The following is a 57671-nucleotide window of genomic DNA, read 5'->3' as shown; positions in this document are numbered from 1 at the left end:
GCATGGGCGTCCGCACAAGCCACTGCGTCGCTCGACCGGCCCGACGACGAAACGTTCTCGTTCTATGTCGCGAGCCTGACCGGAGTCGACCCAGCCGAGGCGCGGCGCTCCTGTCTGCCAACCCACGCCCGTTATAGCGCGGCGGCACATCTCGTGCGCGAGTCGCGCGATCCGGCCGGCGTCGCGGCAACGCTATCGCACTACTTTGGCGTGCCCATGGTGGTCGAGGAATTCGTTTCGCACTGGATCCATCTATCCGCCACGGAACATACGAAGCTTGGCGTGGCGGGCCCGGCGGCGATCATCGGCGAATGCGCGCAACTGGGCGAGACGATTCCCGACCGGCAGCACAAGTTCCGCCTCGTGGTGGGACCGCTGGACCTTGAGCAGTACCTGCGCCTAACGCCGCACGGCGAGGATTTGGCCACATTCGTCGAATGGGTGCGGACCTTCGTCGGCCACGAGTACGCATGGGAAGTCAAGCTGCTGGTGCAACCGCGCGCCGCGCCGCCAGCCCGCGCCGATGCGGCGCAACGACTCGGCTATTCGACGTGGCTCGGCGAGTCGCTCAACGATCAGCCTGTCGTCGGCATGGTGTTCGAGCCCGAGCAATACAACGATCAATCCAGGAGTCTGCGCACATGAACGCCAACACCCCCGCCGCCTTGCTGCGCTACGCAGACCTCCTTGAACCGGTCGACGTCGGCGCGCCCTGCGGTCCCGACCTCGAATACGATCCGGATTTCGTGATGCTGCTCGCCGCCGCAGCGCCGCGCGTCGACGCGCAGTACGGCGATTTCGTCGACGTTCCGGCGCCCGCCAATTGGGCCGAGATCGAACGCCACTGCCGCGCGCTGCTGCTGCGCACGAAGGACATTCGCCTCGCGGTTATCCTGCTGCGCTGTCGGGTCCGGCTCGACGGCGCGGGCGGACTGCGCGACGGGCTGGCATTCCTGAAGGCGATGTTCGAATGCTATGGCGAAGCGCTCCATCCGCTGCCCGTCTTCGAGGGTGAACGTGACCCAGTAATGTTTGCGAATGCGATCGCCGCCCTCGCCGATCCCGACGGGGCGCTAGCCGATGTGCGAGACATCGCGATGCCGAAGGCAACGGGCCTGAAGCTGCAGCTACGCGATATCGAAAAAGCGTTTGCAATGCCCCGCCAGAAAGGTGCACTCGCGCCTGAGTCCGTCGTCAGACTGCTTAAGGAATTATCGGGCCGGCGCGATGCGGCAATTGCGGCATTCGCCGAAGCGAGGCGGCTGACTGAAAATATCGCCGCGTGGTGCGATGAAAAACTCGGCGCCGACGCGCCCGATCTCGGCGCGTTATCCCGCACGCTGCAGCCGTTTGCGCAATCGCAACTGGACGGTGGCGGCTCAACAGTATCGGTGGCGACCAGACACGCCTCGACGCAGGGCGACGCCCTTCCGTCAGTTCCTCTGCCTATCACAAGCGCAACCACGGTCCCCGCCGCGCCAATCCCTGTCGCTGGCTCGCCGTTGCCATCAGACCTACGAGCCGATGAGCTATCGGCTACCGTCATCGCGCCGCCCGTTGACCGGTGGAGCGCGCTTGCGGCCATTCAGCAAACACGCATGTGGTTCGAGCAGAACGAACCGAGTAGCCCGGTCATCGTCCTGTTACGCCAGTCGGAACGAATGGTAGGCAAACGATTTTCGGAACTTGCCCACATCATTCCGGCCGATCTGCTGGCTAAATGGGATGAGATCGACACCTGAGCCAGTTCGTCGCCACGGCCTTTATTTCCTTTTCCTCCAATCCATACGGCACACCGGTTAACGCAACAATCACCAATGAAAAGACTCGTCAAACTTGTCATCCTCATCAGCTTTGGGATCGCGCGTATTGCATCTGCTGCGTGTTTCCAGTTGAACCAAACCGATATGGACGCGTTGAATGAGCAGGGTAACACCCCGTCTGAGCAGGTGCAGGCCAACGTGCTCTTTCAGAATGCGTCTGTATCGATCGATCCCGGACTTCCTGTCGGATCGTTGATTGCGACGGGCCTATCCACTGCGCTTCCCACACCGATATTTTTCGTGGCCTGTGTAAACAGCGGCACGCTGACGCTGAATGTCGTCGGCGCCACGCCGTCCAACCTGCCCGGCATCTACAACACCAATGTGCCCGGCGTCGGCTTCAAGCTGAGTCAACTTAGCGCAACCGGTGCGGCGACGGACTATCCAATTGTGAGAACGGCGCAGCCAGGCACGGAGGACCCCAATCAACGGGTGTACATCTCCTTTGGCGCCGGGACACAGTTCCGGATCGAACTGTACAAAACCGGGGACATCGCCAGCAATGTGAACGTTCAGTTTGGCCTTGTAGGTACAGGCCATGGCGACGGCGACGGTAAGACCATTGTTATGATCAACGGTAGCAGTTTGAACATCAAGGTCCTGCCCACTTGCACCGTCAATACCAGCGCACTGAACATCGACTTCGGCACATTCGGTCCAGCGGATGTCTCAACTACGGCGGGCCCCACGCGAGCAGTCGAGTTCACCGTGCTCTGCTCGGGGCCGACACCACCAGCGTCGATCACCGCGGCACTGTCCGGCACGCCCGATACAGACGATGCCAGCATGCTGAAGAACACCGGCGCGACGAATCTCGCTATCCGCCTCAAAGATGTGTCGAAGGGCACGATCCTGAGGCCGAACGATCCAGCGAGCACTGTCGTCCAGACACCAGGAGGAAGCATGCAATCTCCATTCTCACTTGAGGCAACCGTGCTGCGCGTCGGAAGCGCAACGCCAAGGGCCGGGAGAATTCAGGCGACCGCAACCCTCACCATGACCATCCTCTAAATCTGTGTACTCCACCCACGTTGCCCCGGAATCATTCGTATGACCGCTTTATCCATCGCATCGCCAAGCTCGATTTTCGTGCAGATCGCAAGCTATCGCGATTCGCAGCTGATCCCCACACTGCTCGACTTAATCAACAAGGCAAAAAGGCCGGATTGGCTGCGTATCGCTATTTGCTGGCAGCATGCGCCTGACGAAACGCTCGGCGAATTCTGGCGGCAAGGTTTCGGCAAATGGAGCACGGAAGAAAACGGCGACTGGCCCGTTCAGCATCTCGATTACCGCGGCGCGAAGGTCGAACTGATCGACATACCGCACATGATGACGCAGGGCGCATGCTGGGCGCGAAACACCATTCAGCAACGCTACGGTGGAGAACGCTACACGCTGCAGCTCGATTCGCATCACCGCTTCGTCGAAGGATGGGACAAGCTCGTCATCGACACACTCGAATCGTTACGCGCTGAAAGCCCGAAGCCATTGCTGACCGGATATCTTCCACCGTTCAACCCAGCGAACGACTCTGACTTAGGTGGCAATCCGCTATTCCTGTGCTTCGATCGTTTCGGCACGGAAGGTGTCGTGATGTTTCGCGGCAAGAAATTGCCGCCCGTAGATGCGCCGGTTCGCGCGCGCTTCTACAGCGGACATTTCACGTTCGCTGATGGTCACTTCGCAGAAACCGTCCAGCATGATCCGGACTATTTCTTTCTCGGCGAAGAGATCTCTATCGCCGTGCGAGCATTCACACATGGCTACGACCTATATCATCCGCACTGCCTGATTGCCTGGCACGAGTACACGCGCGAGTATCGCGTGAAGATGTGGGACGATCACACCGATCAGGCAAAGCAAAGGGGAGAAATTGACGAACATTGGGGAGAGCGTAGCGCCCGCGCGTACCAGCGCAATCGTGCGCTACTCGGTGTCGACGGCGAAACCAGCGCGCAGCACAATTTCGACAAATACGGGCACGGCACGGCACGCACCTTAGCGGACTATGAAGCGTACGCGGGCATCAGCTTCGCGTGCCGCGGCGTGCACGAAACCACGCTCAATCATGAGCCACCGTTGCCGCCCGGCACACCGCGCGCCGACGAAGCAACGTGGAAAACTTCTCTGCGGCGTGCCAACGATGTTCGCGTCTGCTTGCATCGGGACACGTTCGACAAACACGCGGCCTCGCCGGGCGCGGTAAACCTGTTGTCTTGCGCAACATCGGCCAACGTCGTCGTTTACGACGACACCGCGGCCGACCTGTACAGCGAGACGGTCGAGGCCAGCCGCCTGTCCCAATCCCGGGCGAACAATTGGCTCGATTTTCGCGTCATCTTCTTATCAGCGCTCGAACAGATCCCAGCCCGGTATGCCATCGAACTGTTTGACGACGCTGGCAATCTGCTGAGCCGGGTCGGGCACGCCGTCGTTGTTTGACGCTTCGCCACCAGCAAGATTTGGAAAGCGATCCGGCGTCGCGCGGCCAAGCGGATTGCACCACGTCATCGGATTCGGCGCGTAGCGATAGGGGCTGACGCCACCGTGAACGGTGCGGTCAGGGCTGATATAGCGACCGGCGTCCGGATCATAGAAACGCGTGCCGTTATGGTGCAATGCCGTTTCTTCGTCTGCGTATTGACCGGCATAGCGGAGCGGTTGGGCGATGGTTCCACTGCGCTCCCACTCGGGAGCGGCAAGCGTCCCCCACGCGCGATAGCGAGCACGCCACATCACGTTGCCGGTTTCGTCGGTCAGTGCGATCGCGGTTCCGACACCATCGGTATGGTAGTGATAGATCCGCGTGTCCTTGATGTCGCCATCGCGGGTTAGTGTCTGATCTATACAGGCAAGCGGCGCAAAGCCCGTTGAACGGGGCGGCGCCGGTTGATAAAGGTAAGTCCGCAGTGCATCCGCACGCTGCTCCTGAATAAGCCTGCGCCCTTGCCACAGATAGCGCGTGACATCATCCTGCTCCACCGTTTGCGACCGCCGCGGCGAAGTGGCTTCAACGCGCTTCACGATGCGCCGGCCCAATCCGTCGTACTGATACCGCACGGTACGCCCGTTGCGATGCGCGGCAATCACCCGCCCTTCCGCATCCCATTCAAGCGACAGCGAACCATCGCGACCGCTCCGATGCACCAGTTGCCCCCACTCGTCGTATTGATAGCGATAGCCGCGGCACGCGCGAATCCGATGATCGGCGTAGATGGCGGGAAACCAGTTGTCACCGGGCGTATCGAGTAGATTGCTCGCGGCATCCCATGTGAAGTACTCGATAGCCAGTTGATCCGACACGCGCCGCAGCAGGCAGCCGCGCCGGTCGTAGTCGTACCAGGTCTGCTCTTCACCGGGTCCGACGGTTTTGACCAGCAAGTCACCCGGACTGTAATCCATTTCGCACCACAGCTGCATATCGGTTTCAGGTGACGTCGCCGGCACGGCTTGCTCGTCGCGCATCGTCGAGCGCCACCACGCGGGCCGGCCAAGCGGCGAATAGCCCACCCGCGTTTGCAGGCAACCCTGCGTGCGCGCAATCGGACGTCCCAACGAGTCATACCAGAACCGCGCAACCTCGCGTTCGTCCAATTCGACGAGCGCAGTCTCGCCGGTTTCGAGACGGCGGGTCCTTACCTCTTGTCCCTGTGGCAGCAGTGTCGCGACAAGACAGCCGGTGGCGTTGTACGTGTAACGCAATTCGCCGTTGGCGCCTCGCTCCGCGATCAGACGTCCGCCCGCGTCATACTCGAAGCGGATTTCGTCAGCACCGATGCCTATCAGTTCACCCGCGCCAGTTGGCGCGCGGTTAATCGCTTCGAGCTCTCCATGAGCGTCATAGCGATACGAGTAACGGTTGTGCAGCGTTTCGCGCTCGACAAGCCGCCCCGCCTCGTCATAAGCAAACGTCTCGTTACGTGTTTGCACACCGGCTTTCGACATCACGCTGCGAATCTGGCCCGCATCGGTATAGACGAAGTCGCGCACGACACCGTCGGCATCGGTGATCGACCGGCATTGACGCGCCTCCCACTTGAGCGTCTGGACGGCCCCGTTCCCGCTTTCGATTCGCACTGGACGGCCATGCGCATCGTACTGTCGCGCGATGACGTGGCCCTCCTCGTCGACGGCGCGCAATACGTTGCCGCGCCGGTCGCGATACCAATGCCTGCCCCGGCCAGTCGGCCCAACAAATGAAGTCCGTTGACCGGCGGCGTTCCAGACATGTCGTTCGATCTGCCCGTCCGGGCGCGTCACGCTGACCGGGCGGCCAAGCCGGTCGCGCTCGATCAGCGTGACTGCGCCGAGTGCGTCGGTCACACGCACGATGCAGCCGCTGGCATCGCGCTCGTAGTGCGTCGCGCCGCCATCGGCCTGGGTGCGTCGGATCAGTTGTCCCCACCGGTCGTGTACATACGTGGTCGCGACACCGAGCGCGTCGGTCGAGCGGGTCATGAATCCATGACCGTCATATTCGAAGCGCGTCATTTCGCCGCTCGGTATCTGGCAATGCAAAGGCTGTAGACGCCTGTTTCGCGCCCACATCCATATGCGGCCGTCACTCATTGTCACCGATACGGGCTCGAGCGACGCGAACGCATACTGGGTGACGCGAGTCTTGCCGAGCGGATCGATTTCCTGCGTGACGCGTCCGAGCCAATCGTATTGAAAACGGACCACGCGCTCGCCCGGCAATCGGATGGCGATCGGCGCGTCGGTATCCCGATAGTCGAAGCGATAGCGTCGTCCGTCGAAGTCCGTATGCGCTCGCACGTGGCCGTGTTCGTCGTATTGCCAGCTAGCGGAATGTCCGAATACGTCGATCACCTGACTGACACGGTGGTCGACGTCATAAGCGAAGCGGTCAAGTGCGCCCTCGGAGGTGGCGCGCTCAACCACGCGCGCGACACCGTCGATCGTCCGCCATGCGTAGCGCGTAGTCATGCCGAGAGCGTCGGTCTCCTCCACGATCCGCCCGTCCTGCCAGGCAAAGCGGCGAACGATTGCGCCGATGCGATTGCGTACCTCGGTGAGTTCACCGTTCGGACTGTAGCCATACTGGACGAGCACGCCGCCCGGGCCGTCGCCGACGCATTCGATCGCGGTGACGCGTGTGCCCACCGCAGTGCCATAGTGCATCCGCAACTCCTGGCCGCCCGTATCGCGCATGCGCAACAACCGGCCTTCGCCGTCCCAAATGCATCCGACGCGCTGCTGGTGCAGATCCTCGATGTACTTGAGCCGCGCAATCCCGCTTTCGTCGAAGTCGCCGAAAATCCGGTAATGCGGCTTCAGATCGGCGACGACGATGCGGCCGTCAGGCAAATGCGCGAAGTGCAATTGCGCGGACGGCGCAATGATCTGGGTGCCACGTTCGGGAAACGGCACGCTGATCGTGCCGCCATATTCATCGACGTAGACAAGCCCGTCGCCCACTTTATGCAACGTGACTTCCCAGCGGGTACGCCAGCCGACGCCGAGTAGGCCGACTGTTGCGCGCGCGCTCGAATAGTGACGGGACCAATCGAACGGCAGACGGCCACGCAACGCGAAGTCGATTTCGTCGGCGGGAAGACAAACCTTGCTGCCGGCAATGACGTCGACTGAGCGGCACAACACACCCGATAGCGCACCGCGCAAGCGATATCGGTCGACCAATTCGCCGAGCCGCTGGCAGCAATCGACCGGCTGGACGCCACGAGTCGGCGGCAATACGACACCAGGCAGCCCGACCAACTCTCCGCCTATCCCGGCGATTCCGGTTTCCAATCCGCGATCCTTGCCGTTACGAACCGATCAGCACATCCGGTGAACCGGTGGAGATCGGCGCGCCGCACGAGGTCGTGCAGCCGACACGAGCCGCCGGCACGTTGTTGATGAATACCGAGGCCGAACCGGCCACCACGGCTTGCACGGAAGGATGGAGCGCGCAGGTTGCCGAACTGATGCTGGTCAACGCAGCGGGTATGCGATTGATCGTCACTGACGGCGAGCCGGTGACGATCGCACCGCCATGTCCGGTTGCGTCGCCTTTGCGGGCGGCTGAAAACATACGGAATCATCTCCTTATGAATGATCGGGCCGAGCAGTGATGCGCTCGGCCGCTGGACCAAGTTGCAAAAAAACGTGGTTACCACTCGCTCAATGACGGTGGTATCGACGGGATTGGTGTTGGTTCTGGTGTTGGTTCTGGTGTTGGTTCTGGTGTTGGTTCTGGTGTTGGTTCTGGTGTTGGTTCTGGTGTTGGTTCTGGTGTTGGTTCTGGTGTTGGTTCTGGTGTTGGTTCTGGTGTTGGTTCTGGTGTTGGTTCTGGTGTTGGTTCTGGTGTCGGCTCTGGCGTCGGTTCCGGTGTCGGTTCGGGTGTCGGCTCGGGTGTCGGTGTTGGTGTCGGTGTTGGTGTCGGTGTTGGTGTCGGTGTTGGTGTCGGTGTTGGTGTCGGTGTCGGTGTTGGTGTCGGTGTTGGTGTTGGTGTCGGTGTCGGTGTCGGTGTCGGTGTCGGTGTCGGTGTCGGTGTCGGTGTCGGTGTCGGTGTCGGTGTCGGTGTCGGTGTCGGTGTCGGTGTCGGTGTCGGTGTCGGTGTCGGTGTCGGTGTCGGTGTCGGTGTCGGTGTCGGCTCCGGCGTCGGTTCCGGTGTCAGCTCGGGCGTTGGCTCCGGTGTCAGCTCGGGCGTTGGCTCCGGTGTCGGCTCGGGCGTTGGCTCCGGTGTCGGCTCCGGTGTCGGCTCCGGTGTCGGCTCCGGTGTCGGTTCCGGTGTCGGTTCTGGCGTCGGCTCGGGTGTCGGCTCGGGTGTCGGCTCGGGTGTCGGCTCGGGTGTCGGCTCGGGTGTCGGCTCGGGTGTCGGCTCGGGTGTCGGCTCGGGTGTCGGCTCGGGTGTCGGCTCCGTCGTCGCCGTCGGCGTCGGTGTCAGTTCCGGCGTCGGCGTCGGCGTTATCTCCGGCGGGCTCGACGGATCCGGATCGCCCGGCGACGGCAGACCCGGCAACGCTCCCCCCGCGGCGAGCACGACGACTGGAACCGGCACCGTCGTTTTATTGCCTACGTCGAAATCTCCCGGATTGAGCTCCAGCGGCATGCCCTGCACGACGGCGCGCGTGGCCGCCTGGACTCGAATGGTTGTACCGATCAGCTTGATCTCGCCGTCCTTGGTCATCGTCAACGACGATTCGCCGCAAACGATGGACAAGGCATCACCCGCGGACAGCGAATAGACGCCGCCCACCGCGTGCGACGACGCGCCGCCGACCGTGACGGAACGGGCTCCTCCCACCGACAATGCGGATGCACCCCCGACTGCCGTGGCCTCGGCTCCGCCGATAGAAACGGTTTGCGCAAGACCCACCGAATAAAACGCGGCCTTCTTCACGTCCACCGAGTACTTCCCGCCCACTGCGACGCTGTGCTCCGCCGCCACACCGACCGTATAGTCGGCGCCGACAACATGGGACTCGTTGAATTTCGTCAGGCGGCTCATTTCCCGCTCTGCCTGAATCGAGAATTCCTCGGCACCTGCCTTGTCCTCGAAACGGATACGGTTGAAATTCTGCAAGCCGCCTTTCATCGATCGGCTCATGAAGCCGCTCTGCGTCGCGTTGCCGGGCAAGTCATAAGGCGGGCGCGTGATCGTGTTGTACAGACTGCCGGTAATCAGCGGGCGATCCGGATCGCCATTCCAGAAGTCAACGATGACCTCCTGTCCGATTCGCGGAATGTAGATGCCGCCGAAGCTCGCGCCGGCCCACGCCTGGCTCACGCGAACCCAGCACGAATCCGTTTCCGCGTTGCGGCCGTAGCGGTCCCATGCGAAGTGGATCTTCACGCGACCGAATTCATCGGTCCACAGTTCGTTGCCTGGCGGCCCCACGACGATCGCCGACTGCGGGCCGCTCACTCGCGGCTTGAGCGTTTCACGCGGCAGCCTGAACATTTCGCTCGTCGGCTGTACGTTGAATTTATTGCTACACGTGTACTCGTAATTGCTGCCCGATTCGTCGGGGTTGCCGGTCAGTTTGAGTTCCGTGTCGATGACCAGGTATTCGCAATTCGCCGCCGTATAGTCGTAACCGGTCAGCTCGAACGTCTGGCCGCACGCGAGCCCGCGCACGTTGCCCGAGCCTTTCGCGCGTCGGCCCGGCGCGCGCAGTGCTTCCATACGGGTGCGAGCCAGCAGCTCGCCGTGGCTGCCGTCGGTGTAGTCGCCCGGCCACTCGTAGTGCTCGAGCGTGTTCCAGTTCGTATCGCGTGGCTGTTGGTTGATCGCGCGCAGATCGGCTCGCGAGCGCGTGAAGTCGAAGTCGCTCGTCACATAGTGACCGGTGCGCAGCGCCTCGGTCATCGAGAATTCACTGACATACTCGGTATCGGTTTTGCCGCCCTGCGGCTGGAAGGCCAGCGTGTGGTATGCCGGATTCGGCGACTTGCGGTGCGCGCCGATGTGATCGCACAGCACGAGCCGGTGCTTGCCATCGGAATGCTCGAAAAACCAGTAGATGCCCCACTCTTCCATCAGCCGCTGGATAAAGTGGAAATCGGTCTCGCCGTACTGCACCTGGAACGCGCGCGGCTCGTTGCGCGGGCTTTCGCCGGTCAGTTCATAGCAGCTGACGTCGAGCCGCTTTTCGACCGGGTACGGATAGTCCTTCAGCACCTCGTCGATGATTTCGATGACGGTCTTGTCCTGAAAGGTCTTGAAATCGGTCGTCAGTTCGGCGAGCGCCAGCCATGGCTTCAGTACGACGCGATAGACGTTGTAGCGGCCTTTGCGGCACAGGTACGCCGCCTCCACGACGAGGCCGGTGATCTCGCGCCGGGCCGCGTCCGCGTCAGCCGCCAGGTCAGCCGGGCGATCGAGTTCCATCGTCACCGTCATTTCCTTGCCGAGCAGCGCCGAGAGGTCGATATTGGCGCTGACGGCGAGCGGGACCGTGTAATCATCAGGCGTGCGCAGCAGCAGTTCGTAGCTAAACAGCTTGCCCAGATACTCGTTGCCCTCCAGCGACATGAACTCGAGCGCGGGCTGTCCGAGCAGTTGCGGCATGGCCTCACTGGACACCATGACGACCCGGGCCTGAACAGCGACCTTGTTCAACGTACTATTTGACATTCACTCCCCTAGACTCTATTCATCGAAACTCTATTCATCGAAAACGGCCCGGCGCGGAATTGCGCACCCGTATTTCGAAACTGCAACCCGCCGTCGCCGACGGAGGAAACCATCGATGCCGCTGTCTGGCTCGCGCTGTTGCTACCACCATGGCTACTGCCGCCGGGACAGCGAAAGCCGTTGAGCAGACCCGTCAACTGCGCGCCCGACTGGCCGCCCGATGTCAGTTCGAGCACTGCACGGCGGCCGTCGAAACCGAACTCGACAGCAGTGCGGCTCGACGACAACGTCGACGTCGCGCGGCCCCGGTCGATCAGGCGAAACAGCGCCCACGGTCCTTCGGCCATGGTGATCGACGTATCCGGACGCACGCGTGGATTCGCGGTGATACCGGCCATCGAGCCGCCACGCGGCCCGGGCCAGGCGACAGCGAATGTCGTGACCGGGCCATGCGCATACCGGTAGCTCTGGCCATCGATATCGATCAGCAGATCCGTGATTTCCGGATCCAGCGACACGACCTTCAAGCTCATCTTCCAGGCCATCCGGTTCGCGCCGGGGTCACGGAAAAGCACCTCGCGAATCGCCGCCGCGCGCTCGAAAGGTTCGAGGCCTGGCCCCTGAATCGGCGGCATGCCGGGGTTGACCGGCTTGTAACGCCACGGCCGCGTGCTTGTGTCGACGCGGCTTGCGAGCGTCTTCTCGAAGAAGTCGTCGAGCAGCCCGCCTGAGGCGAACACGCGGTTGAAGTCGTCGATGTCGACTTCCTGGGCGCTTGCCGCAAACGGATACCTGCCTTCGATCAGGCGACGGCACTGCGCGCCGACGCTCGACTCGACCTGCTGCGCGAGCAACGATCCGACTCCACGGTCGAGCTTGCGCATCGACTGCGATGCAATACCGGTCAGCACCGCGCGAAACGGCGCGGGCAACTTCTCGGCTTCCAGCTGCAGCGTCGAACCGAGGTCGTCGACGGCCGGCATGCTGTTGGTTGCGAGTACGTTGCCGGCCATCACGAGGTGCGTGTACTGCTCGTTGATCAGGCCGATGATGCCGTCGAGCCGCAGCGCGCTGCCGCTGCCCATCGGCATTTGCGCCAACGCGGACGCGGAGCTTCCTCCGCTGCCGCTGCCACTGCTGGTGCCGACGCTGGCGTGGCCGGTCACGACTTCGCGCAGCGCGGCGAAGCGGTTGTCGACCAATTCCCGCTCCATGCGCTGTTGCGAGATCTGACCGAGCGTCGCCGTCGCGGCGACGGCACTTGCCGCGCGCGCGACACGCGAACGGCGCGTGATTGCATTCGCCGCGCTGTCGGCGAGCGACGGCTCGTCCGCGTTGTCGGTCACCGACAGCGATGTCTCGCGCACCGCTGTGCGCGCGAGCCGCGCGAGCGGCGAATCCGGCGCGGCGAGCGTGCGCAGCGTCTGCAGATCGAGTGCCAGCGTGCCGTCACCGCCGGCAACTGGCCTCACGTCATCGAGAAACTGCTGCCAGTAGTTGCCGTAGTCGGTCAGATACTGGCGACGGATTTCGTCGGCGATGCGGTCCTGGCGAGAGCCTGATTTGTCTCTCGCCGTGTGACCGGCGGAATCACCGGCGGAATCGCCCGGCGCTCCGCCGCGTTCCCAATGTCGCCAACGCGCCGACGTATCGGCCATGCCCATCACCCACGCATCCTGCTTTTGAGCCTGCGCGAGAAATTCGGGCAGGCGCTGGTTAAAAACCTCGTGATAACCGTCGTAGGTATAGAGACCCGGTATGCCGCGTTCGAGCGTCGAGCCCGGTGCCAGAGAGAACACCGCTGTCGCCTGCGGACCCGCGGCGCTGATCAGCGTGACAGCCTCCGGCGCTTCGGGCGCCATCGCGTTCATCGCGCGTTCATAGAGACGCCCGGATGCCGGATTGCGGCCGAGAAAGTCGCGCGCACGCGCGACGAGAGGCGCGTTCATCGGCTGTGCGGGCACCGCGGGCACGCCGTCGGCAAACAATGCGTCGAGATGACGCGCCATCACGCTGCGCTCGCCCATCGATGCAACGCTGTTCGCGTGCTCCCAGTCTTCGAGCACCCACGCCTTGATCGCCTTTGTGTCGTAATGCGAGCGGTCGAACAGCATCAGGTAGACCGACAACGTGCGATAGACGCCATCCGCGTCCTGAGCGCCGATCTGCGTGTCGAGCACGGTTTCGAGCCGGCTGACGATCCGCGGCAACACCATCTGATTCAGCAGGTTGCCGTAGGTCACAGTGGCCGCGCCGCGTACGGCCGGCACCGTGTACAGCCCGTAGCGCCACGCGAGACCGGGGCTGTCGAGGTCCAGATCATCTAACCTCGGCAACTCGTGCGCTGCGGAAAGAATCGGCCCCGTCGCGCCTTGCTGAGGCGTCTTACGCTGCGCGGCCACACGCGTGGCGAGCGTGTCCGTCTTCAGATCGGTCGCGGCCAGGTAGTTGCGGTTGTTGTCGAAGCTCACGACGAGCGCGCCGACCAGCCACACCGCGACGACGATCGACAGCAGATGGCCGACCGCGCGCAGCGTGCGAAAGCGCATTTCCCATTGCCAGTTCGGCCGCACGAGATGCCCTTCGGCAAGGATCACGCGCTGGAACAGGTTGCGCAGAAAATAGCCGCGATAGGCGCTCGGCGCATCATTGCCCGATGACGACGCGGACGGCGCGATGGGTGCAATCGGCGCAATCGGCACCGCCCCGGCTGCGCTCACGCCACCGCCGACGATGCCCACCAACCCGCGGCTCAGGCGCTGCAGCAGCGTCGTGTTGTCGGCGGACACCACTTGGTGAGTTTGCGCCGCGCTCGTGAAATAGACGCCGCGCAACGTACTGTTCAACTGCGTGTCGTCGTATTTCGAGTCGAGAAACACGAGTGCGAGAAATTCGGTCAGCTCCGCGCACAGACAACGGAATTCGGACGGCAGCGCATACAGCTTTCTGCGCCGGTCGACTTCGTACACTTCGGAAAGACGCGTATTGATGCCGTCTTCGAGTCCCTGTTCCAGTTCGCGCAGCTCGGCCGCGCAGTTCACGCGCAGCGCGTCGCGATGCTGCTCGTCACCGTCTTGCCGATAGGGCAGCGTGAAGCCGAGAATCTGCGCACGACTTTCCGCGGTCAGCGACTGGAAATATTCGCTGAAGCCGGGCAGCAAATCGAGCTTCGTGACGAGCACGTAGACCGGAAAGCGGATACCCAGTTGCTGACGCAACTCGCCAAGCCGCGCGCGCATCGATGCCGCAAGCGCCTTGCGGCCGGATGGCGATGCGCTCAGCAACTCCTCAACGGAGACGGCCAGCAGTGCGCCATTGATAGGCGCACGCGGCCGCCGCTTGCGCAGCAACGCGAGGAAGCCGTGCCATTCCGCTGCGTTGGTGGATTTCGGGTCGCGCGGCCCGGCGTCGTCCATCGTGACGTCGTGAGGCTTCGCGTCGCCGCCGGCGGCTGGCGAAGCCGCGTCATGCACGGCATAGCGGCCCGCGGTATCGATCAGCACCGCTTCATTCGTGAACCACCAGTCGCAATTTGCGGTTTCGACGCGCGTTCCCAGCGACGCCTCCGCCATCTGATCGGCATCAGGAAAGTCGAGTCCCGAATTCAGGATCAGCGTGGTTTTACCGGCTCCCGACGAGCCGATCACCATGTACCACGGCAACTCGTACAGATAGCGCTGATTTTCCAACAGACGACGCAGCCCACTCGGGCCACCACGCAGACGTTTGAGCTTTTCGATCGCCTTCGTAACTACCGAATTGAGCGCGCCAATTTCCTTGCGCGCGAGCGGAGCCGTGTCACCTTTGCGCGCGAATGGATTCAGGATGCGCTGCAGCAGTGTCTTGTCGTCTTCCAGCGCCTTCAACAGGCGATAGATTCCATAAATCGTGTAGCACGCAAGCAGAACTGAAATCAGCAGCGCGCGGGACCACGGCGCGGCGAGCGGATGCGTATCGCCGAACGCAAATTTCGATCCGAAATTCCAGATGCACAGCGCGACACCGAGCAGCGCCACGCCCACTATGCCGGCCGGCACCCGGAGCAGCCGGAACAGCGCCAACACCAGCAGCAGAATGATCGTCAGCGTGCGCGACAGTGCGGTTTCGAGCGGCCGATAGTCGCCGAATGCGATAAAAGGTCCGATAAACCAGACGACCGCGGCGATCACGAGGATCGCCGCGAACATCAACGTCTGGCGCGTAAAAACATGCTTGCGAAAGCGGTTCAGAAAGGACATTCAGGCTTTCCCGTTATTGCGTGACGAGGACTTCCACGCGTCGATTGCGGGAGCGACCTTCTGCAGTGGCGTTGTCGGCGACAGGCTGTGTATCGCCATTGCCAATCGCGACGATGCGATCGGCAGGCATGCCGTGCGCGTTGAGAACGCCGGCGACGAACGCCGCGCGCTTCTCGGACAACGCCTGGTTGTCTGGAAATTCGGTGGTATGAATTGGCTGGTTGTCGGTATGCCCGGTCACGGTGACATGGCCGCCGACGCGCACCACTTCGCGCGCGACCTTGGTCAACACCGGGTCCAGTTCCGGACGCATACGGCTTTGCCCCGGAACGAACATATCGTCCCCACGGAACACGACTTTGCTGCTGCGCTGGTTCTCGTCGACGGTTAGTTGGCCGCGTGCGATCTCGTTTTTGAGCAGCACCGACAGGCGCAGCCGCTCGCGCACGACGCTCGCCTCGATCTTGACCTCCACCGGGCGGCCGATTGCGAGGATTTTCGCGCTGAGTGTTTGACTTTCGGACAACAGCCGGTACTTGTACCAGGCAAAAATCGAGAATACGCACAGCACGGCGACGCTCGCGGTCACCCAGACCGGCACGCTTCTCAACAGGCGCATCTTGCCGGGCTCTTCACCACGCCAATGAGGCGACAATTCGAGACGACCCGTGTCGCGGGCGCCGCTAATGAGCGTCAGTAAGCGCTGGCGGATCTGTTCGAGATGACGCGCGCCATCCACGACGACGCTGTAGCGCCCCTCGAATCCAAGACCGAGAATGCGGTACAGCACTTCGAGGACGTCGATGTATTCCTGAGGATCGGTCGCCATACGGCCGATCAGCAGAAAAAACTTCTCGCCGCCGTCCACTTCGCCTTCGAACGTGATCAGCAGGCTGCGCGTGGCCCACGCGCCACCGCCGCCCCAGCGCGTGCGGTTCGCCGCCTCGTCGAGCGCGGTGCACAGCGCGTAGCGAACCGCGGCCACGTGCTTCCACGGCAGATGCGCCTTATCGCAGACTTTCTGGAATGCGGCGATTTCACGCACGAGCAGCGCACGCAGGCTCGCCATCGCGACCGGCGAATCGAGCCCGGCCGGCATGTCGGCCAGCATGCGCAGCAACGGCTGCGCAGCTTCGCGTAATGGGTTCTGCGCAACTCGCGTGCGTTCGACACGCATTTGCAGATCTTCTGGCGGAGCGAACGCGGCCGGATCAACGACCGGCTCCTGGCCGGCAGCGTCTGCCGCCGATGGACCACCCGCCGGCAATGCCGACGGCAGCTCCTTGTTCGAAGTGGAGCCGGTCGCGTCTGTCAGAAAGTCGAACGCGTTGTCCGCGTATGCATCTGTACTCATTTCTGACGCACGCCCCACAGCTCAAGCTTGAGCTCCGGAAAATGCCCGCCGATGTGCATGGCGAGACCGCCATGGCGAGCGATCTGCTCCCAGAACGGCCCGGTGCGCGAAAGCTCGAAATAGATAAAACCCGAGTTGAACGGAATCTGACGCGGCGGCACCGGCAGCGGCGCGATCGTCAACCCCGGCAACAGCGAACGAACCAGCTCCGGCAGTCGCTGAGGGTGGCTGATCTTCGTCTGCGCGAGGAACTGTTGCTGCAGCAAGTCAGGTTGCATCTGCGCACCCACCGCGAGCACCAGACTCGAATAGCCGGCCAGTTCGGTCGGCAGCACGGCCGCGGTACGGATGCCGTGCGCCTGTTCGGTGAGCGCAATCGGCTGCGCACCGCGAATCAGCACCTGATTCAGCAGTTGGTGAACCTGGTCGACCAGCGGCTTGATGCTGCGGTATAGCCGCGCGTGGTCGTAACCAGGCGCGGGCGCCGGACGCCGTGTTTGCGGACGCACGAAGGTAGACAGCTCACCAGCAAAGAGAGCGAGCTCGCGATACAGATCCACGGGTGCCGTTTCTTCCAGCCGGCAGATATGCTCGAGCAGCGGCTCATAACGATTGAGCACCTGCAGCAGCAGATAGTCGGCCACTTCGGCGGCGGCGCCCGTGCGGCCGTCGGTACCGGACAACCGGGCCGCCAGCGCGTCGGCGCGCAGCCTGGCGAGACCGTGTAGCTGCATCGTCCATTCACGCAATAGCGGGTTCGCACCATAGCCGGTAACGGGAGGAATGTGTTCGGATCGGTCCAGCGACACCGCGCCATCGGCATGTAAGGTCTTTACGCGCGTCAGCGCAATGCCGATCCACGACTGCGTGAGCTCCTTCTCCGGCAGCAGCCGCAGACGCAGATTCGCGAGTTGTACAGGCTTCGGCCCTTGGCCAATCGCGTTGCTGTCTCGCAGATCCACGTCGTACGCAACGTAACGGGCAAGCGATCCGCTCTGCTCGGTAAAGGCGGTTTCCTCAGTATTCGGCAGACGCAGCGGCACCGCCAGGTAGATCACCTGATCGCGATGCTCCGCGCCGATCGTCAGCGGCGGAGGCGGCGGCGTCAGACCCGGTACGTCGAATGGCGTACCGTCCGGAAACACGCCCATTCCGCTCTTGAACACGAGCTTGCCGAACGCCAGCGATTCCTGGTCGATTTCATAGCGGCCAAAGCCCCAGAAAAACGGACTTAGCGGCGCGCTGCGCCGGTGCGCGAGCGACTCGAGGTAGCGTTCCTGCTGCTGAAACAGTTGTGGGCGCAGGAACAGACCTTCGCTCCACACAACCTTGTTATACCAACTCATCGAAATTGATCTGTCTTTGAAACCGAAACAGCGCGCTGGTCAAGCTGGATCATCAGCTTCTGTTCCTTGTCTGGAATAGCCATCCGATACCACGCGGCGTCGGGTGCCACCGGCAACCGATAGACCGCACGCCACACCGATTTCCCAAGCTCCCGGTAGCCTGCAAGCACGCCAATAACGGTCGTAGCAGGGTTAGATTTGCGCATCACATCGCGCTGCTCACCTGGGCGCAGAATGAATTCGTCGACGACCAGCGCGTCGTCACCGAGGACTTTCTTGTCCTCGCTCTGCAGCGTGAAAAAATCGGCGCTCTCAAATGCGGTCGCGGACTTCAACTCGTAGACTCGGACCTGGATCGGCGCGGCGTTGCCCCACTCGTTCGGATTGACGTTCTCGCTTGCGGCGATCCGCAGCCGCAGGTTCGTCTGCTCCTTGAACACAGGCACGGGAGTGCTACTGCATGCTGTCAAGCCTATGCCCACTCCGCTCAGTACTAGCCAGCTTGCAATGCGTAGCCAGGTTGCGAAACGGGAAAATAAGTTTGGAACCATCTAACGGAGTCGAAGTGACCTTATGCGTCGTTCTGAATGAATTTGCCAGGGTGGCGGCATATAGCCCGACACCCTGGCGAACGCTGGTGTCCCAGCCAATCATTCCGGCGAGGATCACGATTCAGCAACGCATGCGGCTTAAGCGTTGTTAGGCGCTGTTCTTCTTGATGTCGAACGTTGCCGTGATCGCGCCACCGCTACCGCCTTGTGCGTTCTGAACCACATACTCCTGCTTCAGACGGGCAAACGACAGACGCACTTTCTCGCTCGGACGCGACTCGCTATTGCTCACGCCCGACGGCTCGACCGCGGTGACCAGCACATCGTTCATCGTGAACTTGATGTATTCGAGCGGATTGCCGCCGGCCTTGCGCACGACGAGCTTCGCTTCGTCGATATGCTTGCCGGTCAGGCAATACTGCGTGAGGTTGGGAGTCGCACGATCGATGTAGTGCTCGAACGAAAGGTCCTCGACCGTTGCGCGACCTGCGCCGCCGCCGGACCCGATGTGCATGTTGGATTGCTGGGTAACGGCCCACGACCAGCTCAGGATGTCGATTTCGTCCTTGTGGATCGCGTCCGTGGATTCCCCATCGATCCCGTTGATTTTGAGAAAGATGTCTTGCGCCATGAAACTACTCCTTTGCGACTTGTAGGTATAAAAAAGGCTCAATGAGGTCAGGCATATTTAGTGAGCGCCTGCCTGTCGCTCAGTTTTCGGCGATCACCGGATGCCACAAAGCAAACTGCAGCCTTCGGCTTAGGCGGCCTCTTTCACGATCGGCAGTTTCGCAACAAGGCGCAACGAAACGGTCAGACCTTCGAGCTGGAAGTGCGGACGCAGGAAGAACTTCGCCTGGTAATAGCCGGGATTGCCCTCCACGTCCTCGACCACCACCTCGGCGGCGGCTAACGGCCGACGCGCTTTGGTTTCCTGCGACGAATTCGCCGGATCGATATCGACGTAGTTCATGACCCACTCGTTGAGCCACTGCTGCATCTCGTCGCGCTCCTTGAACGAGCCGATCTTGTCGCGCACGATGCACTTCAGGTAATGCGCAAAGCGTGAGCAGGCGAACAGATACGGCAGACGCGCGGACAGATTTGCATTCGCGGTTGCGTCCGGATCGTGGTACTCAACCGGCTTCTGCAACGACTGCGCACCAATGAATGCCGCGTAATCGGTATTCTTGCGATGGATCAGCGGCATAAAACCGTTCTTCGACAGTTCCGCTTCGCGACGGTCGGAAATCGCGATCTCGGTTGGGCACTTCATGTCGACACCGCCGTCATCGGTCGGGAACGAGTGGCACGGCAGGTTCTCGACCACACCGCCGCTTTCGACGCCACGAATCAACGTGCACCAGCCGTACTTCTTGAACGACCGATTGATGTTCACCGCCATCGCATAGGCCGCGTTCGACCACACGTACTTGCGATGATCGGCACCATCGGTTGCTTCCTCGAAATTGAATTCGTCGACCGGATTCGTGTTGATGCCGTAGGGCAGACGCGACAGGAAACGCGGCATTGCGAGACCGATGTAGCGCGAGTCTTCTGAATTGCGCAACGAATTCCACGGTGCGTATTCGAGGTTTTGCGTAAAGATCTTTGTCAGGTCACGCGGATTTGCGAGTTCCTGCCACGAATCCATTTGCAGCACCGACGGCGCCGCGCCGGTAATGAACGGCGCATGCGACGCCGCGGCGACTTTCGCGATTGACGACAGCAGATCGACATCGGGCGGCGTATGGTCGAAGTAATAGTCGGCTACGAGACAACCGTAGGGCTCGCCCCCCAGCTGGCCGTATTCTTCTTCGTAAATCTGCTTGAAGAACGGGCTTTGGTCCCACGCGATGCCTTTGTAGCGCTTCATCGTGCGACGCAGGTCTTCCTTCGAGACGTCCATGAAACGGATCTTCAGTTGATCGTCGGTTTCCGTATTCGTCACGAGGTGATGCAAGCCGCGCCACGCGCTTTCCAGTTGCTGGAATTCGTCGTGATGCAGGATCAGATTGATTTGCTCGGACAGCTTGCGATCGATCTCACCGATGATCGACTCGATGTTCTTGTACGCGTCGTCGGACACGGTGGCCGCCGTGAGCAGCGCCTGCTGTGCGAGCGTTTGCACTGCGCTTTCGACTGCCTCGCGCGCACGCTCGGTTTTCGGCTTGAATTCGCGCGACAGCAGCGCATTGAAATCGGATTGACTGGTTACGCTCGAGGTTTCCTCGGCTTGAATCTTCGACTGGCGTTGGGCCATTATTTCCCCACTGGTTCAGGCTCTGCTTTCTTCGGAAAGCACAAATCACTCGTTGATCGTCGGCTCGCCGGCGGACGCGGCTTGCGGCTTCAGCGACTCCGCCGGCTTCGGCGCATTTGCAAGTGCCTCGAGCAGCGCTGGGTCCTTAAGAACCTTGCTGACGAGGTTTTCGGCGCCGCTTTTGCCATCCATATAGGTTTGCAGGTTGGCTAGCTGCGTGCGCGCCTCGAGCAATTGCGCAAGCGCGCCGACTTTCTTTGCGACGGCGGCGGGCGAAAAATCGTCCATGCTTTCGAATGTCATATCGACCATCAGCTGGCCGTCATTCGTCAGTGTGTTGGGAACCGCAAAGGCGACGCGCGGCTTCATGGCCTTCATTCGCTCGTCGAAGTTATCGATGTCGATACTGAAGAATTTGCGATCGCCGACGGCGGGCAACGGCTCGAGCGGTTTACCCGACAAATCGGCCAGCACACCCATCACGAACGGGAGTTCGACCTTCTTTTCCGAGCCGTAGATTTCTACGTCGTATTCGATCTGAACCCGGGGCGCACGATTACGTGCGATGAATTTTTGAGAACTGTTGGAAACCGGCATATTGCTCTAACTTTATTCACTGAAGAAAAAGGACAAGCGGCGACACAGCAAGCTTCGAAGAAGCAGACCCGCAAAACAAAGATATTAAGTACGGGAGTTGCTGAAGGACATGGGCGGTTGCCCAAAATTGATCCTGTCGAATGGATCGCCTGGAGAGGTCGACGCTGCTCGACGAGGCAGCGGTGCGGGGGCTAACTGTCGCGAGCGTGTTTAGTCTGCTCGCGAGTCGGGCACCAGAGTGATTTCGACACGACGATTCATTTCGCGGCCCCGACTATCTGCGTTACTGGCGAGCGGACGCGTGTCGCCGTAGCCTTGAATCGCAAAGCGCGTGACCGGCAACGAAGCGTTGTCGACGAACCAGTCACGAATAGCACGGGCTCGCGCCTCGGAAAGCATCAGATTCGCGGCGCTCGTACCGACATCATCTGTATGGCCCGCAATCAGAATTCGCTTGCCCGGGTTAGCCAGAATCAGATCGATAGCGGCCTTGAGCTTGAGTTCGGCCCCTGGCTTGAGCGTGGTCTTGCCGCTATCGAATAGCGACAGGTTGTCGATCGTCACACCTTCCCGCTGAGCGGATTTCGAGCCGCTATGCGCCAGCGCGGCTAATGATGCTTCATCCTGGTACCATGCCCCGCCAAACCCGGCGGCTACGCCGCGCTTTGAGTCGGGCCGGCTGTTCATCATCCACACCGGGACGCCGATCGACGCCACCACCAAAGCGGCCGACGCCGCCACTGCGTACGACGCTAACCAATGCGGCCTCCGCTGGCCGCTCTCCGGGGTTCGCTCTACAAACGCGCGCACAGGGACCTTGGGCAGCGGCAACGGCTGTCGCTTCGGTGGTATCGGACATGGCCGCAGGCCCGTCTTGCCGTTCAGCCAGCGTGTCCACGCACCCGCGTGCGTCGGCGCATACCCGATATCAGACAGCAACAAGCCGCGCAACGACAGTGGCGCCGTATTTGCGAGCGACGAAAGAATCGACAACAGCGCGACATCTTCGAGCCAGTCGACCACCGCGTGCCCCAGCGCTCTGCGTGCGGCGAGCGCCGGTTGCATACTCTCAAGCGACGCCTGATCCAGCTGACTTCGGATCAGACTTGCAGCATGTCGCGCATGTTGAATTTCCGGCTCGGTCGTCGACGCGCCCATGACGTCGCCGAACCATATCGGACTCGCCGCAGCATCGCCACCGGCTCCGAGACATGCGTAAATCGCGATATAGCAAGGCAATGCGGCTGCGCGATAACCTTCGGTTCGATCGAGTTCATACCGCCAACGGGAAAATTCCTGACGAATCTGCGCATCGTCGCGATCGCCGTCGGGAACAACGGGCATCAGCACGGCATCTGGCAGCCGCTGATGCGAAATTTTGATCGTGGCTATCGATGCCGCCAGTTCATCCGGGGTTCTGACCAGCATCCACACTGCGTCGCTAGTGCGGCGTAACGTGCACATCCGCGCACTGCCTTCGAACGCCGCGGCGGCATATGGCCCGGCGACGAGAATCACAGGCAACTCGCGCGCTGTGTCCAGGCTTATTGCTTCATTGTTGTGGCCCGCTGGCGATCGCCTGTAGGCAAGCAGAGCAGTTGCGCAAAAAGCTGTCAACGAGACAAGGCCCAGCGCGGCAAACGACGACGGTTGGGAATCGCGTGGAATGCACAGCCACATCAGCCCAATCACGAAAAGCGTGAAGCAGACCAGCAGCGCGCGATAGCGGACTGCGAAAGTCATGATGAACGCCTGCTTCGGATGCCGCGTTGACGAGCCAATGTTCTTCGCCAGCACAGGGGCCGACGTGTCGCTACCCGGTAGTCGGCTCACCGCCAGTTTCACTCGGCGCCGACAAGCATCTGCATCGGCGCGGCCTCCGCTAAAGCCCAGTTCGAGCAGAATGCCGTATAGCTCAAGTGCCGCCTGGTCGTGGTGACGCTTGTCAAGCAATGCGTCGATACGCTCCCAGACTCGCGAGGCGCCGTCGCGTACGCGATGAAAACGCATCTGCAAGGATTCGCGCGACCATTCAGTGTGTTGCGCAAGCGGCAACGCACGCAATGTCAGTTCGTCGAGCAACACGCTTTGAGCGAGACTGGCTTCGTCGATGAGCGCCGCAGGATATTGCGCGTCCTGCATGGCCTGCCGCAATGTCTCGACCAGCGCGCTGCAGCGGGCACGCCAAATATGGATAGCTGGAATCTCGGCGCCGCCGCGCAGCAATGCTGCACACAGTGCTGTCGCTCGCACCAGCGTGGCGATTGAGTCGGACATTATTGAAAACAGATGTATTCGTCGGGCAGCATCAGGGCACTTCGACGACGTAGGTCACAAAAGTGCTTACCCTGCCCGCGGTAGCGCGCCCGGTCGCGTAATAGCTCGCGAAGAATCTTGCCGGCGTTGGATCTGTCGACGTGATCGGAATGACTCGCATCGTCGACCGATCGCCGACCTTGATCGGCGTACCGTCCGAATTCGCGAGCCTGATCTGGACATTAGAGGCCGATGTCACACCGCTAATAGACTGGGGGGTCAAATTCCCGGTTTGCGGGTCGGTCGCCGGACCGCTTTCGAAGTAAACGCGCGCACCCGTCACGTCGCTCGGGCATTGCATCGTGATGGTGAAATCCTTTTCGCCAGCCACCGCCCCTGGCGCGGCAAGCGATTGCGTCGAAACCCTTGGCAAGGTTTCCGTCATATCGGGCGAGCCAATCAACTGGCACGTCGTAGCAACATAGTTGCCCGTGAAATTGAGCCTGACCGAAGGCAAGGACTGCGCGCTAGTTGTCGCGGGCACAGCCAGCATGCCAGCCACCACGCCAAGTATCAGCCCGGCAATTCTCAGGTATTTCTCGATATGGTTCATTTCCCGACCTCCACTGTCGGCACAATCATTTGAAGCATGACGCGCGAGCAGACGTCCGCATCATGCTTCGCGAATCACTGAAGAGAACTGGCGGGAGCCACGCCTGAAGACGCATTTACAGCATGCTTCCTGGACGGCGGAGACCAGATCAGAGCCGGATCGCAACTCAACTTGATACGAGCGACAATCCCCGACTGCCGGCTCTTATCATTCTTGTTGTCCGTCTTTTCGTCCGGGATCGCATAGGGCATCACACACTGCTCGGCAGCACCCGTACCCCAGCGCACGCGCAGCTGGCCGTGACCCTCGAGGCCACGCAGATAAGCGAGGCCGCCTTGGCCAACGATGCCAACCGACTTTTCGGATTCGTCGAACAGCTCCGTGCCCATCGGCAGCGCGTGGCCTTGCGGGTCTTCGACCTCGGCGAATATAGGCGTGCCCTGGGTTGTCGCAATCTTCACTTTCACGAGTGAATTGGCGCGCGGCACCACTTCTTCACTCGTATTGCCGAGTTCAACGTCGAGCGACACGTCGCTCGGGTCGAGTGCCACCGTATTGACTCGGTAAGGCATCAACGACGGCAATACCGCGTAGCCATTGCTGTCGATGCGCGCACCCTGACCATTGATGATCCGGCCACCCTCCGCCCCTTTCGCCTCGACCAGTGCAAATGCCTGGCCAAGCGGTGGACTCAACGTCACGCCACCGCTGTGCACGACCACCGCACCGTCGGCATTGAAGGCGGCTTGACGCGTCTGGTTGCTGATCGACGCGTTGCCGTTGTAGGTGCCATATTGCCCGCGGTACATCGCATAGCCGCCCGCCGACACAGTCCGGTTGTCCGCGGAGACGATCCGCGCCGCATTGATGCCGTAGCTGACTGGCGTGTCCCCACTCGTGTTGCCCGAAGCCGTGGCCTGAATCGTGCTGTCGCCTCCCGAGGAGCGCGACAGGTTTGCGCTCAGGTAATCGAACATGTGCTTCGCATTCGAATCGACCCGTCCCAACGGGACGGTGAAATTCAAGCCGACCTGCGTGTTGATCCGCGAGTTCTGCAGACGCGAGCGTTGCGCGTACAGCGAATAGGCGATGCGCTTATACGAACTGTTGAAGCCGACCTGATACTGAAGGTCATACCCCTTCGCACTACCCCAATAGTTTTGCGAACTGCCGGCGAGATAGATCGAACTCGATTCGCCGATCGGCTGGTTGATATTCAACTGTAGACGGCTACGCATACGGTAGTCGTACAGAGCCGCGTTCCCTGCCGTACTGTTGCGCGCGTAGATCGCGTCGCGCAGGCTGTAGAAGCGCGCGGTGGAATAGCGGTACGCCGCAACGGAAAAATTTGTCTTCGTGGTGGGGACAAGCTTGCTGTAGCTAATGCGCGCGCTATAACCCGGACGACCGTTGGATACGCCAGATACATGAGTACCGGCCGCCGTCACATCCAGCGCGACCGCGCCGAGTGGCGTATTGAGGGCAAGGCCGACAAGACCAGACCAATAGCCCTCGGAAAACTGAGCGCCGGTGTAGCCAGTCAGCAGGTTCGTCATACCTCGCTGATAAATGCCCTGCGCGACCCAAGGATGCGCATCGAGCACCATGTCGCGATAGACACCCGTCGTCACGTTGAAGCGTGAAACGCCGGGTCTCAGCAACTGCGGCACGGAAGCAAACGGTACGAGAAAAGTTCGTTGACGACCGTCGGCTTCCGTTATCGTGACCTGAAGGTCGCCGCCGTAGCCGGTGGCCGGCAGGTCGCTCAGTTCGAACGGCCCTGGTGGCACGCTGGTCTCGGTCAGGATGATGTTGTTCTGACGTACCGTCACACGTGCATTGGTATCGGCTACGCCACGCACGACCGGCGCGTAAGATCTCATCGAATCCGGCAGCATGCGGTCGTCGGTGGAAACCTGTACGCCGCGCACGTTGAACGAATCGAATACGTCACCGCTCGTCGAACTGTCGCCAACCGTAAATTGGCTCTTCAGCGATGTGATGTCGTGCTGCGCAAACAGCGACACATTTTGCCAATGCGCATCCGGCGAGCGGTTCTGCCAGCTGGCCGTGGACCACTGGCGAAGACGCCAGCCATTGACATTGATCCCGCTCTGGAGACCGAGAAAGACGCTGTTCAGATCCGCGCCGCTGTTCTGGTGGCTAGCGTAGCTGGCGAGGCTGTATTGAAGGAAGCCCGCGTTGATGCCGTTATCCCACCGGGCCGGATCGACGTATCCAGCGGCTTCCCTGCGCAACTCGATCTGAGGTACCGAAAGATCGAGTTGCAGATCGGCGGTATTGAACGACGCCGCTGATCCGGGTACAGCCTCTGACAGCGGAATACACAACGACGAAGACTCCGCCGCATCAAGCTGATTTTTTCCGGCTTGCTTGAGCCGATCGACTACGCGGCTGGTATCGACACCGATTCGATCCAGCGCAGACATCGTGAAGCACGGTGCGGCAATGTCGGAACCCGGCACTTCCTGGAACAGGACTTCCAGGCGCCCACGCTTTTTGCCGTTGACGAATAATTCGAGCGGATACAAGCCCGGAGCAACCGGATTGCCTCGCGTATAGCGCGACAGATCCGCAACATTGCCCGTAAAGAATGCGGGATTGAACTCCACTTCCTGAGGAGCCTCCATCGGGGCCGCGGTGGGAAGCGGCGTTTTGGCGGCGATGTGATCAGGCGGGAGCGCAGCCGAGCCGGTTTCCGCCACCTGTTGCGGCGACTCAGGCGCCATGCAATCGCCGGCCCTCTCCACGGCTGAGCCGTCGGGCGAACACGAGGCAAACGCGGAATCCGCGGAAAACGCCCAACATCCCGACGCCATCACTGCCGCCCAAGCCAGCGGATGACACCTGAAAGGGAAGCTACCTAATACCGATCCTACTGCCGCTTTCTTATTCCGCACACCCGACATCCCGTAGTTTGACTATTGGTCTTTCCGTACTTCTGCGCGCTGTGTTGACTGAAGCTCTGCCGAATCCTTGACCGGCGTACCGAAATCATTAAGAACGGTGTAGGAGATCGTTGCAGGAGCCGTGATGTCGAGCTTGCCTTCCTCGGCAACGAAATCGACATGGCCGAACGGAGGTGCCATATCCGGCCGCAGCGAAACTTTCCTGTTTCCCGCGGACACCTCGACGCTACCGACCGATATGTAATAAGGCGACGGATTGTCTACGCGGATAACGCGTTCGCCCTTTTCGTTTGCCTCGACATGCCACGTGAGAAGCGCACGCCCCGCCGTCGGATCGTCGAGTAACGACGCCGGCCGATAGAACATCTTGATTCGGGTACGGAACGCAAGCTGGATCATGTTGCGAGAGTCCGCATCCTTAGGCTTGGGCGGGATCTCCAACACGTTCAACCAGTAAACGGATTCACGGTCCTTCGGCATATCGCCGCCGGTGAACATGATCCGCAAAGCCTGACCGCGGTTAGGTTCCACTCTGAACACGGAAGGCAGCAGCGTGAACGGCACCTTGATTTCATTCGGTGCGGCCGCGGCGTCGCCGTCGTCCAACCAGGCCTGAACAAGCACGGGACGACTATCGACGTTGTTAAGCCGAACATTGACCTCGCGGTTCTGAGCTGGATAGACGACTCGTGTTCCGGTAATCGTGACGGCAGCCTGTGCAGCGAAAGTGGCCACGCTACAAACGACCGCAGCGGCAGCCAGAATACGAAACTTCATTGAACGCATACGCCCCTCAAAGCGATCGAATAACTGGAATGTCGAGTCAGGCTGCTTTCCGAATGAAAAGCAACCCGATGTCATTCAGCTCTGAATGGCTTAGTTGTATGCCAGCGTGTAGCGCACGATTGCCGTCACGTTACCGGCCGTGGTTGCATCCGTTGCGTAGTACTGGCCGCCGTAGCTCATCTGGGCGGTATGGGAAGCGGCGTCGATCGGAACGGACGTACCCGTGCTGCCGAGCTTGATCGGCGTCATACCGTCGCGGTCCAGCAATTGGACTTCAACGTTACCTGCCTTCGAGACGCTAGCCTGATTGATGGCGTTGCGCGTATCCGGATTCATGTTCGTGGTCTCGAAATGCGCGGCAACGCTGGTCAGCGTTGCCGGGCAGCCGGACACCGAAATATCGAACATCGTTGAGCCAGCGACTCGCCCCGCAGCGTTGAGCGACTGGGTGGACAGCGTCGGCAGCAAAACCTTCTTGTCATCGTCGCCGTTGTCGATCACACAGGTTTCATCGTACAGTTCGCCAGTGAACGTGACCTGACCAGTACCGGGTGCCGATTGCGCAAAGACCATCGGTGCGACGGCCAGACCCATCATTGCGAGTATTAGTTGCGTGACTTGTTTCTTCTTCATCGATCGATTCCTCATCTTGCTATCTCAAACTACAAACCTTGGTAAAGCCGAGGTATTCAGCAATCGTCAAGGTGGAGGAATGATGTCATCGCGACGGACCACTGTTAATGGGCAGTTGCCCAAAATGAATGTCTATTTGAACAACCAGCGAAGACGCGCCGGGGCACCGGTTGGACCGGAGGCAAACCGACGAAGATGGGGAGCAGGGAAACGGGAGACGCTGTCGAAACAGGTGGAAGGTACGACGGGCGATACAGGCTACTAGCAGAACTCACGCATGATGGCGGCGAGCTCAACGTCGTTTCTGACGCCGAGCTTCTTCATGCCGGCATTTTTCTGATTGCTCACGGTCTTGGGACTACGCCTCAGCCGCTTGGCAATTGCGCCGATCGACATGCCGTCGCAGATCATTTTTACGACCGTCGCTTCTTTCTCGGACAACGCGCTGCGGGATGCGTCAATTTCACGCGTCAAGCCCACCGTGGACTGCATCTTCGCCGCGAGAGAATCGGGCAGGAATATGTTGCCGGGTCTTGCAGTACGAACCGCGGTCGCGATATTGGCAAGTCCCTCGCGCCCTTTGCCGATAAAGCCCGCCGCCCCCGCATTGAGCGCTGCGGAAATGATATAGGCGGAGCAATGCGAACTCAGAAACACAACCCGTGTGGCCGGACAGATGCGCCGGATGCGGTCGAGAAGATTGAGACCATCGGCATTGGGGTCGTCTTCGAATTCGTAGTCGCACAGAAGCACGTCCACCGGAATTTCGGCGAGCTGGTCGAGCAGATGGTCGATGCTCTCGCTCTTGAAGCAGATCTCGATATCCGGACACCGCAACATGATGTGTTCGACTCCCAGCAGAATGAATGGGTGATCGTCGGCAATACCTAGTCGTATCTTTTTCACTTGTACTCCAGAATCGGGCTCATGAAAATTTCGGCAGGGCAACCGCTTGCACACACTTTTCTACTGAACAGCGACGCCTCTTTACATCTACCCAGGAGCCTGACGATCGTCATGAAGTCAGGACAGGATTCGTTCTCCGTGATGTTCAATGTGTTGCTGGAGGCAACGGCTTATGCCAGCGCCCGACGCAACGTAAATGACCTGCGCAAGCGGTGCGAACACGATTGTTCGCCCGTGTCGGCAGGAGTTTGAATTGACCCATCGGATGTGCGCCGGCATTATATGATGCGCTGCGAATGGGCAAGCTTAAGACGAATCCTATATCTGCGGATATCAGTCCATCGCTCAGTCAACGCACGATCAGAAACTTCTTCGTTTCCTAATTGCTGCCCCGCTGACTCAATTCTTTACGCACGGCGACACGGCTAGTCACCGACGCGACACCAGGCACCTCCTTCGCAACGCTAGTCGCAAGATCGACCTGCTCCGCGCTCGGCACGCTGCCCGTCAACGTCACCGCACCGTTATTCGCGCGAACCGTCACGTTGCTCGCGCGCAACCCGCGGTTTTTCGCGCTTCTGAGCGCGCGGCGAACGTCTCGCGCGAGTTGCCGGTTGGCCGTCCTGAGTTCGGCGTCGGTTTGCGACGAAGCCGTCACCGCCTGCGCCGCCGGGTTCGAGCCGGCTGACTGCGGTTGCGCGTGTGCATCGAAGCAAGCCAGCACGACTGCCGTCGCGCCAATCAGCTTCAGCCATTGCTTTGCGTTCATTTCCTCTCCTGTCGTCCATGGCCGGATGACATCGACGATGACTCCGGCAATTAATCGGTGATGCGTTCTACGATAGATAAGACCGTGCGAATGCCCGTGCATCGTCGCGCCGGCCGCCGCCCCGCTCCAACCCACAACCCTCTGCTCAGAACAGGTGATAGATACCGAGCGAAGCCGTCATCGGCGTCGTGCCCAGCTCCGACGACGCGCTGCCGGTCTGAAGCGGCAATGGGTTGCTGTTCAGAATCACGGTGGAAATACCGTAGTTGCGGATAAAGCCCGCGCGCGCATACAGCGACGTGCGCTTCGACAATGCATAGTCGTAGCCGAGCATCACACCGAGCGCGGAATCCTTCGCCGGGTCGCCGTCGGCATCGTGCACGCCGGAGGTATCGCGATAGACCACCGACGCGCGCACTGCATGACGTCCCCACGGCACCGTCGCGCCGACCAGCCACGAGCGCGCGATGCCGTTGCCTTCGAGCTTCGGCGCGACCTGCGCGAACGCGGCCGACAACACGTAGCTGCCGACGTCGTAAATCGCGGACACGCCATAGATATCGTTGCGCACGGTCTGCACGCCCGCCGAAGTCTCGACCGGCGCACTCCACACCCGGTTGTACGCGCCCGACAGATACCACGTGCCGTTCGTCCACGACGCGACGACGCCCTGGTTCGACGCATTCGGCGACACGCCCGGCTGACCGTTGAACGCGTACAGGAACGTCGCGTTAAAGCCCATGACGCGCGGCGTGGTCCACGTCGCGGCATTGCTCTGGCGCACCAGCACCTGACTCGAACCCGGCCCGAGATCCGCGTTATAGCCGACGCCCTTCGGCGTTTGCACCGCACCGCCGGCGAGCCATGTGACAACCGAGTTCGTCGTCACTTCGCCGAACGGATCGATGACGAGAGGCAGGTTCGCGGTCGGCTGCAAGCCGAGACGCACCACGCCCCACGTCGCCGAATTGAGGCCGACCCACGCGGCGCGATCGAACAGCGTATTGCTCGTGCCGAGCGCGCCGTTGTTCGCCATGAAGCCGTTCTCGAGGTTGAATTCCGCCTTCAGTCCGCCGCCGAGATCCTCGCGGCCGAACAGACCGAATTGCGACGTATGAACGCCGCCGCTCTGCGTCTGCCAGCGTGACGTGCCGCTCACGCTCTGGAAATTGAGCCCCATGTCGACGGCGCCATACAGCGAAACGCCGTTCTGCTGGATCGCGCTTTGCATCTGCGGCCAGGAGCCCAGCCATTGCTGAAGATACGAATCGGCCCATACCGCGTGAGAAAACAGCGCCACGGCCGCGGCGCAAACGGTCTTTTTATATTTCATGTGAGTCCCCGATATGGACGTAGTCTTGCCGCCGGCCTGGCGGCACGCCGGGCCGGCGAAATTCGAATTGGCAAAGAAGCGGTAAAGAGAAGCGGTGAAGGTCAGACGCTCAGGTATTGCTCGACGAGCCTCGCCCAGTAAGCGACGCCGATCGGCAGCGCCTCATCGTTGAAGTCATAGCCGGGGTTGTGGATCATACAACTGCCGTGCCCCTCGTGGCCGTTGCCGAGCGCGACATAGCAGCCCGGCACTTTTTCGAGCATCCACGAGAAATCCTCGCCACCCATCATGCCCGGCGGCAACGGCAGGATGTTCTGCGCGCCGACCACCGCGGCAACCGCGTCGCGAGCGCGCGCGGTTTCTTGTTCCGTATTCATCAGCACCCGCGTCACCGGCTGGTAGTCGATCTGCACGCTGATGCCGAAGCTGGCCGCCTGGCTTTCGACGATCTCGCGCACGCGCTTTTCGATCAGCGTCTGAATGTCGGCGTTCAGCGTGCGCACCGTCAGCAGGATCGTCGCGGTGTTGGGCACGACGTTGTGCGTAGTGCCGGCCTGGATCGCGCCGACCGTGAGCACCGCGGCATCCGCCGGCGGCACGTTGCGCGCGATGATCGTCTGCAGCGCCATCACGATGCTGGCGGCCGCGATCACCGGATCGCGGCTCAGATGCGGCATCGCCGCGTGCATGCCTTTGCCGGTCAGCGTGATCGTCACGACGTCGCCCGATGCCGCCATCGCGCCCTGCTGCACGATGAACTTGCCGACCGGTACGCCCGGCGCGTTATGCAACGCGTACACCGCATCGCAGGGAAAGCGTTCGAACAGTCCTTCCGCCATCATCCGCACGGCGCCGCCCTGACCTTCCTCGGCCGGCTGGAAAATCAGATTTAGCGTGCCGTTGAAGCGGCGCGTCTGCGCGAAGTAATGCGCGGCGGCCAACAGAATGGCCGTGTGGCCATCGTGTCCGCATGCGTGCATCTTGCCGTGAACCTTGCTCGCGTACGGCAAGCCGGTGTCTTCGATGATCGGCAACGCGTCCATGTCGGCGCGAATGCCGATCGCGCGCGTGCCGTCACCAAGTTTCAGACGCCCAACGACACCTGTGCCGCCGATGCCCTCGGTCACTTCGTAGCCCCAGGCCGTCAGTTTCGCGGCGACGAGGCGGCTCGTTTCGACTTCCTCGAATCCCAATTCCGGATGCGAATGGATGCCGCGGCGCAGTTCGACGAACTCGGCCGCGTGCTCAGTGATGATCGGATCGATATGGGGGTGATGGGACAACGCCGTCTCCTCTGACAGACTCGCTTGACACGCGCTTGATAACGGCCAGCGCGAAGTGAGAGCCAGTCTATGAGATCGGCGGCGAATAAAAACATGATAAAGTTTTATATCAATAACTGTTAGTTATAGTATTTACCCTAAGGTAATAATCAAGGTGGCAACTTAATGGCGATCAAACTTCATCAGCTTCGCGCACTGGTGGCCGTCGCGGAGGAAGGCACGATCGTCGGCGCATCGCGCGCGCTGTTCGTCAGTCAGCCGGCGGTCACCAAGGCGATTCGCGAACTGGAAACCGATATCGGCATGTCGTTATTCGGCCGCAGCGTGAATGGCGTCGCGCTGACGCAAGCCGGTGCATCGCTGTTGCGGCATGCGCGGTTGATCGTCGAAGAACTCGGGCGCGCCGAGCAGCAGATGGCGATGGAAAGAGGTGCGCTGGAAGGACGCGTGACGATCGGCGTGACACCGCTCGCGGCACTCACGTTATTGCCCGATGCGTATGCGCGGTTTCGTCGGGACATGCCGCACATCACGGTCGAATTCCTCGAATACACCGCGAAGAAACTGCAGGAACAATTGCGTCAGGGCTCGCTCGATTTCGCGCTGGCAGCCGCGACGGAGTCGGATATCGATGCGTCGATCGCATATTCGGAGCTGATGACTTTTCCGCTTGCGTTCGCGGTGCGCGCCAACGGAGCGCTGGCAAAGGCAACGTCGCTCGCCGATCTGTGCGACGCCGAATGGGTCCACTCCGATACGACCGACGAATACCCGCAGTTCGTCGTCGATCTGTTCAACCGGCAAGGTCTGCCCGCGCCGCGACGGATCACGCGTTGCACGTCACAGTCGCTGATGTATAGCCTCGCGATCAGTATCGACGCGGTGATGGCGTGGGCGTCGCACACGCTCGAACTGGTCAACACGATCGGGCATATGAAGAAGCTCGACTTCATCGAAACATCGCGGGCGGCGAGACTGCATCTGATGCAACGCGAAGGCGCGATTCTCACGCGGCCGGCCGACTATTTCATCCGTTGTATCCGCAACGCCGCGAGCATGTGAGCCACGGCGAGGCTTGCACCGTGCGCTCGCGCTATTCGTCGATCATCGGCCGCGCGTTCAGGCTGGCTTTTCTGCAGTCGGCGCACACACCAAACAGCACCAGTTGGCGTCCCGATACGTCGAAATCGAATTCGATCGCCACCGCGCGCTGACGCGCTTCGATCTGTTCGTCGAAGAACTCGCGAATACCGCCGCACGACGTGCAGACGAGGTGATCGTGCGGCTTGCCATCGTTGAGTTCGTAGACCAGCCGGTCTTCACCAAGCGCTACGCTGCTGAGCAATTTGCCATCGACGAGCAGGCCCAACGCGCGATAAAGCGTACCGAGACTCATATTGCGCGTCTCGCCATTCAGGCTTTTGTAAACCTGCTCGGCGCTGAAATGCTCGTGCGCGTGCTGATGGAAAAACTCGAGCACGAGCACACGTGGAAGCGTGGGCCGCAAGCCGGCTCGCTCCAGAATTCGGTGGATGTTCATTTATGTAATGGCAACACGAGCCATGCGGTCGAGCCGCGGAAATACGCGCCGTCGCCAGTCGATACGAAGCAATGACGCAAGGCCATCGTCTGCGTCGGCGGACCGGCAGCGGAGCAACAAACTATGGAAGCCGCGCGCTTAAGGGAACCTTAAGCGGCGAGTGGCGCATGCGAAGAAACGCGCAGTGCGAAGCGGAAAAGCGGAGAAGAAGGGAAAGGGCCGCGCATCAGACCGGCAAATGCGATCAGCGCGGCGAATAAGATATCCGGTCGCCCGGATAACTAATCAGACGAAAACTCAGATGACGATCGTGCCGGTCGCGAGACCGACCAGCGCGGCAATCGCGCCGCAGACCGCGACAGCGAAAATGATCCACTCCGCTTTCGAGAACACGCGCAGCCCACGCTCGCGTTTGGCAAGCACGTACAGCACGGTGCCGGGCGTATAGAGCAGCGCCGATAGTGTCAGGAATTTGACACCACCCGCGAACAGCAGAAAAGCCGTGTACAACGTCGCGATTGCCGCGATCAGATACTCCTTGCGCAATGCGCGGCTCAACGCGCCGCTCGCGTCACTCGACGCGCCACCGCCCTGCGCTCTGTCATGGCGCGCGGCCTTGATGCCGTAGGCGGCGACGAGGAAGTACGGTATCAACGCCATCGAACTCGTCAGATTCAGCATCAGCGCAAATGCGTCGTTCGACCAGTACGTGCTGACCACGAACATCTGCACGACGCTACTGGTGAGCCAGATCGCCGCGACCGGCAGCTTGCGCGCGTTCTGCCGCGCGAAAATACGCGGCATCGTCTCCAGCCGCGCGGCGGCAAACAGCACCTCGGCGCAAATCAGCGACCACGCGAGGTAGGCGCCGAGAATCGAAATGATCAGCCCCACGCTGATGAACACGACGCCGAATGGACCGAGCAGCGCGCCGAGCACCGCGGCCATCGACGGCTGGCGCATCACCGCGATATCGGCGCGCGGCAAGGTCGCATAAGGCAGCAGCGTCACGAGGACCAGCAGGCACAGCACGGTCACGAAGCCGGTGATCGTCGCAGTACCGACGTCCGAGCGCTTCTTCGCGTAGCGCGAGTACACGCTCGCGCCTTCGATACCGACGAACACGAACACCGTGACGAGCATCGTCGCCCGTACCTGCGAAAAGAGTCCCGCGCCGATTTCCGTGCTGCGTTCCCCGAAATTCAAATGGAACATGTCGGCGCGAAACAGCACGATCAGCATGATGATGAACAGCACGATCGGAATGATCTTCGCGACCGTGACGACCGTGTTGATCATCGTCGCCTGCTGCACGCCTCGCAGCATCACGAAGTGAAACAGCCATATGCCCACTGACGACACGATGATCGCAATCGCCGTATTGCCGTTGCCGAATACCGGAATGAACGCGCCGAGCGTCGACTTGATCAACACCCAGTAGGACACGTTGCCGAAGCAACCAGCCATCCAGTAGCCGAACGCGGACAGGAAGCCCGCATAGTCGCCGAAGCCCGCTCTCGCGTAGGCGAACACACCGGCATCGAGTTCGGGCCGCCGCTCGGCAAGCGCCTGAAACACGCGTGCCAATGCATACATACCGATGCCCGCCACGCACCACGCGATGACCGCGCCGAACGGCCCGGTGGCGCGCGCAAAGTTGCGCGGCAACGAGAAGATCCCCGCACCCACCATCGACCCGACGACCATTGCGGTCAATGCGGGCAACGACAGTTTGGTCTCGAGCTGGGTGGTCATCGTCATCCTTGATTGAGGCGATCGGCAAACGGCGCGCCGTTACCTGCTGTCACCGCGGCCTTTCAGGCGGTCTTTCCAAGCGGTCTTTCCAGCGGCGCTCGCGGTGCGTTGCGATGGCTCACTGCGAAGCGGGTGCCGGCACGCTGGCCGTAGCGGGCACCGCTCCCGCCGGCGGCTGCGCGTTCGCCGCAGCCGGCGGATTTGCGAGCCAGCCGCCGCCCATCGCCCTGAACAGCGCGAACTGCGCCTGCAGCTTGCCGACCTCTTCCCTCACCTGCGACGACTGGCTTTCGAGCAACGCCACGCGCACCTGATCGATATCGACACGGCCCGTATCGCCGACTTCGTAGCGACGTTGCACCTGGCTCAACTGCGTGGTGCGCCGCGTGACCTCTTCGTTGCGCGCCTTGAACAGCTCGTCCTGCCGGTTCAAACGCGCGAGCGCGCGTTCGACGTCGTAAAACGCGCCGAGTGCGGTCTTCTCATACGCGAACATCGCCTGCTGCGCCTGTGCATCGGACGACTCCACCTGCGATCGCCGCGCACCGAAATCGATCAGCGGCATCGCCATCGCCGCGCCGAACAGCCAGAACGTGCTCGGCCCGAGGCCTTGACCGGCGATCTCCCAGCCATTACGCGCGAGCAAGCCGCTCAGCGACACGGTCGGCCAGTAGTTGAGTCGCGCGACATCCGATTGTCTGACCGCCGCATTCACACGCGCCTGCGCCGCGATCAGATCGGGACGCCGCATCAGCAGATCGACGGGTTGGCCGGGTTCGATAGCCGGCAGCGCTGTCATCAACGTATCGCTGTCGTCGAGAATGCCGGCGAATTCCGCCGGCTGCACGCCGCACAGATTCTGCAGATTGAGCCGCGCCTGCGCGATGCCGTTCTCCACCTCCTGCAACCGCGCATCGACTTGCGCGCGGCCGGCGCGCGCCGCTTCGATGTCGGTGCTGAGCACGAGGCCCGCGGTAAAGCTCTTCTGTGCGATCTGCACGAAGTCGTCCGCGATCACGCGGCTCTGCTGAAGGATCGTGCGCTGACGCAGCAATCCGCGATACGTGACGTATAGATCGGCGACACCCGAGACCACGCTCAGACGCACTGCCTCCGCATCGCCTACCGCCGCGCGCGTCTGTTCGCGTGCCGCCGACAGGCGTGCCCGGCCCTGCCCGAACAGGTCGACTTCCCATTGCGCCTGCAAGCCGACACGCCAGAACTGCGCATCGGTATTGTTGATGCCGAGAAATTCCTGAAACTCGAGCTGGGTCTCGCCGCCGTGATACTTCGCGCCGCTCACGCCCGCGCCCACCGATGGCAACAGTTGCGAGCGTGCCGCGCGGATGCCGGCCTGCACCTGGTCGACCCGCGCGTAAGCGGTCGCGATGTCGAAGTTATGCGCGAGCGCCAGCGCCACCAGCTTGTTCAGCGTCGGATCGTTGTACTGGGTCCACCATGTCGCAAGATCCTGCGCGGACATCGGCACGGCTGCGCCCGCTTGCGCCTCCGAATACTGCGTGGGAAGCTCGGCGGGTTTATCGAGCTGCAACGACCCGCAACCGGCTTCGAGCAGCAGCGCCGCGATGGCGAAATGGTAAGAGCGCGCGCGGATCATTTTGCTTCCGGGTGTTGGCCCGGCTCCCATTCCGCTTGCTTGATCGAGAACAGCATCGCATACAGCGCGGGCACGGCGACCATCGTGAGCACGGTGGCAAACGCGAGGCCGGCCATGATGGTAATCGCCATATCCTTGAAGAAAGGATCCCATAACAAAGGCGCCATCCCGAGCGCGGTCGTGCCAGCCGACAACATCACGGGACGCAGACGGCTCATCGAGCCGTGCGCAACCGCCTGCATGCGCGGCACACCGGCGGCGATCTGATCGTCGATCTCCTGGACCAGCACCACGCCGTTCTTGATCAGCATGCCGATCAGGCTCAGCAAACCGAGCAGCGCCATGAAGCCGAACGCGCCGCGGAACGTCAGCAGGCCGAGCGTCACGCCGCAAATCGACATCGGCACCACCAGCAGCACGACGAGCGCGGGCTTCAGGCGTCCAAACATCATCAGCACCAGCAGCGCCATGCCGATAAAGCCGAGCGGCAACTGACGGAACAGGCTTTCCTGCGCGCGTGTCGACGATTCGTGCTCACCACCCCATTCGAAGCGATAGCCGGGCGGCAGCTTGATGGACTCGACGCCGCGGCGGATGCGGTTGAATGCGTCGACACTGTTCTGCCCGTAGATCGGATTGGCCGATACCGTCAGCGTGCGGATGCGGTCCTCGCGCGCAATCTGGCCTTCCTCCGTGCCGACCGTGAAGCCGTCGACCACGTCGCCGAGCGGCACGTAGCGGCGCAGCCCTGTGCTGAAGACCTGGAGATCCTGCAGGCCCGCAACGCCGCGCGTGTAATCGGGCGAACGCAGCACGATCGGCAGCAACTGATCGCCTTCACGATAGATGCCCGCCCTCAGACCTTCGGTCGCATAAGCCATCGTGTCGCTGACCTGCCGGCGCGTGACGCCGAGTGAACGCGCGCGCGATTCGTCGAACCGCGGCCGCACGATACTGATCGGATTCTCCCAATCGTCGCGGATCGCGATGATCCGACCGTCCGCCTTCAGCACGTCCTGTGCTTCTTGCGACAAATGGCGCAGCACCACCGGATCGGGACCGGAGAAGCGCGCCTGGATCGCCGCGCCTCCACCGGGTCCAAAGTTCGGGCGCGTCACTGTCCAATGCTCCTCGGGGAAGCGCTTCTTCAGATCCGCTTCGATGTTCGGAATCATGTCGTCGATGATCCCCGCGTTCTTCGCGCCGACGATGAACTGCGCGTACGACGGATCGCGCGTCTCGGGATCGTAGACGAGGAAAAAGCGCGTGGCGCCCGAGCCCACGTAGGTCTGCACGTTGGTCACGCCCGTGTGCTTGAGCAGCAACTGCTCGACCTGACGGCTCTTTTCATCGACCGCGCGAATATCGGCGCCGCGTGGCAGGCGCATGTCGACGTAGAAGATCGGCGTGGTCGATGCCGGGAAAAAGCTCTGCTCGACGAAGCGGAACGCCCATCCCGCCAGCACGGTCAGCACAACGAGCACCGCTACCACGAGCACACGCTTGCCGGTCACCCATTCGAGCAAGGCCCCATAGCGTTGATAGAGCTTCGATTTGAATGGGTCTTCGTCGATGATGTCGTTAGCGCGAAACAGATAAGTACCGAACAGCGGCGTCAATCCAATCGCGATCACCCAGCTGAATAGCAGCGAGATCGCGGCGACGGCGAATAGCGACGCGCAGAATTCGCCGACCGAATCCGGCGACAGGCCGATGCCCGAGAAAGCCAGAATCCCGACCACGGTCGACGCGAGCAGAACCCACTGGCTCTGTTTGAGAATCTCGGTCGCCGCCTGCAGATGCGACATCCCTCGCTGCACTTTCACGAGCATGCCTTCGACCACCACGATGCTGTTGTCGGTCAGCATGCCCATCACGATGATCAGCGCACCGAGCGAAATACGCTGCAGCTCGATGCCGGCCGCGTACATGACCAGCAGCGTGCCGAGAATCGACAGGAACAGTTCGACGCCGAGCACCACGCCCGCGCGCCAGCCAAGCCCGATGCCCAACGCCACGCCGACGATCGCGACGGACAGCAGCACGTCGAAGATAAAACCGCGCACGCTTTCGTCGACCACCTGCGGCTGATCGTAGAGCGAATGCAGCTCCATGCCGATCGGTCGATCGCGTGCCAGTTCGACGAGTCTCGCGTTGATTTCCTCACCGACTCTCACCACGTTGACCCGAGGCCGCGCGCTAATGCCGATCGTGACCGCGGGGTGACCGTTGTAACGGATGATCTGATTCGGAATCGCCGCATAGCCGTGGCTCACCTGAGCGATATCGCCCAGCAGAAGCGGTCCCGGTGTATTGCCGACCGGCAGCGAACGGATGGCCTGCAGCGAATCGAGCGAGCCGGTCGGCGCAATCCGTAGTTGCAGATCGCCGACCCGCTCGCGACCCGCCGGGCGCACCTCGTTCTGCAGAAACAGGGTTTGCGTGAGATCGTCGGTGGACAGGTTATTGGCGATCAGTCGCGACTGGTCGACGTCGACCGAAATCTGTTCCTGCTGGTTGCCGGCGATCACGATGTCGGACACGTCGTCGAGTCGCAGCAGTTGCCGGCGCAACTCGCGTGCGTAGTCATAGAGTTGTGCCTGCGTGTAGCCTTCGCCGGTCAGCGCGTAGAACATGCCGTAGACGTCGCCGAAACGATCGGCCACGATCGTCGGGCCGGCGCCGGGAGGCAGCCGCACTTGCGCGTCGGACACGGAGTTGCGCAACTCGTCCCACACCTGCGGCAATTGCGCCGACGTGTACTGGTCGCGAATCTGCACGCGGATTTCCGAGTAGCCCGGCATCGAGCGCGAAGTCAGCTTTTCCATCTGCGGCATCTGCTGGATCGCGCTTTCGAGCCGGTCCGTCACTTCCTGCTCGACCTCGTGCGCGCTCGCACCCGGATAAAGCGTGACGACGACCGCGGTCTTGATCGTGAACTTCGGATCTTCCAGACGGCCGATGTTGTAGTACGCGAAGATGCCACCCAACAACGAGATGAGTGTCAGCACCCACGCGATCAGCGGCTTTTCAATAAGGGGGCGCGCGAGATTCATTGAGGAGCATCCATCGGACGGACCGCCATCCCCTCTTTCATGAACTGTGAGCCGCCCGCCACCACGCGATCGCCCTCCGCCACCGCGCCCGCGACGACTGCATCGTCATTGCGGATTTCGCGCACGTTCACCGGCACCGCATGCACGCGGCCGGACGCGGCATCGTAGCGCCACAGACTGCGCTGACCATCGGCACCGATCGACACGGCGGCCATCGGAATCGCAAAGTACGCGTTATCGGGCTGCGCGACCTGGCGTGCGGTATCGGATATCTGCACGCGCAGCGCCATGCCGGGGAACAGCATCGCGCTTTGTTGTCCGTTGACGGAAAAAACCAGCCGATAGCCGGATGAAGTCGGACTGGTTTGCGTCGTCCGTTCGCGGAAGACCAGCGGGAAGCGGTTCTGCGGCTGCTCGGGCAGCCATGCTTCAGCCCGCAACGTCTTGTCGACCAGCAGACGCTCGGCGATGCTCTGCGGAAGATCGACGCCGATATCGACGCGGCCGATGTTCTCGAAGTTGAACGCCGGCATGCCTGCCTGCACGGTCTGCTCGATCTCGATGTTGCGGCGCGCGAGCCGGCCATCGAACGGCGCGACGAGCCGTGTGTTGCGCAGATCCCGGTTGGCCAGATCGCGCGCCGCGCGCGCGGCATCCGTGGAGGCCGACAACTGCTCGTACGCCGCTTGCGACAGGATGCCGTCCTTGCGCAGCACCGCCTGGCGCTTCAGGTTGTCGCTCAGCTGCTGATACTGTGCATTGGTGCGTTCCAATTGCAGCTTGTAGGGCTCGTCATCGAGACGCGCGATCAGTTGCCCGCGTTTTACCGACGCCCCTTCGAGCACCGCGATCTGCACGACGCGGCCCGACACCTCGAACGCGAGCGGTGAGATGCTGGTCTGCTCGACCCGCCCGGTGAAGATACGAATGGCCGACGCATCGGCGGGCTCGACCTTGGTAAGCTGCACGGCCGGCCTTGTGTCACCGCTAGCGGTTTCGGCCCGCCGTTGACAAGCCGACAGTGAAAGCGCAAGCACACAACAGATCGATGCGACGCCGGCTAATCGAAGAACCGGCCCTGCCTCGGGACGTTTTGCGTTCATGACGTTCTCGGCTGACTACTGGCGCAACCCATGTCGTACGCACGCAGGCGATGCATCTCTCGATCCGGCGAACGCTTGCTTTACAGGCTGCTCAGGAATTCATAGGGATCCGTAAAAAGCAGGTGGATCATCGTGCATCCGCAACAACATTCAAAGCAAGGTCACGCACGGGACACGCACCATCTGTCTAGTCGTTGCGCACCGTCGTTCAAAAACAGTGTATTGGTATCTATCGTGTTATGGCTACCGGAACTCGCGCGGCGTCTGTTTCTTTTTTTATGACGACTCGTCGCATCAAGACCGGGGCCGGTCCGTTTCCACTTCCCAAACAGCTTACGGCTATACGATGAGGCTACTGGAAAGATTGCTGGTTCGAGCAACAGGACAATGATCGGAACTGAGCTTATCGGACGTCTGTTCTCACTATCGAACTGCTTCGTAGCACTGGCGAAGATCGGCGAAATTGACAGATCAATCCAGGTGAGGGTACCTGGCTAATTGCTTTAGTTTAGAACTGAATAAGTTGAGGCGGTTGGTGTGCCGGTTGGCGTCCCGTTGGAGTTGCGATTGTCACGATGAAATTTCGATGCTGTAAATCGGGCTCTCAGTAGGAGCATTTGAATTCCCAAACAACGCGTTGTCAAGCATGTTGCGATATCTATGCCCGCACGACACGTGTCACGCTCGCGTCACTGTCTGCTTTCAAAGTTCCTCACTGGCATGATGACCGGTCGACACGCGAACCATCAATTGCTCAATGGTCCGTACCGCATTCATCACCGGTGGTGAACGGACGAAAATGTTAAATCCGCCTTTCTCTAATCAAAAGTCCGTATCGGCTCTTTGGCTGTGTTTCTTGCACAAGCCTATTGCCGGGCGTAGAGTACTCTGCGAACAGATGGTGGTGTCATTTGATCCGATACGCAACGCAGCGATACGACGCAACGTTTCGCGATCACTATGCGACGCGTTATCGCGCAAGTATTCGTTATTGCTGCCGGTCTGCATCGGCGATCATCAATGTCGGCGCATCGGCGGGTTGTTCCGGCAATCGAGCCATGGCAACGGTCCACCGCACGACCACTAATCGCGTTACCGTCCGCTCGGCGCCGCGCAAAACCGAGCTATGTTTGGCTCGGCTGATAAGTCTTCGCACTTTACAGAATGGTCCATTGAAAACGGTGCGACGCCGCTTTCTATTTCGGCACGAGCGTCTGCCGGTTCACGCAACGCGTGCAATCCCACGGATAGGTCTGTTGTTCGCATCCGACTGGACGGGTTCAACGAAGCAGACTGGCAAGCCGCGCGGGCACTGCGCATCATGACGCGAACACTGTCGTCATGGACGTCACGTCTGCTGACACTCGCGGTGCTCGCCACCAGCCTGCTATCCGGTTGCGCAATGGTGACGGTCAGCTCGCTCGGTCCAGGGCAATACATCGCGATGCGCCGCGGCGATATTCTGTCGACCGGCCGTCTGAGCGCCGCGACGCGCGATACGCTGCACGTCGCCGCACTTGACGAGAACACATGTCAGCGCGCACCGCTCGATTGCATCAATACGATCTCAACGATCAACGGCATCAACACTGACCGGCGACTCGCGAGTCTGGCCGAACTGTCCTTGCAGATGGCCATCGACAACACACCGGCCAACGCAAACGAATGGAGCGACGCGCAATTTGATTTGTGGCTCAGGGCTGCGCGATTCGCGTACGCGTTTCTGTTCCTCGGTCAACGAAGTGCCAGCGAGCGGGCATTCGAGGATCGTCAGACGCAGGTTCGCGACTACTACAACTACGCGGTGCAGGAAATTGCCCGTGCGCTGTTCGTGCACGGCGCGCTCGATACCGATGTCCTCAACGGCGATCCTCACAGCAAGGTCATTGCAGGCTGGAGCATTCATATCGATCTGAGCCGGGTCCGGCTGCCGGAAGGCGTGCGTGAGCCGCGCGAGGTGATCCCCGCATCGCGGCTCTCGTTCGCGGGAATACGCAGCATCTATCGGCGCGATGGCCTCGGTGCCGAACTCGTCGCCGTGATGAACGTGCCGCAGGCTGACGCCGATGTGCGCGTCACGGCGAATGGAAACGCCACTAAACATCCCGGCGACAGTTTGAGCGTGTACCCCGATGCTGGCGCATCGCCGCGCGATGCATCGGCATCCACATCGGCGCAAATGGCGCGGCCGTTCAGCGAGATGCCCTCGCCCAATGTGACCGCCCTGCTCTGGTTCAGTCAGGGGACGCTCGAGCAGGTCCTCAGCTCGCACGACGTGGTGTTATCCGTCTACGATCCGTATCGCGATGAGAGTGTCGAGCGGCATGGGCAGACGGTGCCGCTCTCCGCCAACTTCAGCGCAGGTTATGGCATCTGGCTCGCCCGCTCCGGCTTTGCCGGTCAGTCGTTGCGCTCGCTGCTGGGGCGCGCACGCGGCATCGACAGTCCGCGCATCTATATGATGCAGCCGTACGATCCGAATCGACGGATCATCCTGATGCTGCACGGGCTCGCGAGCAGTCCGGAGGCATGGGTCAACGTCGCGAACGATATTCAGGGTGACGAGGTGCTTCGCCGGCATTTTCAGGTGTGGCAGGTTTATTACCCGACCAATGTGCCGATCCTCGTTAGCCTCGCGCGAATCCGGCGGATCACGCAACAGACGCTCATGCACTTCGATCCTGGCGGCCATGCGCCGGCATCGCGCGGCATGGTGCTGATCGGTCACAGCATGGGCGGCGTTCTGGCGAGACTGCTCGTGTCGACTTCCGGCGATGAACTTTGGACCGTGTTCAAGGATGCGTATGTGCCCGAAGGCACCGATATCGATCGCGAGGATGAGCGACTCGATCGGCTGCTGAACTTCACGCCGATGCCACAGGTCGAGCGCGCGATCTTTATCGCCGCGCCGCATCGGGGCACGCCGTTCGCGAGCAACCGCTTGTCCCGCTGGGTTGCCAATCTGGTTCGCCTGCCGCTCGCGCTTCTCAATGAGATCGACGAGGTGATGAAGACGGCGACGACCATCGACCCGCAGGGGACGACCTTCCATGTACCTAACAGCATCGAGCAGTTGCGCGAGACCGACCCGATGATTCGCGCGACCTCGCAGTTGCCGATCAGCCCGAGCGTGTGCTTTCACTCGATCATCGCGAGGCGCCGCGCGAACGGACCGCTCGAGGATTCAGACGATGGCGTGGTCCCCTATCGCAGTGCGCATCTTGCTGGGGCGCTGTCGGAGAAGGTGATTGTGGCGGGACATAGTGTTCAGGAGACGCCGCAGGCGATTCTCGAAATCCGGCGGATATTGCATGAGGATATTGAACGGATTGGTCAGCGTGGGGAGATTTGTACGGAGGCGGTGGGTGTGGAGTGATGGTGGGAGGGTTTGGGTTTTGTGGTGGTCGTTGGGTGACGATGGACGTGTGGGCGACGAGTTGGTCGCTCAATAGGATGCTTTGTGTTGTGGTGGGGTTTGTTCGCGCTCGAGGGCATGCGTTCTGCGAGGGATTGCTGGTTGGACTATCTAATGGGCAGTCAATTATTTTTAAATACAAATTACGTAGTAAATGCTACGTCCTGTTTGAAGAAGCATGGTTGTGTTCAGCGTCGATCTCGCTAAGCGGCACGGATATCCAATTTAGTGTCATAAGCGCCCTTTTTTCGTGAAACATATGGCCGCATTGACATAAAAGTGCTTATAAAACAATGACTTATATCGTATCGACTACATGAAAGAATGTTTCACACAAAGATGTGCGCCGAATTTAGCGAATGTGTGGGGTAATTGTGCGCCGATAGTGGAAACCGGCGTGGAATATGCGTAGCACGAGTGCTAAGTTGTGGGCGTCTTGGCCTAGAGTGCTGCTCCTTGTGAATTAAGGAAGAACGGCATGCCTGTTTCGGATTGCCGACAGCAGTCGTAGTGCTATCAGTTGCGGTCGCAATGTTTCGGAGCAGCCGATGGCTGGATGGCCCGTCGTGAGCGACGGAGCAGACTGATCGCCCTTCTGATCTTCCCGTCTTCCAGTACTGCGAGGTGCTGTTAGTCGCTATGTGAGTTGGAGGGAGATCGGGGCATTGCACGTTGAAGATGCAGGACTTCAGGGCGTCCGTTGATCTGCGAGTAAATGGGCGCAGCGACATCGATGGGGCGTATACGCCGCGCCACGTCCGACAGGAATCACAGCCGGTGCCAGCGGGCCGGCTGAATTGATTTACCGCGCCGGAGCACTCAATTCAATGCGCTCCGATTGAATGAGGCGAGGTACGGAATCACGCACGTCAGTCCGTTTGACCAGAACGTGAATCAGTTCTCGCAAGTGATTCTGACGACGCTGAGACGGATAAGAACTCAGGTCGCTGAATCGTCAGCATGCAAGGGTACGCCGTTCGTCGGAGCTTTTTACTATTAACTGCCCCGCCTCGAGCCAACCCGAGATGACCGAATGGACGGCAGATCTGTGATCGCGACGCACCATCGTTGACAGAAATCGGCGTTCGATCGAGCCGATGCAGTGAGGCTATTCTCCAAATGGACTCGTCTCGTCGCAATGGCAACTATTGCTCGACCCAGACAGAGATCTCCTTTGGCGGTATATCGAGAAAGCTTTTATCGGGGAGCCTGCGTTACCGGCGAACAGTGCGGCACCACGACGAATACGGCGAAGGCGCGGCGATTGCGCCCGGCAGGGTAGGTAACGTGAGGGACGCTCATAGTTCGTCAGCTTGGCGCCGAATCTGATCCGACGCGCGTAGATTGGCCGATTACCCGCTGTGACGGGACCAGCAACTACCACATCGCATGAATGGCCTCGCCGGGTAGCAGGAACAATCGCGCGCGGGTAGCAGCGAACGCTGGTCTGGCGTGACAACATCGAGGCAAAGTTCTTCGAGGAATCGCCCTCATCGCATCAGGTGCTGGCCCGCACTTTTTGAAGGCTCGCGAGCGGTTGCCGCTGGATCCAATGCGCAGGATGGTCATCTACGAGCGATGACTCTGTGCGGCGGCTGCCCGCAGAAGCGACGACTCTCGCTTCACCTCGGTATCGAAACCCCTCGCTTGACCTGCGCGGCGGATTGAATCACTCACTACGGCCTCTGGAATTTCCCGCCAACGCTAGCGCAAAGATCCGCCCAACTGTAGGAGGACAGTCCTGACTTTAGAGATAAGCACTGCATCGCAAGAGATCGGATCACGCAGGTTCTGCTGCAAAGAAAGCTCACAGCTAGGGCAGCCGGACCGAAATCGATCAAGGCTACCTAGCGAAGGAAGATTGAGATATCTGGCGATAGGGCTCAAAAAACGAGGTAGCCCTTGGTCCCTGTCGCAACCTCATGTCGGACATTCGATTCGACTCCCCCGAAAGCCAATACGAGATGTTCTGGCGCCCTCCATAGTTGAGCTGGCACGGAAGCAGGGCGACAACATATTCGTCGACGTGTGACATCGCATGGAGAAACAGGACTCTGCCAATTGCGCGCTGACTTGCAACCAAGCTCACATGTGTTTGCACCTTGGCCTATTCAGCGCTGTCGATTGCCGTCTCGGTCGCAGAAGCGCGGCGGCGGCATTGAATTCACGTCCCTGACACCGGAGTGTCGCTGTAGGTAATTCAGACGCCATCCGCTTACGGAGCGTGATCGAACAGCAGGCCAATAGCACGGTCAGCTTCAATTTTGATAGCAAAGACGAACCACTGCGGCGAGTCCTCCCGTTGGATTTTGCCCACGATCAGAAACCATCAACTTCACGCCCCACATCCGTAGACCGCACACACATCCCTCCAACAATGAGTGTCTAGAGTCTAGACACTCCCACCTGTCTAGACTCTAGACACTTGCCCTTCACTCAAAAACCCACCCTTCACCCACACACAATTTCAACGCCAATAAAAAAAGCCCGCTCAAAGCGGGCTTCCCATCCAGACCACCAACCAATCAACTCGTCTTAGGCTGCGACTGAAACATCTGTCCAATAAGTTGCCGGATCTGGACTTCCTGAGCTTCGGTAATCACGCCAGTTTTAATTTTGATGGTGAAGTTGCTGATGTCCTTCGTGATACTGCCAGCGTGCTCCCGCCCTGCAAAAAACTTCTCAATGCTACGGCCACCGGTCCCTGCCGGAGTCTCTTGCCTGGTCGCCAGCGCACTAATAGCAGCAGCTACCTTGCCTTGATCCATCTCGCCTTTTACGAGAAGCGGCCAAATCTCGCGGGCAGCCTTGACGCCATCGTCACCGTGTTTCTTGATCGCCGCGGCAATCGCCTGCGCGGCGGTACCCCCCAAAAGTCGCGGTTGAATATCAAGATCACTCTTGATGAAATCTGGCAGATTATCGAACGACAGGAACTGGTAAAGACCGGCGCGGGACAAGCCCATTGCTTCCGCCAGCCGCTTGCGGTTCGGGAATTCCGCCTCTGACCGGCGAATCGACACGCCGATCTCGTAATCTGTCAGGTCATCCCGGCTGATGTTTTCGACCATCGCCAGAACTGCCATGTCGGAATCGGAGCAATCCGCAACGACCGCCTTGATCGTATCGAGGTCGAGCATTTTGTGCGCGCGCCAACGGCGTTCGCCAGCGACGATCTGATAATCGTCCGCGACACGCCGTACGACGATCGGCTGCATCAGCCCAACCTCACGAATCGATTCGGCGAGTTCCGCGAGCTTGGCTTCGTTGAACACGCGGCGCGGCTGCCAGGGGTTCGGCAAAATTCCCGCCACCGGCAGTTGCGACGCGATGCCCGTCGACTCCAATTCCTGAACCCGAAGTTGCGCGACGGCCAGTGCGCCGGCAAGCCCCGGCGCCGTCTGGGTGCGATTACTGCGCTTCACTTCGTCCTCGTTGATGGAGGAAGTCTTGCGAATGCCGGATGTCTTGGCCAGCAATTGTTCTCGCATATTGCTCATTGCGCGTTCCTCCATTTTTCCGAATAGATCTCGTCAATCCAGCGACAGTAGTCGACGAGAGGTTGCCGTACGCGTTGTAGCGACTTGGCTGCGGTGTGATTGCTACTGATGTCGAAAACCGTCGAGAATGCCAACGCACCGGTGCTCATCACCGAGCTGGCCGGCACCTCGATTGAATGCAGCCAGTTCTCGTACGCGCTTTGGGCCCAGGCGCGCACGATCGGCGCCGACGAATTACGCCCGTAGTCGACTCGCGACAGCACCAGCGACACGAAGTCGTATTTCTTGTCCTTCTCGTATTTGATGAAGCTCTTCGATACGTCCGAAAAGAGTCGCCAGAACGACAGCGAGCTGATGAAGTCCAGGTTCTCGGGGACCATCGGCATCACCATGGCATCCGCGGCCATCAGTGCGTTCAGATTGAGATACGACAGCGACGGCGAGGTATCCATCAGAATATAGTCGTACTTCTTTCGCAGCGGTTCGAGGCCTTCCCGCAATACCGTCCAGAAGCGGAAACCCGGCTTGACTTTCTGCATGGCTGGCAGATGAAACTCAGCGCCGATCAATTCCGTGTGGGCGGGAATTACATCGATACCATCCCAGTACGTCGACTGTACCCGGCCTTCCAGCCCACCTTCGATGTTCTGGTCATAAACGTAGGGCAGCACCGTATCTTCTGGCGACACATCTTTTTCCGCGTACAGCCCGCACAACTCCGAAAGCGAAGCCTGCGGATCAAGATCGACAACCAATACCTTGCGGCCGCGCAACGAGAGACCTTGGGCAAGGCACATGGTCGTGGTCGTCTTGGCCGACCCGCCTTTGAGTTGAGCTGTAATGATGATTTTCCCGTCCGGCTCCTTCAGACGGGTAACAAGCGGAGTCTGGTAGATATCAGAAATTTTCTGTACCCAGATACGCGCTTCTTCCAACGTGAATGTGCGAGTGCGGCCCGTGCCGGCCGCGGTGCCCGACGGCAATTCGCCGTCGCCCTTGGTCGCGAGATATTGAACCTGGGAATGGGAGACATTGCACATCTCGGCAATCTCCCCCGTCTTGAAAACAGGGGCCGTCTTTCGTGGACGCGGAGCCAGAATCGTGTCACGCAACTCATTAGTAAAAATCGTGACTTTTTCCGCGAACTGGCTGATCTGTTCGAAGTGAACGGTTCGGTCTACGGCGGGGAGTTGGCTCGTTCTGACCATTCTGAGGTTTATCCATAAAATTCCAGAAACCTCAGAATACAGGAAATACTTGAAAATAGCTTTTTAAATTACTGTTTTCACGCTGATTTTTTCAAGAATTAGCGACTCTTGTCCCCGATTTTACGCCCACATCGGCGCCTAAAAGCGCATTAACACAAATTATGACCGCCTCGGCTGGCACAAATGACCTCACCATCCCGCTCCGGATCCGTATTGAGGGCTAGATCTTGCTCAAAAAATCAGCAGTCGGTGAGGTCGCTTGTGCATTTTCTCATTTCCACATTCGCCGAAATATCTCGACGGAACACAAACAACCTCACCTTGAGGTAGTCAACCGGCGCGCCATGGCGAATCTCACCGACGAGCGGCAGCGCACAGCCGACTTCAGCACAACAAACCTCACCTACAAACGGAAAACCAGCGCTTAGCGGCATCCTAAAGCCCAACATCTCGCGTCGCGCACGCGTAGCTTCGGCTACTCATCCGCCCACAAGCACAACCAACCTCACCATTCGATCAACCCATCTCACTCAACCCCGAATCGCACAATCGACCTCACCATGCTGCGCCGCGTCATCACTCACGTCTTTTTGTTGCCAAACCGGGTTGGTTCGTTTTTTTAAACCGAGAACAAACCCACAAACCAACAGCAAATCTCAACCCTCAATAGATTCAACAAGTTAATGCGGGAAAGGTGAGGTCGCTTGTGTCAAAGGTGAGGTTGCCTGTGCGCTCAGGTGCGGTTGACTGTGCAGAAAGGTGAGGCTGATTCCCCAACAAGGTGAGATCCGATGTGTGCGACGGCCGCCTCGAACCAGGAAGGTGAGGTACGTTGTGCAGCGAGCGATAAACTCCGCCGAAAGCACTGTGGCGCGCCGCTTCGCTTGGCATCGAGCCCGCTAACAGGTGAGGTTGGTTGTGTCTTCGGTGAGGTTTAATGTGCGCGACCGGCGCGCCAACTGCCTGGCTGTCGGTACGATCATCGATGGTGAGGTTCTGTGTGTTGACAGCTCACCACCGCGTGCTTAGAGTCCCGGGAACGAAAAAGCGGGCAAACAACATGTCGACGGACAATCCGGAAGAGGTCAAGTCAAAGGCGACGTCGCGCCAGATGGCACTCGCTCTGTTCGAAGACATGTTCGACCAGGGGTTGCGCATCAACGAAGCCAATCGGGAGATCGGCTATCAGCGCAACGACTTCTTCACCGAAATCGTCAACATGGGGCTGCCCGCGCGGCGCTTCCTCGACGCTGCCTACTTCATCGTCGCGCAGGAACCGGAGCAGCGCGATCAGTACGACGTCGAGCTCAATTACTTCAAGTGGCTGATGCGCTACGACAGCCGCAATCTGAAGCATCTGCGCACGATTGCCGACGAAGCGCAGAACGCGAAAGTCCGCGTGACCAACACGCCGGTGGACCGTGACCCGAACGAGAACGATCTATGGGTGCAGGTTCAACTGATCGGTATGGTGGGCTTTCATCGCGGGCGCATGCGTTTCGACGTGCATCCGCGACTCGTTCCGCACATTCGGGATCCGCAGAAATCGCACTGGCTGAGCCTGCGCATTTCCACCGCGTTCACGCGCAGCCTCGCGCGCGCGATCTATGACAAGGTTCTGCCGAATGTGCCCGCAGGCCGCACGGACTGGATCCAACTCGACGAGATGCGCAACTGGCCCGGCAAAATGGGCGCGAACGCCGCGATCTTCAAATACTTCAAGCGCGACTGGCTCGAGCCGGCGGTTCGTGAGATCAACGACGTATCGGACATCGAGCTGTCGTACGAGACACGGACCGCGTCGACCACGTCGAAGAAAATCGACCGCATCCGCTTTCTGCTCAAACGCAAGGACACGGCCGACGCCGTGCTCGCGAGTCTCGCGGACGCGAGCCATCTGTACAAGATCCTTACCGACGAATTCGGCCTGTCGACCAAGCAGTTCACCGAGATCTCAGAGAGTCGCGACGTGTGGACCGACGAACGCATCCAGCAGGCTGTCGAATACACGCGTTTCAGAATCCAACGCGGTCAGGTCAAGAAGAGCCCGGCCGGCTATCTGATGCGCGCGCTGCGCGATAACTGGAAAATGTCCGACGCCGAACGCACGATGGTCGACGTGCAGGCCAAGCTGCTGGCCGACGAGGCGGAAGAGCAGGCGGTCAAAACCGAAACGAGAACGACCGTCGCGCGCAGCATCGCTACGCGCGAAGAAGAAGTGCGCGCGCGCATGAACGACGATTCGCGCCAGGGACGCGATCACTTCAGCGCGGCCGATGCGAAGACGCGTCGCGAGCTGATGCATGCATGGACGACGTCGCGTGAGGGCAAGCTGATGCTGCGCCGTATGAAGCTCGAACCGTCCACGGTGACGGAAGACGTGATCCTTGCGAATACCGAACTGGTCTGGTACCTGGGCCAGTTCGTTTTCGGCCGGATGAATGCGGCTCGGGCATCGGCCTAAAACATCGGCCTGAAAAATCGCGCTGAACTAGAACGACCCGACGATCGATCCCAGCACGATCACGACCACCAGCGCCAGCAGCGCGCCGAGAATCCCGACGATCACGATGTCGCGATAGCTCTCGCGGTGCGTCGAGCCGCACACCGCCAGCAGCGTCACGACCGCGCCGTTGTGCGGCAGGCTGTCGAGCGTACCCGACGAGATCACGGCAACCCGATGCAGCAATGCCGGGTCGATACCGTATTGGCTCGCCAGCTGCAGATAGGTGCTGCCGAGCGCATCGAGTGCGATGGTCAGGCCGCCGGATGCCGAGCCGGTCAGTGCCGCCAGCAGGTTGGTTGCAACCGCAAGCGAAACGAGCGGGCCGCCGCCGATGCCGAGCACCCATTCGCGCACGATCGCGAACGCGGGCAGTGCCGCGATCACCGCGCCATAGCCGACCAGGCTGCCGACGCTCAGCACCGGCAGCACCGATGCATTCGCGCCCGCATCGATCGTCTCGCGCAACGCTGGCAAGCGACGCCGGTTGAGCAGCACGAGCGCGATGATCGCCACCGTCAGTGCGACGCACACGCCCCACACGCCACCGACCGCCGCAAGCGATGTCTCGCCCCAGCGCACATCGGCGAGATAGTCGGCGTCGAGGCGCGGCAACACGATCACGTTCATCACGAAGTTCGTCAGCACGACGAGTACGAGCGGTGTCATCGCGACACCGAACGACGGCAAATCCTCGCTGATATGGCCGTGCTGGACTTCCTGCGGGTCGAAGCTTTGCGATACCGTTGCGCGTTCGCGCACGAGGTTGGCGTCTGCCGCGGATCTGGCGGCAGGTTTCGTTGCCGTATCGAAACCGTCAAACCCTTCATTAGCTGCCTTCGCGCGCGACTGCTGCAACGACAGCCACCAGAGCCCGAACGCGATCATCACGATACTCGCGATGATGCCGAGCCCCGGTGCCGCAAAAGGCGTGGTACCGAAGAACGGCATCGGGATCGCGTTCTGGATCGCCGGCGTGCCCGGCAATGCGGACATCGTGAACGTCGATGTGCCGAGCGCGATCGCGGCCGGCATCAGACGGCGCGGGATATTGGCGGCCTGGAAGAGGGCGGTCGCCATCGGCGCGATCACGAAGAACGCGACGAACAGGCTGACGCCGCCATACGTGACGAGCGCGCCACCGATCACCACGGCGAGGATCGCCCGATGCGCGCCGAGCTTCTCCGTCATATAGGCTGCGATGGCCTTGACCGAGCCGCTGTCTTCCATCAGCTTGCCGAACAACGCGCCGAGCAGAAACAGCGGGAAGAACTGCGCGAGAAAACGCGCGGCGCTCAGCATGAAGGTCTGGGTCCAGTGCGCGAGAATGGGCTCACCGGAAATCGCGGCGGCCAGCATCGCGGCGAACGGCGCGAGTAGCAGCACGGTCCAGCCGCGATACGCGAAGCCGATCAGGAACGCGAGACTCGCGAGCATGCCGAACAGCCCGAGACCCGCCGCGAGCGGAGACAGGGTGATGACTTCCATGGTCAGACTCCGTCGAGCAACGCGTCGAGATCGAGCGAACACCGCACGCCAATTGCGTCGCCGTGCTCGGTGAGGAAGGTTTCCGCGGCGCGCCGGCCCTCGTCGCGCAGCATCGTCAGGAAGCTCCACTCTGCGTTCAGCTTCGACGAATAGCCGAGTTCCGTCATTACGTCGCTGGCAATGCGATGGATGCGCATCTCTGCCCAATGACGGCCTTCGTCGCTGCCGGCGTCCGCCGCGCGGCGCAGCAGCGCGATCATGCGCAGCTCTTTCAGCAATGGCGCGTTGAACGCGACCTCGTTGAGGCGGCTGATGATGTCGCGCGCGGTACGCGGCGTTTCATCGCGCTCGATCGGATTGACCTGAATCAGCAGCGTGTCGCTCGACGTGCATTCGCGCACCAGCGGCGTGATCGTCGGATTGCCGGCGTAGCCGCCGTCCCAGTAGTCCTCGCCGTCGATCTGCACCGCCTGGAACAGCGTCGGCAGACAGCCGGACGCGAGCAGCACGTTCGCCGACAGATCGGCATTGCGGAACACGCGCGCCTGACCGGTGCGCACACGCGTCGCGGTGATGAAGAGCTTGATCGGCGCGTCGCGCAGATGCGCGAAGTCGATCGATTCGTCGAGAATTTTCTGTAGTGGATGAACGCCGCGCGGATTGAGGTCGTATGGAGAGAACATGCGCGCGGCGAGATCCATCGCGAGGAACATCGGCGAATAGTCGAGTGTCCAGCGGCCCATCAGCACATCGAACGGGCTGCGGCGAAACGGACTGAAGACCGCCGCCTCCGATACGCGTCGCCAGAACGCTTCGAGCGCGGCTCGCGCGCCGGCGGCTCCGTCGATCTGATAACCGCTGACCATCACGGCCGCATTCATTGCGCCTGCCGAGGTGCCCGAAATGCCTTCGATTTGCAGCCACGGCTCTTCCAGCAAACGGTCGAGCACGCCCCATGTAAAAGCACCGTGCGAGCCGCCGCCCTGTAGCGCGAGGTCGATGCGGGCAAGCGCGCGCTGACCCGATTGATTGTTCGTTGCAGCCAAGACGACTCCGTTATGAGGAGTGCTCCGATCGCGAGCCGGCGCCGAATGAACGGCGGACGAATGAACCGTCGACTAAATGCGCTTTGAACGTTTGACCGTGCGTGACGAACAGCGCGTTTCAAATGCGAAACGCCGCACTGCACCATTCGTATTGAAAGTGGGGGGTCTATAAAAGTCAAGCTTATTCCGCCGCGTCCGCAACGCCGGAGCGCCATTAGCGGATTCGACAATTGTTCACTTGCTGGCGCGTTGCCGTTGTGCTTGGCGATGCGGCGCAACATCGACAAAATGCGGGGCAATAACGTGCCGACCGGTCACGACGAAGTCAAAAAATAATGGATGGAAAATGATTTCGCTCATTCCGCTGCTTATATCCAATCCCCGTGGCTTCGCTAATTCGTATGGATTATTGCAATGTTATGTATCGTCCCAGCTTCCGGATACATTACGGCATAATTCCCGCAGTGGGCCACGCTATAAAGCAGGCATCGTCAAATCACGGAGAGCATCATGAGCACCGACCTGCTGCAAGGATCCTGTCACTGCGGGGCCGTCAGATTCGAAGTGCGCACCGAAGTCGTTCCCGCGGGCCGCTGCAATTGCAGCCTGTGCCGCCGCAAGGGCGCGCTGATGACGCCGCTCTTTCCCGCTAGCGAACTGAAGATTCTGAGCGGCGAAGATGCGCTCACGCTCTACCAGTTCAATACGAAGGTCGCGAAGCACTACTTCTGCAAACATTGCGGCATCTATCCGTTTCATCAGACCCGTAAGGATCCGCAGTTGTGGCGCGTCAATATCGGCTGCCTCGACGGTGTCGACCCGTATGTGCTCGAAGCCAGCGTGGCCGACGGCGCGAGCCTTTCGGTGCTGGCGGATGCATGAGACGCCTCCTTGCCATCGTCGCGTTCGTGGCCGGCGGCCTCGCGGCCGAACTCGCGCATCCGCTGCAGTGCTCGCTGATTCAGGCGAGCGGTGTGCAGCTCAAACGCCGCAAGCGATAATTCTCCGATGGAAAACCCCGACCATGTACTGATCGTCGATGACGATCGCGGCATTCGCGAACTGCTTGCCGGCTACCTCGAAAAGAACGGCATGCGCGTGTCGCTCGCGGCCAATGGCCGGCAGATGCGCGCCGCGCTCGACAACGGCGCGCCTGATCTGATCGTGCTCGACCTGATGCTGCCCGGCGAAGACGGCCTCGAGTTGTGCCGCGAGCTGCGCGCCGGCAAATTCCGCACGGTGCCGGTTCTGATGCTGACCGCGCGCAACGAGGAAGCCGATCGTATCGTCGGCCTCGAAATGGGCGCTGACGATTACCTGTCCAAACCGTTCGCCGCGCGCGAGCTGCTGGCGCGCATCCGTTCGGTGCTGCGTCGCGCGCGCATGCTGCCGCCCGGCATGCAGGTGAACGAATCGGCGCAGATGCTGTGCTTCGGCGAATGGCGGCTCGACACCACCGCGCGTCATCTGCTCGATGCGGACGGCACGATGGTTGCTTTGAGCGGGGCCGAGTATCGTCTGCTGCGCGTGTTTCTCGATCATCCGCAGCGGGTGCTCACGCGCGACCAGTTGCTCAACCTGACGCAGGGCCGTCAGGCCGATCCGTTCGACCGCTCGATCGATCTGATGGTGAGCCGGCTGCGTCAACGGCTGCGCGACGGCGCGCGCGAGCCGCGTTACATCAAGACGCTGCGCAGCGAAGGCTATGTGTTCTCGGCGACAGTAACGGCGACCGGAGAGCCGCAATGAACTGGTCTTCGTGGCTGCATTGGCCGCGCACGCTGTTCACGCGGCTCGCGGTGATTCTTTTCATCGGGCTTGCGCTCGCGCAAACACTGTCGTTCTGGCTGACGATGACCGAGCGCGACCAGACGATGACCAACGTGATGATGGGCTATATCGAACGCGAGGTCGTCAGCTCGGTCGCGCTGCTCGACCATCTGCCGCCCGATGAGCGCGCGCAGTGGTTGCCGCGTCTTGCGCGGCGCAGCTACGAGTTCGTGCTGGGTCCCGGCACGCCCGGTCTGCCGGTCGACGCAGACCTGTCGGCGCGCGTCGCGAGATCGGTCACCGAGGGCATTGGCAAGCGTTATCCGCTGACCGTGAATGCGGTACCCGGCGATACCGAACGCCTGCAGGTGCATCTGAAACTGAGCGATGGTATGCCCTTGACCATCGACATGAGCCCGATGTCCGGCGCGCCGCTGTCGCGCTGGCTGCCACTCGTGTTGACGCTGCAACTGATCGTGCTGGCTGCGTGCTGCTGGTTCGCGGTGCGGCTCGCGACACGTCCGCTGAAACAACTCGCGCTCGCGGCCGATACGTTGGGCCCCGATCTGAAGGCGGAGCGTCTGCCCGAGGCAGGTCCGTCCGAAGTCGCGCGCGCCGCGCGCGCGTTCAACGCGATGCAGGACCGGATCGCCACGTACATGACCGAACGCATGCAGATCCTCGCGGCGATCTCGCACGATCTGCAAACGCCGATTACGCGCATGCGCCTGCGTGTCGACACGATGGACAACGAAGCGGAAGCCGCGAAGCTACGCCAGGATCTGCAGGAGATGGAGGCGCTGGTCAAGGAGGGCGTGACCTACGCGCGCACGATGCATGGCACGACCGAGGTGCCGCGCCGTATCGATCCCGATGCGCTGT

The 57671-nt window shown here is 60.9% G+C and carries 40 protein-coding genes (2 of these 40 only partly in view); 11 read left to right on the top strand and 29 right to left on the bottom strand.

Annotated features, from left to right (window positions below):
* The 4 genes from tssG to L0U82_RS33860 all read left to right on the top strand — a co-directional run.
* Positions 1 to 645, top strand: partial view of a type VI secretion system baseplate subunit TssG gene (gene tssG / locus L0U82_RS33875; protein ID WP_442793726.1) — the 3' portion only. 429 nt of this gene lie to the left of the window's left edge; the window shows 645 of its 1074 coding nt (coding positions 430-1074); its start codon lies off the left edge, out of view; the stop codon is at positions 643 to 645.
* Positions 642 to 1742, top strand: coding sequence for a type VI secretion system protein TssA (locus tag L0U82_RS33870; RefSeq protein ID WP_233837999.1), 1101 nt, complete (start codon positions 642 to 644; stop codon positions 1740 to 1742). Before tssG ends, L0U82_RS33870 begins: the two co-directional genes overlap by 4 nt.
* 75 nt (positions 1743 to 1817) lie before the next feature.
* Entirely contained in the window at positions 1818 to 2834 is a 1017-nt protein-coding gene (locus tag L0U82_RS33865; RefSeq protein ID WP_233837998.1) for a fimbrial protein, read from the top strand.
* 39 nt (positions 2835 to 2873) lie between these two features.
* On the top strand, positions 2874 to 4268 hold the full coding sequence (locus L0U82_RS33860) for a UDP-N-acetylglucosamine-transferase (RefSeq protein WP_233837997.1): 1395 nt from the start codon (positions 2874 to 2876) through the stop codon (positions 4266 to 4268).
* Here L0U82_RS33860 and L0U82_RS33855 read toward each other — a convergent pair.
* The 19 genes from L0U82_RS33855 to L0U82_RS33765 all read right to left on the bottom strand — a co-directional run bounded on the left by L0U82_RS33855 (position 4173) and on the right by L0U82_RS33765 (position 32787).
* The gene (locus tag L0U82_RS33855) at positions 4173 to 7598 is read right to left on the bottom strand and encodes an RHS repeat-associated core domain-containing protein (protein ID WP_233837996.1); all 3426 of its coding nucleotides are present in this window, start codon (positions 7596 to 7598) and stop codon (positions 4173 to 4175) included. The two genes, L0U82_RS33860 and L0U82_RS33855, sit on opposite strands and share 96 nt — an antisense overlap.
* A 16-nt stretch (positions 7599 to 7614) precedes the next feature.
* Entirely contained in the window at positions 7615 to 7881 is a 267-nt protein-coding gene (locus L0U82_RS33850) for a PAAR domain-containing protein (protein WP_233837995.1), read from the bottom strand.
* A gap of 78 nt (positions 7882 to 7959) precedes the next feature.
* Positions 7960 to 10929, bottom strand: coding sequence for a type VI secretion system Vgr family protein (locus L0U82_RS33845; protein ID WP_233837994.1), 2970 nt, complete (start codon positions 10927 to 10929; stop codon positions 7960 to 7962).
* A gap of 8 nt (positions 10930 to 10937) precedes the next feature.
* Positions 10938 to 15167 (bottom strand): type VI secretion system membrane subunit TssM, encoded by a 4230-nt coding sequence (tssM, locus tag L0U82_RS33840; protein WP_233837993.1) that lies wholly within the window; start codon positions 15165 to 15167, stop codon positions 10938 to 10940.
* A gap of 13 nt (positions 15168 to 15180) precedes the next feature.
* Complete coding sequence (gene tssL, locus L0U82_RS33835; RefSeq protein WP_233837992.1) at positions 15181 to 16521, bottom strand: type VI secretion system protein TssL, long form; 1341 nt, start codon at positions 16519 to 16521, stop codon at positions 15181 to 15183.
* Positions 16518 to 17867 carry a type VI secretion system baseplate subunit TssK gene (gene tssK / locus L0U82_RS33830; protein ID WP_233837991.1) on the bottom strand — a complete coding sequence of 450 codons (1350 nt, stop codon included), beginning with the start codon at positions 17865 to 17867 and terminating at the stop codon, positions 16518 to 16520. The genes tssL and tssK overlap by 4 nt, the downstream gene beginning before the upstream one ends.
* Positions 17864 to 18418 carry a type VI secretion system lipoprotein TssJ gene (gene tssJ, locus L0U82_RS33825; protein WP_233837990.1) on the bottom strand — a complete coding sequence of 185 codons (555 nt, stop codon included), beginning with the start codon at positions 18416 to 18418 and terminating at the stop codon, positions 17864 to 17866. Before tssJ ends, tssK begins: the two co-directional genes overlap by 4 nt.
* Before the next feature lie 148 nt (positions 18419 to 18566).
* The gene (locus L0U82_RS33820) at positions 18567 to 19049 is read right to left on the bottom strand and encodes an Hcp family type VI secretion system effector (protein WP_233837989.1); all 483 of its coding nucleotides are present in this window, start codon (positions 19047 to 19049) and stop codon (positions 18567 to 18569) included.
* A gap of 129 nt (positions 19050 to 19178) precedes the next feature.
* Complete coding sequence (tssC, locus tag L0U82_RS33815) at positions 19179 to 20681, bottom strand: type VI secretion system contractile sheath large subunit (RefSeq protein WP_233837988.1); 1503 nt, start codon at positions 20679 to 20681, stop codon at positions 19179 to 19181.
* A 45-nt stretch (positions 20682 to 20726) separates the two neighbouring features.
* On the bottom strand, positions 20727 to 21278 hold the full coding sequence (gene tssB / locus L0U82_RS33810) for a type VI secretion system contractile sheath small subunit (protein ID WP_233837987.1): 552 nt from the start codon (positions 21276 to 21278) through the stop codon (positions 20727 to 20729).
* Between the two features lie 210 nt (positions 21279 to 21488).
* Positions 21489 to 23555: a DotU family type IV/VI secretion system protein gene (locus L0U82_RS33805; protein WP_233837986.1), complete on the bottom strand. Its 2067-nt coding sequence runs from the start codon at positions 23553 to 23555 to the stop codon at positions 21489 to 21491.
* Positions 23556 to 23586: 31 nt separating this feature from the next.
* Entirely contained in the window at positions 23587 to 24147 is a 561-nt protein-coding gene (locus L0U82_RS33800) for a fimbrial protein (protein WP_233837985.1), read from the bottom strand.
* Between the two features lie 74 nt (positions 24148 to 24221).
* Positions 24222 to 26798, bottom strand: a complete 2577-nt coding sequence (locus L0U82_RS33795; protein WP_233837984.1) for a fimbria/pilus outer membrane usher protein — start codon at positions 26796 to 26798, stop codon at positions 24222 to 24224.
* Positions 26799 to 27089: 291 nt separating this feature from the next.
* Entirely contained in the window at positions 27090 to 27863 is a 774-nt protein-coding gene (locus tag L0U82_RS33790) for a fimbria/pilus periplasmic chaperone (RefSeq protein WP_233837983.1), read from the bottom strand.
* 90 nt (positions 27864 to 27953) lie between these two features.
* Complete coding sequence (locus tag L0U82_RS33785; RefSeq protein WP_233837982.1) at positions 27954 to 28496, bottom strand: fimbrial protein; 543 nt, start codon at positions 28494 to 28496, stop codon at positions 27954 to 27956.
* Between the two features lie 261 nt (positions 28497 to 28757).
* Positions 28758 to 29402 carry a response regulator gene (locus tag L0U82_RS33780; RefSeq protein ID WP_233837981.1) on the bottom strand — a complete coding sequence of 215 codons (645 nt, stop codon included), beginning with the start codon at positions 29400 to 29402 and terminating at the stop codon, positions 28758 to 28760.
* 379 nt (positions 29403 to 29781) lie between these two features.
* Positions 29782 to 30171, bottom strand: a complete 390-nt coding sequence (locus tag L0U82_RS33775) for a BON domain-containing protein (protein ID WP_233837980.1) — start codon at positions 30169 to 30171, stop codon at positions 29782 to 29784.
* Positions 30172 to 30316: 145 nt separating this feature from the next.
* A complete protein-coding gene (locus tag L0U82_RS33770; protein WP_233837979.1) occupies positions 30317 to 31504 on the bottom strand; it encodes a porin in 1188 nt (395 codons plus the stop codon).
* Positions 31505 to 31605: 101 nt separating this feature from the next.
* Positions 31606 to 32787 (bottom strand): M20 aminoacylase family protein, encoded by a 1182-nt coding sequence (locus L0U82_RS33765; RefSeq protein WP_233837978.1) that lies wholly within the window; start codon positions 32785 to 32787, stop codon positions 31606 to 31608.
* A 165-nt stretch (positions 32788 to 32952) separates the two neighbouring features.
* Between L0U82_RS33765 and L0U82_RS33760 the strand changes: the two genes are divergently transcribed.
* Positions 32953 to 33849 (top strand): LysR substrate-binding domain-containing protein, encoded by an 897-nt coding sequence (locus L0U82_RS33760; protein ID WP_233837977.1) that lies wholly within the window; start codon positions 32953 to 32955, stop codon positions 33847 to 33849.
* 31 nt (positions 33850 to 33880) lie between these two features.
* On the opposite strand, the gene L0U82_RS33755 is transcribed toward L0U82_RS33760, so the two are convergent.
* The 5 genes from L0U82_RS33755 to L0U82_RS33735 form a co-directional block, all read right to left on the bottom strand.
* Positions 33881 to 34327 (bottom strand): Fur family transcriptional regulator, encoded by a 447-nt coding sequence (locus L0U82_RS33755; protein WP_233837976.1) that lies wholly within the window; start codon positions 34325 to 34327, stop codon positions 33881 to 33883.
* Between the two features lie 297 nt (positions 34328 to 34624).
* On the bottom strand, positions 34625 to 36082 hold the full coding sequence (locus L0U82_RS33750) for a basic amino acid/polyamine antiporter (protein ID WP_233837975.1): 1458 nt from the start codon (positions 36080 to 36082) through the stop codon (positions 34625 to 34627).
* Between the two features lie 118 nt (positions 36083 to 36200).
* Positions 36201 to 37700, bottom strand: coding sequence for an efflux transporter outer membrane subunit (locus L0U82_RS33745; RefSeq protein ID WP_233837974.1), 1500 nt, complete (start codon positions 37698 to 37700; stop codon positions 36201 to 36203).
* Positions 37697 to 40756 carry an efflux RND transporter permease subunit gene (locus tag L0U82_RS33740; protein ID WP_233837973.1) on the bottom strand — a complete coding sequence of 1020 codons (3060 nt, stop codon included), beginning with the start codon at positions 40754 to 40756 and terminating at the stop codon, positions 37697 to 37699. Before L0U82_RS33740 ends, L0U82_RS33745 begins: the two co-directional genes overlap by 4 nt.
* Entirely contained in the window at positions 40753 to 41724 is a 972-nt protein-coding gene (locus L0U82_RS33735) for an efflux RND transporter periplasmic adaptor subunit (RefSeq protein ID WP_233837972.1), read from the bottom strand. Before L0U82_RS33735 ends, L0U82_RS33740 begins: the two co-directional genes overlap by 4 nt.
* Positions 41725 to 43180: 1456 nt before the next feature.
* Between L0U82_RS33735 and L0U82_RS33730 the strand changes: the two genes are divergently transcribed.
* Entirely contained in the window at positions 43181 to 45235 is a 2055-nt protein-coding gene (locus L0U82_RS33730) for an esterase/lipase family protein (protein WP_233837971.1), read from the top strand.
* 2564 nt (positions 45236 to 47799) lie between these two features.
* Here L0U82_RS33730 and L0U82_RS33725 read toward each other — a convergent pair.
* Entirely contained in the window at positions 47800 to 48774 is a 975-nt protein-coding gene (locus tag L0U82_RS33725) for a ParB/RepB/Spo0J family partition protein (RefSeq protein WP_233837970.1), read from the bottom strand.
* Positions 48771 to 49982, bottom strand: coding sequence for a ParA family protein (locus L0U82_RS33720; protein WP_233837969.1), 1212 nt, complete (start codon positions 49980 to 49982; stop codon positions 48771 to 48773). Before L0U82_RS33720 ends, L0U82_RS33725 begins: the two co-directional genes overlap by 4 nt.
* Before the next feature lie 1060 nt (positions 49983 to 51042).
* On the opposite strand from L0U82_RS33720, the gene L0U82_RS33715 reads away from it, so the two are divergent.
* The gene (locus tag L0U82_RS33715; protein WP_233837968.1) at positions 51043 to 52446 is read left to right on the top strand and encodes a replication initiation protein; all 1404 of its coding nucleotides are present in this window, start codon (positions 51043 to 51045) and stop codon (positions 52444 to 52446) included.
* Positions 52447 to 52473: 27 nt separating this feature from the next.
* On the opposite strand, the gene L0U82_RS33710 is transcribed toward L0U82_RS33715, so the two are convergent.
* The 3 genes from L0U82_RS33710 to L0U82_RS39805 all read right to left on the bottom strand — a co-directional run bounded on the left by L0U82_RS33710 (position 52474) and on the right by L0U82_RS39805 (position 55379).
* Positions 52474 to 53973, bottom strand: coding sequence for a GntP family permease (locus L0U82_RS33710; protein WP_233837967.1), 1500 nt, complete (start codon positions 53971 to 53973; stop codon positions 52474 to 52476).
* A gap of 2 nt (positions 53974 to 53975) precedes the next feature.
* Positions 53976 to 55019: a patatin-like phospholipase family protein gene (locus tag L0U82_RS33705; protein WP_233837966.1), complete on the bottom strand. Its 1044-nt coding sequence runs from the start codon at positions 55017 to 55019 to the stop codon at positions 53976 to 53978.
* A gap of 234 nt (positions 55020 to 55253) precedes the next feature.
* Positions 55254 to 55379 carry a hypothetical protein gene (locus tag L0U82_RS39805; protein WP_267929913.1) on the bottom strand — a complete coding sequence of 42 codons (126 nt, stop codon included), beginning with the start codon at positions 55377 to 55379 and terminating at the stop codon, positions 55254 to 55256.
* A gap of 150 nt (positions 55380 to 55529) precedes the next feature.
* On the opposite strand from L0U82_RS39805, the gene L0U82_RS33700 reads away from it, so the two are divergent.
* The 4 genes in view from L0U82_RS33700 to L0U82_RS33690 are tightly spaced (at most 7 nt apart) and all read left to right on the top strand, a layout consistent with a single transcriptional unit that may run on beyond the window.
* Positions 55530 to 55901, top strand: coding sequence for a GFA family protein (locus L0U82_RS33700; protein WP_233837963.1), 372 nt, complete (start codon positions 55530 to 55532; stop codon positions 55899 to 55901).
* Positions 55898 to 56020, top strand: a complete 123-nt coding sequence (locus L0U82_RS39800; RefSeq protein WP_267929912.1) for a hypothetical protein — start codon at positions 55898 to 55900, stop codon at positions 56018 to 56020. Before L0U82_RS33700 ends, L0U82_RS39800 begins: the two co-directional genes overlap by 4 nt.
* Positions 56021 to 56027: 7 nt before the next feature.
* Positions 56028 to 56768, top strand: coding sequence for a response regulator (locus L0U82_RS33695; RefSeq protein ID WP_233837961.1), 741 nt, complete (start codon positions 56028 to 56030; stop codon positions 56766 to 56768).
* Positions 56765 to 57671 carry the 5' portion of an ATP-binding protein gene (locus L0U82_RS33690; RefSeq protein ID WP_233837959.1) on the top strand. Its footprint extends 419 nt past the window's final position, so the window shows 907 of its 1326 coding nt (coding positions 1-907); its start codon is at positions 56765 to 56767; its stop codon lies off the right edge, out of view. Before L0U82_RS33695 ends, L0U82_RS33690 begins: the two co-directional genes overlap by 4 nt.

Origin of the sequence: Paraburkholderia sp. ZP32-5 (genome assembly GCF_021390495.1) — a bacterium.
Classification (GTDB): domain Bacteria; phylum Pseudomonadota; class Gammaproteobacteria; order Burkholderiales; family Burkholderiaceae; genus Paraburkholderia.
The sequence above is the reverse complement of the archived record's forward strand: the minus strand, read 5'-3'. Positions and strand labels throughout refer to the sequence as shown.

Excerpts from the sequence above, each read along its gene's own strand:
- L0U82_RS33770 (WP_233837979.1), bottom strand. The coding sequence starts at position 31,504 with ATGAAATATAAAAAGACCGTTTGCGCCGCGGCCGTGGCGCTGTTTTCT.
- L0U82_RS33720 (WP_233837969.1), bottom strand. The coding sequence starts at position 49,982 with ATGGTCAGAACGAGCCAACTCCCCGCCGTAGACCGAACCGTTCACTTC.
- L0U82_RS33870 (WP_233837999.1), top strand. The coding sequence starts at position 642 with ATGAACGCCAACACCCCCGCCGCCTTGCTGCGCTACGCAGACCTCCTT.
- tssL (WP_233837992.1), bottom strand. The coding sequence starts at position 16,521 with ATGAGTACAGATGCATACGCGGACAACGCGTTCGACTTTCTGACAGAC.
- L0U82_RS33755 (WP_233837976.1), bottom strand. The coding sequence starts at position 34,327 with ATGAACATCCACCGAATTCTGGAGCGAGCCGGCTTGCGGCCCACGCTT.
- L0U82_RS33760 (WP_233837977.1), top strand. The coding sequence starts at position 32,953 with ATGGCGATCAAACTTCATCAGCTTCGCGCACTGGTGGCCGTCGCGGAG.
- tssJ (WP_233837990.1), bottom strand. The coding sequence starts at position 18,418 with ATGGTTCCAAACTTATTTTCCCGTTTCGCAACCTGGCTACGCATTGCA.
- L0U82_RS33795 (WP_233837984.1), bottom strand. The coding sequence starts at position 26,798 with ATGGAGGCTCCTCAGGAAGTGGAGTTCAATCCCGCATTCTTTACGGGC.
- L0U82_RS33710 (WP_233837967.1), bottom strand. The coding sequence starts at position 53,973 with ATGGAAGTCATCACCCTGTCTCCGCTCGCGGCGGGTCTCGGGCTGTTC.
- tssB (WP_233837987.1), bottom strand. The coding sequence starts at position 21,278 with ATGCCGGTTTCCAACAGTTCTCAAAAATTCATCGCACGTAATCGTGCG.
- L0U82_RS33845 (WP_233837994.1), bottom strand. The coding sequence starts at position 10,929 with ATGTCAAATAGTACGTTGAACAAGGTCGCTGTTCAGGCCCGGGTCGTC.
- L0U82_RS33730 (WP_233837971.1), top strand. The coding sequence starts at position 43,181 with ATGACGCGAACACTGTCGTCATGGACGTCACGTCTGCTGACACTCGCG.
- tssK (WP_233837991.1), bottom strand. The coding sequence starts at position 17,867 with ATGAGTTGGTATAACAAGGTTGTGTGGAGCGAAGGTCTGTTCCTGCGC.
- L0U82_RS33750 (WP_233837975.1), bottom strand. The coding sequence starts at position 36,082 with ATGACCACCCAGCTCGAGACCAAACTGTCGTTGCCCGCATTGACCGCA.
- L0U82_RS33775 (WP_233837980.1), bottom strand. The coding sequence starts at position 30,171 with ATGAACGCAAAGCAATGGCTGAAGCTGATTGGCGCGACGGCAGTCGTG.
- L0U82_RS33800 (WP_233837985.1), bottom strand. The coding sequence starts at position 24,147 with ATGAACCATATCGAGAAATACCTGAGAATTGCCGGGCTGATACTTGGC.
- L0U82_RS33700 (WP_233837963.1), top strand. The coding sequence starts at position 55,530 with ATGAGCACCGACCTGCTGCAAGGATCCTGTCACTGCGGGGCCGTCAGA.
- L0U82_RS33715 (WP_233837968.1), top strand. The coding sequence starts at position 51,043 with ATGTCGACGGACAATCCGGAAGAGGTCAAGTCAAAGGCGACGTCGCGC.
- L0U82_RS33695 (WP_233837961.1), top strand. The coding sequence starts at position 56,028 with ATGGAAAACCCCGACCATGTACTGATCGTCGATGACGATCGCGGCATT.
- tssC (WP_233837988.1), bottom strand. The coding sequence starts at position 20,681 with ATGGCCCAACGCCAGTCGAAGATTCAAGCCGAGGAAACCTCGAGCGTA.
- L0U82_RS39805 (WP_267929913.1), bottom strand. The coding sequence starts at position 55,379 with ATGAGCGAAATCATTTTCCATCCATTATTTTTTGACTTCGTCGTGACC.
- L0U82_RS39800 (WP_267929912.1), top strand. The coding sequence starts at position 55,898 with ATGAGACGCCTCCTTGCCATCGTCGCGTTCGTGGCCGGCGGCCTCGCG.
- L0U82_RS33785 (WP_233837982.1), bottom strand. The coding sequence starts at position 28,496 with ATGAAGAAGAAACAAGTCACGCAACTAATACTCGCAATGATGGGTCTG.
- L0U82_RS33740 (WP_233837973.1), bottom strand. The coding sequence starts at position 40,756 with ATGAATCTCGCGCGCCCCCTTATTGAAAAGCCGCTGATCGCGTGGGTG.
- tssM (WP_233837993.1), bottom strand. The coding sequence starts at position 15,167 with ATGTCCTTTCTGAACCGCTTTCGCAAGCATGTTTTTACGCGCCAGACG.
- L0U82_RS33790 (WP_233837983.1), bottom strand. The coding sequence starts at position 27,863 with ATGCGTTCAATGAAGTTTCGTATTCTGGCTGCCGCTGCGGTCGTTTGT.
- L0U82_RS33745 (WP_233837974.1), bottom strand. The coding sequence starts at position 37,700 with ATGATCCGCGCGCGCTCTTACCATTTCGCCATCGCGGCGCTGCTGCTC.
- L0U82_RS33805 (WP_233837986.1), bottom strand. The coding sequence starts at position 23,555 with ATGTCCGACTCAATCGCCACGCTGGTGCGAGCGACAGCACTGTGTGCA.
- L0U82_RS33860 (WP_233837997.1), top strand. The coding sequence starts at position 2,874 with ATGACCGCTTTATCCATCGCATCGCCAAGCTCGATTTTCGTGCAGATC.
- L0U82_RS33725 (WP_233837970.1), bottom strand. The coding sequence starts at position 48,774 with ATGAGCAATATGCGAGAACAATTGCTGGCCAAGACATCCGGCATTCGC.
- L0U82_RS33850 (WP_233837995.1), bottom strand. The coding sequence starts at position 7,881 with ATGTTTTCAGCCGCCCGCAAAGGCGACGCAACCGGACATGGCGGTGCG.
- L0U82_RS33820 (WP_233837989.1), bottom strand. The coding sequence starts at position 19,049 with ATGGCGCAAGACATCTTTCTCAAAATCAACGGGATCGATGGGGAATCC.
- L0U82_RS33865 (WP_233837998.1), top strand. The coding sequence starts at position 1,818 with ATGAAAAGACTCGTCAAACTTGTCATCCTCATCAGCTTTGGGATCGCG.